Below are 56287 nucleotides of genomic sequence, written 5' to 3'. Positions count from 1 at the left end.
TTTCTTTATTCCGGCGATGCTGGTGGTCTACTTCCTGCGGCAGAATGCCCAGACCTGGCTCTTCTTTTTGGTCAGCACCGTGGCGTTTGGCCTGCTGACCTACATGATTGTTGGCGGTACGCGCGCCAATATCATCATTGCCTTCGCTATCTTCCTGTTTATCGGCATTATTCGCGGCTGGATCTCGTTGTGGATGCTGGCGGCGGCGGGCGTGCTCGGCATTGTCGGCATGTTCTGGCTGGCGCTGAAACGCTACGGGCTGGATGTGCGCGGTGATGAAGCGTTTTACACCTTCCTCTATCTGACGCGCGATACCTTCTCGCCGTGGGAAAACCTCGCTTTGCTGCTGCAAAACTACGACAAGATTGAGTTTCAGGGGCTGGCGCCAATTGTGCGCGACTTCTACGTCTTTATCCCCACCTGGCTGTGGCCATCGCGCCCGGGTGTTGTGCTTAACACCGCGAACTACTTTACCTGGGAAGTGCTGAATAACCACTCAGGGCTGGCGATTTCGCCGACGCTGATTGGCTCCTTAGTGGTGATGGGCGGCGCGTGGTTTATTCCGCTGGGCGCGGCAGCGGTGGGGCTTATCATCAAATGGTTCGACTGGGTTTATGCCCTGGGCAACCGGGAAACGAACCGCTACAAGGCGGCGATCCTGCACAGCTTCTGCTTCGGGGCGATTTTCAACATGATTGTGCTGGCGCGTGAAGGGCTGGATGCGTTCGCCTCTCGTGTAGTCTTCTTCCTCGCCGTTTTCGCTTTCTGCCTGCTGGCGGCGAAACTGCTGTACTGGCTATTCGATAGCGCCGGGTTGATACAGCGTCGCGGTACGCGCGCGGTCAAACCGCTCTCCCAGTTGTAAAAGGATCAAACATGACGGATAAGACGGCGGCACCGCTGTATGACCTGCGCGGCCTGAAGTTGATTGGCTGGCGTGATATGCCCCACGCGCTGGATCATCTTTTCGGTGACGGGCGCGTAGAGCAGGGCACGCTGGTGGCAATCAATGCCGAAAAGATGCTGACGCTGGAAGATGATGCCGAGGTTCGCGCCCTGATTGAGGCGGCGGAGTTTAAATATGCCGATGGCATCAGCGTCGTGCGCTCAATACGCAAAAAGTTTCCGCAGGCGCAGGTCTCCCGCGTGGCGGGTGCCGATTTGTGGGAAGCATTAATGGCGCGGGCAGGGGAGACGGGGACGCCGGTGTTCCTCGTGGGCGGTAAGCCGGACGTGCTGGCGCAAACCGTGCAGAAACTGCGTGACCAGTGGCAGGTGAATGTTGTGGGTTGCCAGGATGGCTACTTCAAGCCCGAGCAGCGCGAGGCGCTGTTTGCAGCCATTCGCGACAGCGGGGCGAAGATCGTCACCGTCGCAATGGGCTCGCCGCGGCAGGAGATTTTTATGCGTGACTGCCGCCTTGTCTGTCCGGATGCGCTCTATATGGGCGTCGGCGGCACCTACGATGTCTTTACCGGACATGTTAAGCGCGCACCGAAATTCTGGCAGAACCTTGGCCTTGAGTGGCTATACCGCCTGCTGTCGCAACCTTCGCGCCTGAAGCGCCAGCTCCGTCTGCTGCGTTATTTACGCTGGCACTACAGCGGAAAACTCTGAACCCCTCCGGCGGCGCAATGCGCTGCCTTTCCCTCTCCTGCTGCTCTTTTATTGTGCGCTACCAGGATTTTTTATACACATCGTTTGCCATTTCCGTCGATTTAAGAAACCATTCGCTCTCTCATTGCAGCGCCGCGCTGATTTTGCGCCCTCCCTTTCGCGGGGCGGAGCAGTATCGCCTGCGATGAGATGAGGGAAACTCATAACAATAACCCGCGATGCGGGCGAAGCAAGAAGCAAATACAACAGAGGATTTATGGCCGAAAAACAACCCGAACTTCAGCGTGGGCTGGAGTCTCGTCACATTGAATTAATTGCCCTTGGCGGCACCATCGGCGTTGGCCTGTTTATGGGCGCTGCCAGCACCCTGAAGTGGGCTGGCCCGTCAGTTCTGCTGGCCTATATCATTGCCGGACTTTTCGTCTTCTTTATTATGCGTTCGATGGGCGAAATGCTCTTCCTTGAACCGGTCGCCGGGTCGTTCGCCGTCTACGCTCATCGTTACATGAGCCCCTTCTTTGGCTATCTCACCGCCTGGTCCTACTGGTTTATGTGGATGGCGGTGGGGATTTCGGAAATCACCGCCATTGGCGTCTATGTCCAGTTCTGGTTCCCGGATCTCGCCCAGTGGATACCGGCACTGATTGCCGTTGGGCTGGTGGCGCTGGCGAACCTTGCGGCGGTGCGCCTGTATGGCGAGATTGAGTTCTGGTTTGCGATGATCAAAGTTACCACCATCATCGTGATGATCATCGTGGGCCTGGGTGTGATTTTCTTCGGCTTTGGCAATGGCGGTCACTCCATCGGCTTTAGCAATCTTACCGAGCACGGCGGCTTCTTCGCCGGCGGCTGGAAAGGGTTCCTCACCGCGCTCTGTATTGTTGTCGCCTCGTATCAGGGCGTTGAGCTGATTGGTATTACCGCGGGTGAAGCGAAAAACCCGCAGGTGACGCTGCGCAGTGCGGTAAGCAAGGTGCTGTGGCGCATCCTGATTTTCTATGTCGGTGCAATCTTCGTTATCGTCACCATCTTCCCGTGGAATGAAATTGGTACCAACGGCAGCCCGTTCGTCCTGACCTTCGCGAAAATCGGTATTACCGCGGCGGCAGGCATCATCAACTTTGTTGTGCTGACTGCGGCGCTCTCCGGCTGTAACAGCGGCATGTACAGCTGTGGTCGTATGCTCTATGCGCTGGCGAAGAACCGCCAGTTACCGACAGCGGTTGCCAAAGTCTCGAAAAACGGCGTGCCGGCGGTGGGCGTGACTATCTCGATTATCATCCTGCTCATCGGTTCATGCCTGAACTACATCATTCCTAACCCGCAGCGCGTGTTTGTCTATGTCTATAGCGCCAGCGTGCTGCCGGGCATGGTGCCGTGGTTCGTGATCCTGATTAGCCAGCTGCGTTTTCGCAAGGTTCACAAAGAGGCGATTGCCAGCCATCCGTTCCGCTCGATGCTGTTCCCGTGGGCGAACTGGCTTACCATGGCCTTCCTCGTCTGCGTGCTGATTGGCATGGGATTCAATGAAGACACCCGTATGTCGCTGTTTGTCGGCGTGATCTTTCTGGCTGCCGTGACGCTGGTATATAAGCTATTTGGCTTCGATCGCCGTGCGGCAACGCCTCGGCTGGGTGAATAAGAGACAAAGTGCGCAAAGCATAACCAAACGCGCATTTTTCTTCAAAAAAGCACTAGACAGCTGCCCCCGAAGTCCGTACTATCCACCCCCGCAACGGCGCTACGCGCCCGTAGCTCAGCTGGATAGAGCGCTGCCCTCCGGAGGCAGAGGTCTCAGGTTCGAATCCTGTCGGGCGCGCCATTTTAACCCGGCGCTTGAGCTGCGGTGGTTCGTGAATTATCACGATACCGCGTGAACAGATTTACAGTGGTGGCTATAGCTCAGTTGGTAGAGCCCTGGATTGTGATTCCAGTTGTCGTGGGTTCGAGTCCCATTAGCCACCCCATTATTTAGCAGTAAAAAGTTTCGTGGCGATGCGAAGGTGGCGGAATTGGTAGACGCGCTAGCTTCAGGTGTTAGTGTCCTTACGGACGTGGGGGTTCAAGTCCCCCCCCTCGCACCACAACTTTGATTGAACAAAAAAGTCAAAAAGCAGTAAATACGGCGAGTAGCGCAGCTTGGTAGCGCAACTGGTTTGGGACCAGTGGGTCGGAGGTTCGAATCCTCTCTCGCCGACCAATTTTGAACCCCGCGTAAGCGGGGTTTTTTGTTTTCTGCGGTTCAGGTTTTCCTCATTTTCCTCTGTTGTTCTTCAGCGACATTCTTATCTTGTGTTGTCGTCTATCAGCTACACGTAACCTTTTGATTAAAATAGCTTTACCTAAAATGGCGTAGATATGTCGTCCCACAGCGACAGATTGCGTCTGCGGCGAGGCGTGACAAGGGACGCTTTTCCCGCCAGCAGCCTGAATATAGAGGTTTCTTAAAAGGTTGCGTGATGTAACATTTCTTAATGCGGGGTTGGCACGCTATGTGCAATAATACGGGGGTAGATGCTCATTCCATCTCTTATGTTCGCCTTCTGGCCTCATAAACCCAGGAATGACGCAGAGCCGTTTTATGGTGCTTATCGTCCACCGAGAGATGTCGCTTCGGCCTCATCAAACACCATGGGCATAACGTTGAGTGAAGCACCCATTAGTTGTCAAAGACCTGTTTTAACGCCTGTCAGTGTATGCTGACAGGCGTTTTTTTATGGCGGGACAAATGAAGCTTCGCGCGACAGAGCAGCTCTGTAACGCGAAGAGAAGGGCTAAGCAGGCGGGTTGTTTTGCAGCGTTAACAGCAGGCCGTCGCGACGCATCGTTGCGGCCTCTTCAGGCTGGCGCAGGCGGTCGAGACAGTCTGCGAGCCAGGCGTAATCAAACGCATCCGGGCGCTGTTTCAGCGCAGCGCGGAATGCAATCGTCGCTTCTTGCCACTCACCATGTTTCATCAGCGACTGACCGAGCGTGCTCCACAGCAGCGGGCGATCGCCCTGCGTTTTGATCTGCTGGCGCAGCACTTTTTCAACCTGTTCCGGGTTATTGGTCTTCAGGCGCGGGATCACCAGCACCAGACGATCGTCATACTGCCGCTTCAGGCCGTCGAGGATGATCTCCTGCGCGGTGTCATGATCGTCACACTCAATTAAGTGCTCCGCCATTGCCACCTGCAACGCCACCTGGTGACGCGTTTTACGGCTCTGATTCTTCCACCAGCCCTTCAGACCATCGCTGCCCTGATCGGCGCGCGCCTGATCCATGATGCCGATCCACGCCTGCTGTTGCAGCATGTCGCGGTGCTCTTCATCGCCAACGTTAGCTTTCGCCATCGAAGGAATGATGTCGAGCAGCGACGTCCACGCACCGGTGCGAATATAGGCCTGTTCCGCCAGACGCAGCACTTCCGGATGGCGTGGCGCGATCTCCAGCAGTTTATCGACGCCGTGACGCGCAGCATGGTTCTCATTGCGCGCCAGTTGCAGACGAACGCGGGTGATCTCGACCGGGATCGGGTCATTCTCTGCCAGCTCGGCGGCACGCTGAAGGTGCTGGTTAGCACGCATTTCATCGCCGCGCTGCTGGGCGGCTTCCGCTGCCAGCAGATAGTTAACCAGCGGTTGTTCCGCGTGATCGGCATTTTTCGACATCAGCTTCTCAACCTGCTGATAATCGCCTTCCGCCAGCTTCAGCAACGCCTGTTCTGTCTGCTTGCGCGCGCGACGACGCTTACGGCCCATAAACCAGCCGCGGGTATGCGCGCCGGTACGGAAGATCCGACGCAGCAGCCACTCCAGGGCAAAGAAGACCACCAGCGTCAGCACCAGCATGATCGCAAGACCCGTGACGCTGGTTTCAATGTTGTAGTTATCGGTCTGGATCAGCACATAACCCTGATGCCCGGCGAGCATCGGGCCAAGCACGATCCCGGCGAGAAGCAATGCAAAGAGCAATAATACTTTCAGCATGATTATTCTCCCTGCGCTGCATCGGCGGGCGCGGCGGGCGCCTGTTCAGACGGCACAGCGGGCTGCGCGAGCAGGTTGCGCACGCGGGTCTGCATCAATTTTTCCAGAATCGGCTGACTCTGGAGCGATTCAGGCAGCTCCATGGCGATAGATTGCTGGCCGAGCTTATCCACCTCTTCGAGAAACGCTTTGGTGGCCGCATCGTCCGTATCGTAGTAGGCGCGAACCCACGTCGACACGTTATCCAGCGCCTGTTTATAGGTCTCTTCCTGATGACGCGGAACGGCCTGCGCCGCAACCAGCAGGCGCGAGCGGATGTTCTCACGCAGATAGACATCCTGATTCGGCGCTAACAGCGGCACGGCGGTCTCATCGCGGCGGCGAATGGTAATAAAGCTGTCCATAAAGTTGCGCCAGCTTTTTTGCAGGTTAACGCGCCACTCGCTGATGGAGCTTGAGAGCTCGCCGCTGTCAGAATCCATCGGCGAATCGTCGTCGTTATTGTCGGCGAGTCGCAGGTTATCGATCTGGTTGGAGAGCTGGTTCAGCTTGAGAATGGCCCCGTCATAATCGACCTGCGTCACGGAGGAGAGGCTGGCGATATCGTCGGTAATGGCGCGGCGCGCAGTAATCAGGCTCGGATCGTTCATGTCTGCCAGGCTGGCGTCAGCGCTTTTCAGCAGCGCGGCCGCGGTGGTGACATCCTGATCGCTCCACAGCTTACGGCCCGCCAGTTTGACGAGGAAATCAGCCTGCGCCAGCTGCCAGGTTTTGGCATCGGAGCCGGAGATGGTCGCGACTTTCTGCTGAACTTCATCAAGCTGCTTCGCCAGCGCTTCGCTTTGGCGTTTTTCTGCCGCCAGCGCATCAGCCTGCTGTTTAATCACCCCTTCCAGCTCAGTACGCTGCTTATCCTGCGTCTGTTGTAGCGCGATCAGCTGGTCGGCGATTTCGCCATTGCTGGTCTGCAGGGTTTTATTTTGATGCTTCACCCAGCCATAAAGCCCGGCGCCCGATGCCAGCGCAATAGCGATGGCGATCGCGCTTAGCGCGAGGCTGGTCCTGTTAGCGCGTCTCTTCTTCTCTGCTTTCTCCGGCGGCGGCGTTACGCCGTCAGCCGCTTTGGTCTCTTCAACCACGGCGGAGGAGTTTTCGTGTTCCGTCATTATGGCTTCCCATTATGAGAGTTATTGTAATGCGCGAAGCAGCGCATCGTTGTCGGCATTGTCAGCGACCTGAATCTCTTGCCAGCCCAGTTCCCGGGCAAGGTTCGCCAGACGTTCGCTTACCACCACCAGGCGGCAGCGAAGTAACCAGTTCTCCCGATACCAGGGAGGAATAAGTGAAAAAAGTTGCTCCAGCATTTCGCCGCTGGTGACCACCAGCGTTGAGACACCCCGCGTATGCCAGCGCATCGCTTCTTCTGCACCGTCATAAAATTTTGCACTGCGTTGATAACACTCGCAAAATTCAACATTCGCGCCGCGCTCAGTTAACGTTTCCGCCAACAGTTCGCGTCCGCCGTTGCCCCGTAAGATTAGCGCATGCTTGCCCTGAACATCTTGCAATTCAGGTAATTGTAGCAACACTTCGCTGATTTCCCGGTCGTGAGGGTAGCGCACATCAATGCCGCTTACCGTATGTAGCGCGAGCGCAGTGGTACGCCCGATAGCAAACCAGGCCGGTTCCGTTGGGAAGGAGAGGCCAGCCTGCTGCAAATGGGCATGCGCGAAGGAGACAGCGTGCTGTGACAGCACAAACGCGAGGTCATTCGCGCCGAGCCTGGCAAGCTGCCCGGGTAATAAAGGCAGCTCACGACCCGGCGTGAATTCAATCAACGGAAAGCTCCAGGCCACCAAACCCAGTGTGCGCAGTCGGCTCACTAACTCTTCCCCGGAGGGAGAGGGACGGGTGACCAGGATACTCATGCGGGGGCTTCTCCGTTGTAAATATCAGCAAGAATGGCGCGCGCGCCGTTATCCAACAGCTCTTCTGCCAGCGAGATGCCCATCTTTAGCGCATCTTCCGGTTGGCCGCGACGCTCGCCGCGTATCATCGTCGAACCATCCGGCGCGCCAACCAGCCCGCGCAACCAGAGTTCGCCGTTAATCAATTCAGCATAGCTGCCGATTGGCACCTGGCAGCCGCCTTCAAGACGGGTGTTCATCGCCCGCTCAGCTTTAACGCGGATTGCGGTCTCATCATGGTTCAGCGGCTGCAGCAGCGCACGGGTACGCGCATCGTCAAGACGGCACTCAACGCCTACCGCGCCCTGGCCTACGGCCGGGAGTGAGATTTCCGGCGGCAGCGCCCAGCGTACGCGATCGCTAAGACCCAGGCGGTTAAGACCGGCGACGGCGAGGATAATCGCATCGTATTCGCCGTTATCGAGCTTGCTCAGGCGGGTGCCAACGTTGCCGCGCAGCGAGCGGATCACCAGATCGGGGCGCAGCGCAGCCAACTGACACTGGCGGCGTAAACTGGAGGTGCCGACAATACTGCCAGCGGGCAGTTCGTCCAGAGACTTATAACGGTTAGAGACAAAGGCGTCGCGCGGATCGTCGCGTTCGCAAATCGTCACCAGACCGAGTCCATCGGGAAAGTCGACCGGGACATCTTTCATTGAGTGCACGGCGATATCGGCGTGATTGTCGAGCAGCGCCCGTTCAAGCTCTTTCACGAACAGGCCTTTACCACCCACTTTCGCCAGCGGCGTATCGAGGATCACATCGCCGCGCGTGACCATCGGCACCAGCTCAACGGCTAACCCCGGATGGCTCGCTTCAAGGCGCGCTTTTACATAATGTGCCTGCCAGAGCGCAAGCGGGCTTTGCCGTGTGGCAATTCTTAAAACATTGTCTACCATGCTTGATACCGTCAATTTCGTCCGTTGACCATCCTAACACTGTTGCATTAGGGTGTCAGTGTTCACGGTCGATTGCGGGTCTCGCGCCGCGCAACAGGCGCAGCGCGGGATGTAATTCGGAATTTACAGAGTGCGTTTAATGCTAAACTGGTTTGTAGCGCATCTTTCTTTACGGTCAATGAGCAAGGTGTTAGATTGATCACGTTTTAGACCATTTTTTCGTCTGTCCTCCCATAACGATAACGACGAAAAAAGGGCAACGGCTACTTTTGGATTTTCTGTCTACGCACCCCTTTTCAAGCTGCGGCCTACAAAACATCAGCATGAAGGTGTGTGTAAAACATCAGGCGATATGTCTTGTACCTCTATATTGAGACGCTGAAACAGCGACTGGATGCCATTAATCAACTGCGTGTGGATCGCGCGCTTGCTGCCATGGGCCCTGCTTTTCAGCAGGTTTACAGTCTGCTGCCGACATTACTGCACTATCACCATCCGCTGATGCCTGGCTACCTTGACGGTAACGTTCCCAATGGCATTTGCCTCTACACGCCTGATGAAAACCAACTCCACTACCTGAACGAACTTGAGCTGAACCGTGGCCTGCCTGCGCAGGATGCGCCGACCGGCGAACTGCCGATCACCGGCGTCTACTCCATGGGCAGCACCTCTTCGGTTGGGCAGAGCTGCTCTTCCGATCTCGATATCTGGGTCTGCCACCAATCCTGGCTCGATAACGACGAGCGCCAGCTGTTACAGCGTAAATGCAGCCTGCTGGAGAGCTGGGCCGCCTCCCTTGGCGTGGAAGTAAGCTTCTTCCTGATTGATGAGAACCGCTTCCGCCATAATGAAAGCGGCAGCCTCGGCGGCGAAGATTGCGGCTCAACGCAGCACATTTTACTGCTTGATGAGTTCTACCGCACCGCTGTGCGCCTGGCAGGTAAACGTATTCTGTGGAATATGGTGCCGGGCGACGAAGAGGAGAATTACGACGATTACGTCATGACGCTCTACGCGCAGGGCGTGCTGACCCCGAACGAGTGGCTCGATCTGGGCGGCTTAAGCTCGCTTTCAGCGGAAGAGTATTTCGGTGCCAGCCTGTGGCAGCTCTATAAGAGCATCGACTCGCCTTATAAAGCGGTGCTGAAAACCCTGCTGCTCGAAGCCTACTCCTGGGAATATCCGAATACCCGCCTGCTGGCGAAAGATATCAAACAGCGCCTGCACGACGGCGAGATCGTCTCCTTCGGTCTCGATCACTACTGCATGATGCTTGAGCGCGTCACGCACTATCTGGAAGCGATTGAGGATCCGACGCGTCTTGACCTGGTGCGTCGATGTTTCTACTTAAAAGTGTGTGAAAAACTGAGCCGCGAACGCGCCTGCGTCGGCTGGCGTCGCGAAGTGATCACGCAGTTAGTGAAAGAGTGGGGCTGGGACGAAGCGCGTCTCGCAATGCTCGATAACCGTGCCAACTGGAAAATCGATCAGGTGCGCGAAGCGCACAATGAGCTACTTGATGCGATGATGCAGAGCTACCGTAACCTGATCCGCTTTGCCCGCCGTAATAACCTGAGCGTCTCCGCCAGTCCGCAGGATATCGGGGTCTTAACCCGTAAACTCTACGCGGCGTTTGAAGCGCTGCCGGGCAAAGTGACGCTGGTGAACCCGCAGATTTCACCGGATCTCTCCGAACCGAATTTAACCTTTATTCATGTGCCGCCGGGCCGCGCCAACCGTACCGGTTGGTATCTCTACAACCGCGCGCCGAACATGGACTCCATCGTCAGCCATCAACCGCTGGAGTATAACCGCTACCTGAATAAGCTGGTCGCCTGGGCGTGGTTCAATGGCCTGCTGACATCGCGTACGCGCCTGTTTATTAAGGGCAACGGCATTGTCGATCTGCCGAAGCTGCAGGAGATGGTTGCTGATGTCTCGCACCACTTCCCGCTGCGCCTGCCTGCGCCAACGCCGAAAGCGCTCTATAGCCCGTGCGAAATCCGCCATCTGGCGATTATCGTCAACCTGGAGTACGACCCGACAGCGGCGTTCCGTAACCAGGTGGTGCACTTTGATTTCCGTAAGCTTGATGTCTTCAGCTTCGGCGAGCAGCAAAACTGCCTCGTTGGCAGTGTCGATCTGCTCTATCGCAACTCGTGGAACGAAGTGCGTACCCTGCACTTCAACGGCGAGCAGGCGATGATTGAAGCGCTGAAAACCATACTCGGCAAAATGCACCAGGATGCCGCGCCGCCGGACAGCGTCGAAGTCTTCTGTTACAGCCAGCATCTGCGCGGCCTGATCCGCACCCGCGTGCAGCAGCTGGTCTCTGAATGTATTGAACTGCGCCTCTCGACGACGCGTCACGAAACCGGGCGCTTTAAAGCGCTGCGCGTGGCGGGGCAAACCTGGGGCCTGTTCTTCGAGCGCGTGAACGTTTCGGTGCAGAAGCTGGAAAATGCCATTGAGTTTTACGGTGCCATCTCCCACAACAAGCTGCACGGTTTGTCGGTGCAGGTGGAGACCAACCACGTCGAATTACCGGCGGTGGTAGATGGTTTTGCCAGCGAAGGGATTATTCAGTTCTTCTTTGAAGAGGCGGGGGAAGAGGGCTTTAACATCTATATTCTGGATGAGAGCAACCGCGCCGAAGTGTATCACCACTGTGAAGGCAGCAAAGAGGAGCTGGTGCGCGACGTAAGCCGCTTCTTCTCCTCATCCCACGATCGTTTTACCTACGGCTCAAGCTTTATCAACTTCAACCTGCCGCAGTTCTACCAGATTGTGAATGTTGAAGGGCGCGCGCAGGTGATCCCGTTCCGCAACCAGGCGATCAGCACCGCATCGCCGGCCAATCAGGATAACGCCGCACCGCTGTTGCAGCAGTACTTCTCCTGATATTGCTGCCCGGTCTCCCGGGCAGTGCGTCTTAGCGGAAAGTGACGCTTTCGCCTGCTTGCTGGCTTGCCGCCTGCTCCAGCAGATCCCAGAAGGTTTCGCCGCTGCGATCGCAGACCCACTCATCCCCTTTGAGATTGAAATGGTAACCGCCCTGTTTTGTCGCCAGCCACACCTGGTGCAGCGGCTCCTGACGGTTAATGATGATCTTACTGCCGTTTTCAAAGCTGAGGGTTAATACGCCGCCATTGATTTCACAGTCGATATCGTTATCGCCGTCCCACTCATCCAGGCGTTCTTCGATGGTGAGCCACAGGCCGTCGGCGAGGCGATGAAATTCTGAATCGTTCATTCTGCTTTCCTGTTTTTTATGATGGCCGCAGTATAACGCGAAACATTTCCCGTTGCCCTAAACGTGCAAACTCTTGCTTTTGTGTCTTCTCCTGCGATGATAGAGCGCAGTAAGAATGAACTCACAGGCAACGATAATGAAAGATCTGTTTCGCACGCTGGCCGTAGTGCTGACTCTGTTCAGCCTGACGGGCTGTGGTCTGAAAGGGCCGCTCTACTTCCCTCCGGCCGATAAAACCGCGCCGCCGCCAACCAAAACGCAGGAGAGCACGATCCAGCCTACTATTCCAAATAGTAACGATCGGGGCGATACCGGCTCGCCGACCCAGGTGAATTATTGACGTTACCGCTCTGTACCCGCGTAAATGGAGTAGATAATGCAGTTCTCAAAGATGCATGGCCTTGGCAACGATTTTATGGTCGTCGACGCGGTGACGCAGAATCTCTTTTTCTCCCCGGAGTTGATCCGTCGTCTGGCGGATCGCCATCTTGGCGTAGGCTTCGATCAGCTGCTGGTGGTTGAGCCTCCTTACGATCCAGAACTCGATTTTCACTACCGTATTTTTAACGCTGACGGCAGCGAAGTGTCGCAGTGCGGCAACGGCGCGCGCTGTTTCGCCCGTTTTGTGCGCCTGAAAGGTTTGACCAATAAACGTGACATTCGCGTCAGTACGGCGAACGGGCGTATGGTATTGAGCGTAACGGAAGATGAGCTGGTGCGCGTCAATATGGGCGAACCGAACTTTGAACCGTCGCAGGTGCCGTTTCGCGCGAACAAAGCTGAGAAGACCTATATTATGCGCGCGGCGGAACAAACCGTGCTCTGCGGCGTCGTATCGATGGGCAACCCGCACTGTGTTATCCAGGTCGATAGCGTGGAAAACGCGCCGGTAGAGACGCTGGGACCGGTGCTGGAGAGCCATGAGCGCTTTCCTGAACGCGCCAATATCGGCTTTATGCAGGTCGTCAAAACCGATCATATCCGCCTGCGCGTTTTCGAGCGCGGCGCAGGTGAAACGCAGGCGTGCGGAAGCGGTGCCTGCGCAGCCGTTGCCGTCGGCATTCAGCAAGGCTTGCTGGCGGAAAGCGTTCGTGTGGAGTTACCGGGCGGTCGACTTGATATCGCCTGGAAAGGCCCGGGCCAACCGCTGTACATGACTGGCCCGGCGGCACATGTCTATGACGGGTTTATTCATCTATGAAGCAACCAGGGGAAGAATTGCAGGAGACGCTGACGGAGCTGGAAGATCAGACCGTTGCCGACTATTTGGTGCGCCATCCTGACTTCTTTATCCGTAACGCGCGGCTGGTAGAACAGATGCGCGTGCCGCATGCGGTGCGCGACACGGTTTCTCTGGTGGAGTGGCATATGGCGCGCTCGCGCAACCACATCAACGCGCTGGAAGAGAACATGACGCTGTTGATGGAGCAGGCGAGCGCCAATGAAGGGCTCTTTTATCGCCTGCTGCGCCTGCAAAGCCGGCTGGCTTCCGCGCCAAGCCTGGATGAGATGCTGAGCCGCCTGCACCGCTGGGCGCGCGATTTAGGGCTGGCGGGCGCCACGGTGCGCCTCTTTCCGGATCGCTGGCGTCTCGGCGCGCCGTCGCGTTACACCCATCTCTCCCTCTCGCGTCAGGCGTTTGAGCCACTGCGCATTCAGCGCCTTGGTCACCAGCATCACTACCTGGGATCGCTCAACGGGCCGGAGCTGTTGCTACTGTTGCCGGAGGCGAAAGCCATCGGATCAGTGGCGATGTCGCTGATGGGGCAAGATGGCTCGCTCGGCGTGGTGCTGTTCAGCAGCCGCGATCCGCACCATTATCAACATGGTCAGGGTACCCAGCTGCTGGAGGAGATCGCGCAGATGCTGCCGGATCTGCTTGAGCGCTGGATCGCGCGCGCATGACCGCTTCGCCGCTCTTCCCGCTCGTTACCCGCTTTTTGCGTTACCTCGGCGTTGAGCGCCAGCTCAGCCCGATCACCCTGCGCAACTATCAGCGCCAGCTGGACGCCATTATGGCGATGGCGGACGATCTCGGCCTCAAAAGCTGGCAACAGTGCGATGCTGCCACGGTGCGCTCAATTGCCACCCGTAGCCGCCGCAAAGGGCTGGGCGCGGCGAGTCTCGCGCTACGGCTCTCGGCACTGCGCAGCTTCTTCGACTGGCTGGTGAGCCAGGGCGAGCTGCCCGCCAACCCGGCGAAAGGGATCTCGGCGCCGAAAGCCGCGCGCCATCTGCCGAAAAATATCGATGTCGATGATGTAAACCGTCTGCTGGAGATCGACATTAACGATCCGCTGGCGGTGCGCGACCGCGCGATGCTAGAAGTGATGTACGGCGCGGGCCTGCGTCTGTCGGAACTGGTCAATCTCGATATCAAACACCTCGATCTGGAGAGCGGCGAAGTGTGGGTGCTCGGCAAGGGCAGCAAAGAGCGTCGCGTGCCGATAGGCCGCAATGCGGTGAGCTGGGTTGAGCACTGGCTCGATCTGCGCGAACTGTTTGGCGCGCAGGACGATGCGCTGTTCCTCTCAAAGCTTGGCAAGCGCATCTCGGCGCGCAACGTGCAGAAACGGTTTGCCGAATGGGGCATTAAGCAGGGGCTGAACAGCCATGTGCATCCGCATAAACTGCGCCACTCCTTTGCCACCCATATGCTGGAGTCGAGCGGCGATCTGCGCGGCGTGCAGGAGCTGCTCGGGCACGCCAATTTATCCACCACCCAGATCTATACCCATCTTGATTTTCAACACCTTGCTTCGGTCTACGATGCGGCGCATCCGCGCGCAAAACGGGGGAAATAATGCGTTTTTACCGCCCACCAGGCGAGATCTCGGCGATCACTTTCGACCTGGACGACACCCTTTATGACAACCGGCTGGTGATCCAGCGTACAGAGCAGGAGTCGCTAGCCTTTTTGCAGGGCTACCACCCGGCGCTCAGCACGCTGGAGAACAGCGAGTTCAAGCGCCTGCGCCAGGCCCTGCGCGAAACCGAGCCGGATATCTATCACGATGTCACCGAGTGGCGGCGACGCGCCGTTGAGCGCGCTATGCTCGATGCCGGGCTGACGGCAGCAGAGGCCGCGGCCGGTGCCGAAGCCGCCATGACCAACTTTGCGCACTGGCGCAGCCGCATTGATGTCCCGGACGAGACCCACGACACGCTGGCGAAGCTGGCAGAAAAGTGGCCGCTGGTGGCGATCACTAACGGTAATGCGCAGCCGGAGCTGTTCGGGCTCGGCGACTATTTCAAATTTGTTCTGCGCGCCGGGCCGGACGGGCGCTCAAAACCCTTCAGCGATATGTATCACCGCGCCGCTGAGCGTCTTGGCGTGCCCATTGGCAACATTTTGCACGTTGGCGACGATCTCACCACCGACGTTGCGGGCGCGATCCGCTGCGGCATGCAGGCCTGCTGGATCAAACCCGAGGGCGCAGATCTGCTGCAAGCCAGCGACAGCCGCCTGTTGCCGCATATGGAAATTTCGCGGTTGGCATCCCTCACTACGCTGATATAATCACCCATTGTTCTGTATAAAATACCAGGGTTTTGGTGGCGGGCGCGGCGCGAATACGCCCACGCAAACCGGACCCTGGTACGCGAAGCGCCACCGGCGTTTTGTTCAATTCCTGATGACTACGCGACGGTACCTATGGACGTTTCTTATCTGCTCGACAGCCTCAATGACAAACAGCGCGACGCCGTAGCGGCGACACGCAGCAATATGCTGGTGCTGGCGGGAGCGGGAAGCGGCAAGACGCGCGTGCTGGTGCACCGTATCGCATGGCTGATCACCGTAGAGAACTGCTCGCCCTTCTCGATTATGGCGGTCACCTTTACCAACAAAGCGGCGGCGGAGATGCGCCACCGTATCGGCCAGTTGATGGGCACCACTCAGGGCGGCATGTGGGTCGGCACCTTCCACGGGCTGGCGCACCGCCTGCTGCGCGCGCACCATATGGACGCGAAGCTGCCGCAGGATTTCCAGATCCTCGATAGCGAAGATCAGCTGCGCCTGCTCAAGCGCCTGATCAAAGCGATGAACCTTGATGAGAAGCAGTGGCCGGCGCGCCAGGCGATGTACTACATCAACGGTCAAAAAGATGAGGGCATTCGCCCGCACCATATCCAAAGCTTCGGCAATCCGGTGGAGCAGACCTGGCAGAAGGTCTACCAGGCCTATCAGGAGGCGTGCGATCGCGCCGGGCTGGTCGATTTTGCTGAGCTGCTGCTGCGCGCCCACGAGCTGTGGCTGAACAAACCGCATATTCTGCAGCACTATCGCGAACGCTTTACCAATATCCTGGTGGATGAGTTCCAGGATACTAACAACATTCAGTACGCGTGGATCCGCCTGCTGGCGGGCGATACCGGCAAGGTGATGATTGTCGGCGACGATGACCAGTCGATCTACGGCTGGCGCGGCGCGCAGGTGGAGAACATCCAGCGCTTCCTCACCGATTTTCCCGGCGCGCAAACCATTCGCCTTGAGCAGAACTACCGCTCCACCAGCAATATTCTGAGCGCCGCCAACGCCCTGATTGAGAACAACAACGGGCGTCTGGGGAAAAAGCTGTGGACCGAAGGGACCGCCGGCGAGCCGATCTCCCTTTACTGCGCGTTTAACGAGCTGGATGAAGCGCGCTTCGTGGTTAATCGCATCAAAGCCTGGCAGGACAATGGTGGCCAGCTGACGCAGTGCGCCATCCTCTATCGCAGTAACGCCCAGTCGCGCGTGCTGGAAGAGGCGTTATTACAGACGAGCATGCCCTATCGCATCTATGGCGGCATGCGCTTCTTCGAACGTCAGGAGATTAAAGATGCGCTCGCTTATCTGCGCCTGATCGCTAACCGTAACGATGATGCCGCTTACGAGCGCGTGGTCAATACGCCAACGCGTGGCATTGGCGATCGCACTTTAGACGTCGTTCGCCAGACCTCCCGCGAGCGCCAGCTGACGCTGTGGCAGGCGACCCGCGAGCTGCTGCAAGAGAAAGCGCTGGCGGGCCGTGCGGCGGGCGCGTTGCAGCGTTTTCTTGAGCTAATCGACGCGCTGGCGCAGGAGACGGCGGATATGCCGCTGCATGTGCAGACCGACCGGGTGATCAGCGATTCCGGCCTGCGCGCGATGTATGAGCAGGAGAAGGGGGAAAAAGGCCAGACGCGAATTGAGAACTTAGAGGAGCTGGTCACCGCAACGCGACAGTTCAGCTACAACGAAGAGGATGAAGATTTAATGCCGCTGCAGGCGTTCCTCTCTCACGCGGCGCTGGAAGCGGGCGAAGGGCAGGCGGACACCTGGCAGGACGCGGTGCAGTTGATGACTTTGCACTCGGCGAAGGGGCTTGAGTTCCCGCAGGTGTTTATTGTCGGCATGGAAGAGGGGATGTTCCCGAGCCAGATGTCCCTTGACGAGGGCGGCCGTCTGGAAGAGGAGCGCCGTCTGGCCTATGTCGGCGTCACGCGCGCGATGCAAAAACTGACCTTAACCTACGCGGAGACGCGTCGGCTGTATGGTAAAGAGGTTTATCACCGTCCTTCGCGCTTTATCGGCGAGCTGCCGGAAGAGTGCGTTGAAGAGGTGCGTTTGCGCGCCAGCATCAGCCGCCCGGTCAGCCATCAGCGGATGGGCACGCCGGTGGCGCAGAGCGATACGGGTTATAAGCTTGGTCAGCGCGTGCGCCACGCCAAATTTGGCGAAGGCACGGTGGTGAATATGGAAGGTAGCGGCGAGCACAGCCGCTTGCAGGTGGCGTTCCAGGGGCAGGGTATTAAGTGGTTAGTCGCCGCCTATGCGAAGCTTGAAACTGTGTAACCTTCAGAAAAATATCATCATTTTGTAATATTCTGCTAGCCTTATACGCTGAAGGGCAAATATTGCTCTTTAGCGTTTCGTTGCGTGTTGACGCCTCCTGAGTGCTGGCGTAACATGCGCGCACGATCACGCTAAGAGGACATTCGCCTTGGACACACCCAGTAGATGCTGGCTCAATTTCCTGGATTTCAGGAACAACTCCTAAGGCTTTCTCCTCACGCTGATGGCCTTAGTGGTTGTCGGCGACCCGCTTTATCCCCGTCGCGCTGAGTCAGACTGTTTAATGGTCTGAAACCCCAATTGTTTCTTGTGTGCCCTGCGAACTGTCCGATATTTTTTGCATTGGGAGTCCCGGCCATGCTGAGCGCATTTCAACTGGAAAACAATCGTTTAAGCCGTCTTGAGGCTGACGAAATCAAACACCTCGCCAGCTCGGTTTGGGTTGATTTGGTCGAGCCGGACGATGATGAACGTACCCGCGTGCAAACGGAATTGGGCCAGAATCTGGCTACGCGACCTGAACTGGAAGACATCGAAGCCTCGGCGCGTTTTTTCGAAGACGAAGACGGTCTGCACATCCACTCCTTCTTCTTTTATGAAGATGCAGAGGATCACGCAGGCAACTCAACGGTAGCATTCACCATTCGCGAAGGGCGTCTCTTTACCCTGCGCGAACGCGAACTGCCCGCGTTTCGTCTCTACCGTATGCGCGCCCGCAGCCAGGAGATGGTTGACGGCAACGCCTACGAACTGCTGCTCGATCTCTTCGAAACCAAAATTGAACAGCTGGCGGATGAGATTGAAAACATCTACAGCGATCTCGAAAAGCTCAGCCGCGTCATTATGGAAGGGCAGCAGGGCGATGAGTATGACGACGCGCTCTCAACGCTTGCTGAGCAGGAAGATATTGGCTGGAAAGTGCGGTTGTGTCTGATGGATACCCAGCGCGCGCTGAACTTCCTGGTGCGCAAAGCGCGTTTACCGGCGGGTCAGCTTGAGCAGGCGCGCGAGATCCTGCGCGATATCGAATCGCTGCTGCCGCATAACGAATCCCTGTTCCAGAAAGTGAACTTCCTGATGCAGGCGGCGATGGGTTTTATCAATATCGAGCAGAACCGAATCATCAAGATCTTCTCGGTCGTTTCGGTAGTGTTTTTGCCGCCAACGCTGGTGGCATCAAGCTATGGGATGAACTTTGAGTTTATGCCTGAGCTGCACTGGAGCTTCGGCTACCCCGGCGCGATTATCTTTATGATCCTCGCCGGCCTTGCTCCCTACCTCTACTTCAAACGCCGCAACTGGCTTTGAGGCGATAAAAAAAGGTTCAGCCTGTGCTGAACCTTTTTTCTTTACAGGCCCCAGGTCTGGATGCCTTTAACCTTATATTCGTGATACCAGACATTCGTTCGCATCATGATAAGCATGGGTACGATAAAGGAGAGGAAAGGGAAACCTATAAGAGCGGCGACTAATAATCCCAGTACGTTCAGCCCAATAGAGGTCAGCGCTTTTTTCCACAGGCCCAGGATAAAGAGATAAATACAGCCGAAGAAGAATGCGTAGAAGTTTTGGTTAACAGTTACTTTCTCCCCAAATTTCATCTGCTTAAACGCTTGTTTCCACGCCGGAGTAGGACGCCAGAATCCGGGGTAACCATTTTTTTCAAAAAATGCGAAGCGATATTTCCACGTATCGCTCAGCGATTCATCTTTCTGGTAGTCATAGTCGTTGATAGTACTCATTTTCCTCTCCTGAAAAATCCTGTCTTTTAAACTAATTAGCTGTTTTTACTTCCGTTGGCGCGAACATAAACATAAAAAATACCAGGCCGTCGAACCAAATATAGATCTGAGCGCCGAGCAGCAGATATTCATCATCCAGCACGAAACCTGCCGCGGAGACCACTGGCGAAATGAGATAAACCAGGATCGACAAAATGACGACATAACGCCCCTTTAATCCACTATCCCGGCAGCGCTGCGCATTGATATTGATCTTCACCCACGTGTAAACCAGCAGGCAGAGCAGTGGCAGTATGGGAAGCTGCGCCACGCTAACCATGGCAATTAAAAAAACAATATGCAGAAGCATAAAAGTAAGGAAATAGGGCTTACGCGCGAGGCATGCCTTGCCTGTTGGCCAAAAAATCCTGCGGATCATTTTTCCGGGTCGTCCTGAATAGCGTAATAATAAAGCGGCGAACATACCATTCAGTAGATTAATATGCGACGCGACGATCGAATAACCCACGAATATTTGTAGGTAGCGGGCGGCAATTCCGCCCGCCTGATTTGTTCCCTAAGCGGAATTAGCGTGTTTTACGCAACGCGCGCTGGGTATAAAGGGCATCCATTACGAAAATCGCCAGCGCCACCCAGATAAAGCCAAAGGTCACCATCTTATCCGCACCGGGATGCTCACCGTAAAAGGTCACCGCCAGCAGGAACATCAGCGTCGGGCCGATGTACTGAAAGAAACCGAGCGTTGAGAGGCGCAGACGCGTTGCCGCCCCGGTAAAGCAGAGCAGCGGCACGGTGGTCACCACGCCCGCTGCGATCAGCAGCAGATTGAGCGACAGGCTGTTTTGCGACATATGGCTGGTCGGGCTATCGGTAATGCCGAACAGCCAGATGGCGGCCACTGGCAGTAACCATAAGGTCTCTATCAGCATGCCGGTTTGCGCCTCAACGGCGATTTTCTTTCGCAGCAGGCCGTAGAAGGCGAAGCTAAAGGCGAGGCCGAGGGCAATCACTGGCAGCGAGCCAAAGGTCCAGAGCTGCACCAGCACGCCCAGCGCAGCAAGGATCACCGCCAGCCACTGCATGCGGCGGAAACGCTCGCCCAGGAAAAGCATCCCCAGCAGGATATTCACCAGCGGGTTAATAAAGTAGCCGAGGCTCGCTTCCAGCATATGGTTATGGTTGACCGCCCAGATAAACAGCAGCCAGTTACCGCCCACCAGCACCGCCGAGACTGCCAGCAGCAAAATCTTTTTCGGCGTTTGCAGCAGCGCTTTCACGCTCTTCCACTGGCGGCTTACGCTTATCAGCGCCAGCATAAAAAAGAAGGACCAGATGACGCGGTGAGTCAGGATCTCATCGGCGGGAACATACCAAATCACTTTGAAGTAGGCGGGCGCGATGCCCCAGATAAAATAAGCGGCGAGCGCAAGTAATACGCCAAGCCGCGTCTGCTTTGCATCCATCAGAAAGACTCGTTGCGAAAATGTAACCGCATGGTACCCGATTTCGCAGGCCTGCTCACCCCACCATATAGGTAGCGGTTGCGCTGGCGATATGCACCTGCTCCTCGTTATGCAGTTCCACGCGTGCAACGGCGACCTTATTACCCGCGCGCAGCAAACTGCTGCTGGCGGTAAAGCGCGTACCGCGGCCTGGACGCAGATAATCGACACGCAAATCAATCGTTCCCATCCGCGCCAGGCGCTGGCGAAGCTCCTCTTCGCTGATGGTTTCATGGCGGGTGAGGGTGCTGCCGACGCACACCAGCCCGGCGGCGACATCCAGCGCGGAGGCAATCACTCCGCCGTGGAGAATGCTCTGCGCCCAGTTACCGACCATCATCGGCTGGTTATTGAAATGCAGTTCTGCGAACGCTTTTTCATAGCGCCCCAGCTCCAGGCCTAACGCACGGTTGTAGGGCATGTGATAGACAAAAATCTCGCCCACCATTTGCAGGGCTTGATCGGCGGTAAGAACGGCTGACATATCAATCTGATCCGATGAGTTAATGGAGTGTTAATTTTATGCTCAATGTTTGTTGATTACTACTTTAAGAGCGATAGACGAGCAGTGACGCAAGAAATATGTAGAATACGTGCGGATAAGACTATTAACTAACTCAACAATAATTCGGAGCTTAAACCGATGCGCACCTGGCCGGGGTATATTTTCGCAGTGCTGGCACTGCCGTTTATGGCACTCGCACAAGAAGCAACCATCAAAGAAGTCCATGATGCGCCCGTCGTGCGCGGTAGCATCATCGCCAATATGTTGCAGGACCACGATAATCCGTTCACGCTCTATCCGTATGAATCCAACTATGTGCTTTATACCGATACCAGCGATCTGAATAAGGAAGCGATCCGCTCCTACAACTGGGCTGACAACGCGCGTAAAGATGAAGTGAAGTTCCAGATAAGCCTGGCCTTCCCCTTCTGGCGCGGCATTCTCGGGCCAAACTCAGTATTAGGCGGCTCCTATACGCAAAAATCCTGGTGGCAGCTCTCCAACAGCGGCGAGTCTTCTCCCTTCCGTGAAACCAACTATGAACCGCAGCTGTTCCTCGGTTTCGCCACGGATTACCGGTTTGCCGGCTGGACGCTGCGTGACGTGGAGGTTGGTTTCAACCATGACTCCAACGGCCGCTCCGATCCCACTTCGCGCAGCTGGAACCGTGCTTACACCCGCTTGATGGCGCAAAACGGTAACTGGATGGTGGAAGTGAAGCCCTGGTATGTCGTAGGCTCCACGGACGACAACCCGGATATCACCAAATATATGGGTTACTACCAGCTGAAAATCGGTTACGAAATTGGTGATGCGATCCTCAGCGCGAAAGGGCAGTACAACTGGAATACCGGCTACGGCGGCGCAGAAATCGGCCTCAGCTACCCGGTGACCAAACACGTTCGCCTCTATACTCAGGTTTACAGCGGCTATGGCGAATCGCTGATTGATTATAATTTCAATCAGACCCGCTTCGGCGTGGGCGTGATGCTCAACGATCTGTTTTAAGGCATTGCAGTTTCAGTCACAGGCGCTGAAAATAGCGCCTGTTTTTATTTCAGGCAAATGGGGTCAATGTGGCGCAGGCGGAAGTATTGAATCAGGAATCGCTGGCTAAACAGGTTTTACAAGAGACCTTTGGCTACCAGCAGTTCCGCCCTGGCCAGCAGGATATTATCGACACCGTGCTTGGCGGTCGCGACTGCCTGGTGGTGATGCCGACCGGCGGCGGCAAATCGCTCTGCTACCAAATTCCGGCGCTGGTGCTGGAAGGGCTGACAGTCGTGGTCTCGCCGCTTATCTCGCTGATGAAAGATCAGGTCGACCAACTGCTCGCCAACGGCGTGGCAGCGGCCTGTCTCAACTCGTCCCAGAGCCGCGAGCAGCAGCTTGAGGTGGTAAACGGCTGTCGCAACGGGCAGATCCGTCTGCTCTATATCGCGCCTGAACGCCTGATGCTCGACAACTTCCTTGACCAGCTGCGCCAATGGAACACGGTGCTTATCGCCGTCGACGAAGCGCACTGTATCTCCCAGTGGGGACACGATTTCCGCCCGGAATACGCCGCGCTCGGCCAGCTGCGCCATATGCTTCCTAACGTGCCTTTTATGGCACTTACCGCGACCGCTGATGACACCACGCGCCGCGATATTGAGCGTCTGCTCAGCCTTAACGATCCGCTGATTCAGGTCAGCAGTTTCGACCGCCCAAACATCCGCTACATGCTGATGGAGAAGTTTAAGCCTCTCGACCAGTTACTGCGCTATGTGCAGGAGCAGCGGGGCAAATGCGGCATCATTTACTGCAACAGCCGGGCGAAAGTGGAAGATACCGCTGCGCGCTTACAGGGTCGTGGCTTCAGCGCCGCGCCTTATCACGCCGGGCTGGAGAACGAGGTTCGCGCGCGGGTGCAGGAGCAGTTCCAGCGCGATGACCTGCAAATTGTGGTCGCTACCGTCGCCTTCGGCATGGGTATTAACAAACCCAACGTCCGCTTTGTGGTGCACTTCGACATTCCGCGCAATATCGAATCCTACTACCAGGAGACCGGTCGCGCCGGGCGCGATGGCCTGCCCGCAGAAGCGATGCTGTTTTACGATCCGGCAGATATGGCCTGGCTGCGCCGCTGCCTGGAGGAGAAGCCCGCCGGGCCGTTGCAGGATATCGAACGTCACAAGCTCAATGCGATGGGCGCCTTTGCTGAAGCGCAAACCTGCCGTCGCCTGGTGCTGCTCAACTACTTTGGCGAAGGGCGCCACGCGCCGTGCGGCAACTGCGATATCTGCCTCGACCCACCACGCCAGTACGACGGTTTGCAGGACGCGCAGAAAGCGCTCTCCGCCATCTATCGCGTGAACCAGCGCTTCGGCATGGGTTATGTGGTTGAGGTGCTGCGCGGCGCGAATAACCAGCGTATCCGCGAGATGGGCCATGACAAGCTGCCAGTCTACGGCATCGGGCGCGAGCAGAGCCACGAACACTGGGTAAGCGTGATTCGCCAGCTGATCCACTTAGGCTTCGCTATGCAAAATATCGCCCAGCACTCGGCGCTGCAACTCACGGAAGCGGCGCGTCCGGTTCTGCGCGGTGAAGTGCCGCTGATGCTGGCGGTGCCGCGTATGGTGACGCTGAAGCCGAAAGTGATGCAGAAGGCGGCGGTCGGCAATTACGATCGCAAGCTGTTCGCCAAGCTGCGTAAGCTGCGTAAAGCGATCGCCGACGAAGAGAACATCCCCCCGTATGTGGTGTTTAACGATGCCACGCTGATTGAGATGGCGGAGCAGATGCCGCTTTCGCCGGGCGACATGCTGAGCGTCAACGGCGTCGGCACGCGCAAACTGGAGCGTTTTGGCCAGGAGTTTATGGCGCTGATCCGCGCCCATGTCGACGGTGATGAAGAGTAGTCAGCCTGCGGGAAAAGTGTCAGGATAGCCCTTCACTGAATCTTTTCTCGCGAGTTCGCTATGTTAACGCTCTTTCTCTCCGTCATGACAGTGCACTTCATTGCGCTGATGAGCCCCGGTCCCGATTTCTTCTTTGTTTCTCAAACTGCCGTTAGCCGCTCGCGCAAAGAGGCGATGCTGGGCGTGCTCGGCATCACCGCAGGTGTGATGGTGTGGGCAGCGGTCGCGCTACTTGGCCTCAATCTGATCCTCGCGAAAATGGCCTGGCTGCATAGCATCATTATGGTCGGCGGCGGGCTCTATCTCTGCTGGATGGGCTTCCAGATGCTGCGCGGCGCGCTGAAGAAAGAGACGGCGAACAGCGATGCGCCGCAGGTCGAGCTGGCGGCGGGCGGCCGCAGCTTTGTGAAAGGCTTGCTGACCAACCTCGCAAACCCGAAAGCGATTATCTACTTCGGATCGGTCTTCTCACTGTTTGTTGGCGACAGCGTCGGCGCTAACGCGCGCTGGGGCATCTTTGTGCTGATTGTGGTAGAGACCTTCGCCTGGTTTACGCTGGTCGCCAGCGTCTTTGCGTTACCGCGCGTGCGTCGTGGCTATCAGCGAATGGCGAAGTGGATCGATGGCGTCGCCGGTGCGCTCTTCGCCGGGTTCGGCATCCATCTGATTATCTCCCGCTGATGCGAATTGCCGGATGGCGCTTGCGCTTATCCGGCCTACAAAGGTCACTACCTGATTTTGCATATGCCGGATGGCGCTTACGCTTATCCGGTCTACAAAGGTCACCGCCTGGTTTTGCGTAGGCCGGATAAGGCGCAGCCGCCATCCGGCAAACAGACCGCACTCACGCGTGCCTTGCTGACGCCAACAACGCCCCCACCAGCACAAACAGCGATCCGAACACTTTATTCAATGCCTTCATCTGATGCGGGCCTTTGATCCATCCCGCAATGCGCCGCGCCAGCGTGGCATAACCAATCATCACAATGATATCGACCACGATTGTTGTCGCACCAAGCACAACATACTGCATCACCTGCGGCTGATTGGGCGCGATAAACTGCGGGAAGAGGGCGGCAAGAAACACGATGCTCTTCGGGTTGGTGAGGTTCACAAACACCGCGCGTTTAAACAGCCGCCCGCGTGATTGCGTCTGCGCCAGGGTATGGAGATCGAGCGCGCCTGCGGCGCGCCACTGCTGAATACCGAGCCACACCAGATAGGCTGCGCCCGCCCACTTCAACACCTCAAACGCCAGCACCGAGCGGGAGAAGAGCGTGCCCAGCCCGATACCGACCAGCACGATATGGATCCCCAGCCCGGTCTGCAAACCGGCAATTGAGGCCGCCGCGCCGCGATAGCCGTGGCTAATTGAAGTGGTCATGGTGTTGATCGCCCCGGAGCCGGGGGAGAGGCTTAAAATTAACGATGTCAGCAGGTAGGCGAACCACCACTCGAAGGTCATGAGAAATTCCCTGGTTGTCGGTTTTTATGCCACAATACGCCATTGTCTGTGGAATTTGCTATTGGTCACAAAAAAACGATTTTACATGGCTAAAAGGGGCAAAATCCCGATGTTTCGGCAAAAAAAGGCGTGGGAAAGCAGAGAAAAAGCGTTCGCCGCATTCACCATGGGTCCGTTAATGGACTTCTGGCGATCGCGTGAAGAGGACGTGTTTACCGGCGTGGACGACGTGCCGGTCAGTTTTGTTCGTTTTCGCGCGCAGAGTAACGATCGGGTGATCGTGATCTGCCCTGGCCGTATCGAAAGCTACGTAAAGTATGCCGAACTGGCCTATGACCTGTTCCACCTCGGTTACGACGTGCTGATTATCGATCATCGCGGCCAGGGGCGTTCCGGGCGTATGCTGCCCGATGCGCATCGCGGCCATGTGGTGAAATTTAGCGACTATGTCGAGGATTTAGCCGCCTTTTGGGAGCAGGAAGTTGCCAGCGGCCCGTGGCGCAAACGTTATATTCTGGCGCACTCAATGGGCGGCGCGATCTCAACGCTCTTTTTACAGCGCTACCCGCACGCCTGCGACGCCATCGCGCTCTGCGCGCCGATGTTCGGCATTGTTATTCACCTGCCGGATTGGGTGGTGCGTCCGCTGCTGGAGTGGGCAGAGAGCTACCCGAGCATCCGCGACGGTTACGCCATCGGTACTGGCAGCTGGCGTCCGCTGCCCTTCGCCATCAACGTGCTGACCCACAGCCGCGAGCGCTACCGCCGTAACGTTCGTTTCTACGCCGATGAACCGACCCTGCGCGTCGGCGGCCCAACCTGGCACTGGGTACGCGAAGGCATTCTCGCTGGCGAACAGGCGCTGGCAGGGGTGGAAAAAGATGCCACGCCGACATTACTGATTCAGGCAGAAGAGGAGCATGTGGTTGATAACCGCATGCATCAGCGCTTCTGCGAACGCCGCGCCGCCGCCGGTCACCCCTGCGAAGGGGGTAAACCGCTGGTCATCGAAGGCGCGTACCATGAGATCCTTTTTGAAAAGGACGCCATGCGCTCAGTCGCGCTCAACGCCATCGTCGATTTTTTCGATCGACATAACTGATGATTTATTGAGGTTAAATTTTCTTATGTACCAGGTTGTTGCCTCTGATTTAGACGGTACGCTGCTCTCTCCCGACCACACACTGTCGCCTTTCGCCAAAGAGACCTTAAAACTGCTGACCGCGCGCGGTGTGAACTTTGTCTTCGCCACCGGCCGCCATCACGTTGATGTCGGGCAGATCCGCGATAATTTAGATATCAAAGCCTACATGATCACCTCCAACGGCGCGCGCGTGCACGATACCGACGGAAACTTGGTCTTCACCCATAACCTCGACCGCGGTATCGCCGCCGATCTCTTCGGCATGATGCATAACGAGCCGGAGATCATCACCAACGTCTACCGCGACGATGAGTGGTTTATGAACCGCCACCGTCCGGATGAGATGCGCTTCTTCAAAGAGGCGGTGTTCAAATACGCGCTCTACGAGCCGGGTTTACTGGAGCCGGAGGGCGTCAGCAAAGTCTTCTTCTCCTGTGACAACCACGAAAAACTGCTGCCGCTGGAGCAGGCGATCAACGCCCGCTGGGGTGACCGCGTCAACGTCAGCTTCTCCACTTTGACCTGCCTGGAAGTGATGGCGGGCGGCGTATCGAAAGGCCATGCGCTGGAAGCGGTCTCGCACGCGCTGGGCTACAGCCTGAAAAACTGCATCGCCTTCGGCGACGGTATGAACGATGCCGAAATGCTGTCGATGGCGGGTAAAGGCTGCATTATGGCGAACGCCCACCAGCGCCTGAAACAGCTCCATCCGGAGCTGGAAGTGATTGGCACCAACGCCGATAACGCCGTGCCGAAATACCTGCGCAAGCTCTACCTTGGCGAAGATTGACAACTGTTCGCAAAACAAACAGACGTCAACTAAATAGTCAAACTTTGTACACCTGAGTTCGCTACAATGCGTGTCCTTTCACTTGAGAGACATTCATTGTGGCGTTACTGATCATCACCACCATTCTGTGGGCCTTCTCGTTTAGCCTGATTGGCGAATACCTTGCCGGGCATGTCGACAGCTACTTTTCGGTGCTGATGCGTGTCGGGCTGGCGGCACTGGTCTTTTTACCCTTCCTGCGCACACGCGGCCATAACCTGCAAACCATCAGCTTGTATATGCTGGTGGGCGCGCTGCAGCTGGGCATCATGTATCTGTTCGGCTTCCAGGCCTATCTCTACTTAACGGTCTCCGAATTCCTGCTCTTCACCGTGTTCACCCCGCTCTATATCACGCTGATTTACGACCTGCTGAGCAAACGCAGGTTGCGCTGGAGCTATCTTCTGAGCGCCGGGCTGGCGGTGATTGGCGCGGCGATCATCCGCTATGACAAAGTGAGCGATCACTTCTGGACGGGGCTGATCCTCGTGCAACTGGCGAACATCAGTTTTGCGATTGGCATGGTGGGGTATAAGCGCCTGATGGAGACGCGACCGATGCCGCAGCACAACGCCTTTGCCTGGTTCTATCTTGGCGCGTTTGTGGTGGCAGCAGTAGCGTGGCTGATAATGGGCAACCCGCAGAAATTACCCACCACCACGTTGCAGTGGGGCGTGCTGGTGTGGCTGGGCGTCGTGGCGTCCGGGCTCGGTTACTTTATGTGGAACTACGGTGCGACGCAGGTGGATGCGGGCACGCTCGGCATCATGAACAATGTGCATGTTCCTGCGGGGCTGCTGGTCAATCTTGCCATCTGGCAGCAGCAGCCGCACTGGCCCAGCTTTATTATTGGTGGTGCGGTGATAATGGCTTCGCTATGGGTACATCGCCGTTGGGTCGCTCCGCGCTCCGCACAAACGGCAGATGATCGCAGGCGTGATTCCGCGCTGAGCGAATAAACGCTTCTGTTACCGGCTGACGCTGCTCGCCGTCGCGCACCGCGGCGTACAGCCGGCTCCACAATCCCTCGCCGAGGGTTTTGGTCACAATCAGACCCTGGCGCTCAAAACTCTCCACCACCCAGTGCGGCAGCGCCGCAATCCCCATGCGTGCGGAGACCATCTGAATCAGCAGCAGCGTGTTATCGACGCTTTTCAGCGACGGGCTGACGCCTGCCGGTTGCAGAAAGTGCCGCCAGATATCAAGCCGGCTGCGCTGCACCGGATAGATGAGCAGCGTTTCACTGGCGATATCTTCCGGCGTGATATGCGCCACTGCTGCCAGCGGATGATCCGGCGCCAGCACCAGTCGCACTTCAAAATCAAACATCGGCGAATAGTGCAGGCCGCTGCGCGGCAGAATGTCGGAGGTGAGCACCACATCCAGCTCGCCCTGTTGCAAAGCGGGCTGCGGATCGAAGGTAACGCCAGATTTGAAATCCATCTCCACCTGCGGCCAGCTCTGGCGGAAATTCTCAAGCGCGGGGGTCAACCACTGAATACAGCTATGGCACTCAATGGCGATGCGTAAGGTGGTTTGCTGCGGCTCATTGCAGGCTTGCAGCGCGCGGCTAATCTGCGGCAGCACCTGATTGGCCAATTGCAGCAAAATTTCCCCCTGCGGCGTAAAACGCAGCGGCTGGCTTTTACGCACAAACAGACGAAAACCGAGGCGCTGTTCCAGATCGCTGAACTGATGGGAAAGGGCGGATTGCGTCTGGTGCAGCGTTGCCGCAGCGGCAGCCAGCGATCCGCTATTTCGTAACGCTTGCAGCGTTTTCAGGTGCTTAATCTCGATCATGAAACTCTTTCACTCCGGCATGAATATTTTGCGCTTGAGGAATACACACTACCTTCACATTATGGATGTGTAAACATCTGGACGTCCAAATCCTGCGTCTTTCGAATTAACGGTGCGTTGGCTGCGCTCATTCACCCCGGTCACTTACTTCAGTAAGCTCCCGGGGATTCATGAACTTGCCGCCTTCCCTTAATCCGAAATCCTTTGGATTAACTAATTGAAGAGGCTAATAAAATGACAGTAATCAACCACACCCTCGGTTTTCCTCGTGTTGGTCTGCGTCGCGAGCTGAAGAAAGCGCAAGAGAGCTACTGGGCCGGCAACGCCAGCCGTGAAGAGTTACTGGCGGTGGGCCGCGAGCTGCGCGCTCGTCACTGGGATCAGCAGAAAGAAGCGGGTGTCGATCTGCTGCCGGTCGGCGACTTCGCCTGGTACGACCATGTTCTGACCACCAGCCTGCTGCTTGGCAATGTGCCGGCTCGTCATCAGAACAAAGACGGCTCTGTCGATATTGATACCCTGTTCCGCATTGGTCGTGGTCGTGCGCCGACCGGCGAACCGGCGGCGGCAGCGGAAATGACCAAATGGTTTAACACCAACTATCACTACATGGTGCCGGAATTCACCCAGGGCCAGCAGTTCAAACTCACCTGGACCCAGCTGCTGGACGAAGTAGACGAAGCGCTGGCGCTCGGCCACAACGTCAAGCCGGTACTGCTTGGCCCGGTCACCTACCTGTGGCTGGGTAAAGTCAAAGGCGAGCAGTTCGACCGCCTGAGCCTGCTGAACGATATTCTGCCTGTCTACCAGCAGGTGCTGGCTGAGCTGGCGAAACGCGGCGTCGAGTGGGTGCAAATTGACGAGCCTGCGCTGGTGCTGGAGCTGCCGCAAGCCTGGCTTGATGCCTTTAAACCGGCTTACGACGCGCTGAGCGGCCAGGTCAAACTGCTGCTGACCACCTATTTTGAAGGCGTTACGCCGAACCTCGATACCATTACCGCGCTGCCGGTGCAGGGCCTGCATGTTGATCTGGTTCACGGCAAAGACAACGTTGCGGAACTGCATCAGCGCCTGCCTGCCGACTGGCTGCTCTCCGCCGGGCTGATTAATGGCCGTAACGTCTGGCGCGCCGATCTCACTGAGAAATACGCACAAATCAAAGAGGTGGTCGGTAAACGTCCGCTGTGGGTTGCCTCCTCCTGCTCGCTGCTGCACAGCCCGATCGACCTGAGCGTAGAAACCCGCCTCGATGAAGAGGTGAAAAGCTGGTTCGCCTTCGCCCTGCAAAAATGCCAGGAGCTGGCGCTGCTGCGCGATGCGCTCAACAGCGGCAATACCGACAAGCTGGCGGAGTGGAGCGCCCCGATTCAGGCGCGTCGCCACTCAACCCGCGTGCATAACACCGCCGTTGCGAAACGCCTGGCGGCTATCACCGCGCAGGACAGCCAGCGTCAAAGCCCCTACGCCGAACGCGCTCAGGCGCAGCGCGCACGCTTTAATCTGCCAGCCTGGCCGACCACCACTATCGGCTCCTTCCCGCAAACCACTGAAATTCGTGGTCTGCGTCTGGACTTTAAAAAGGGCAACCTCGACGCCAGCAACTACCGCACCGGTATCGCGGAACATATCAAACAAGCGATTGCCGAGCAGGAGCGCCTGGGGCTGGACGTGCTGGTGCATGGCGAAGCCGAGCGTAACGACATGGTCGAGTACTTCGGTGAAAACCTCGACGGCTTCGTCTTTACACAAAATGGCTGGGTGCAGAGCTACGGTTCCCGCTGCGTGAAACCGCCGGTGGTCATCGGTGATGTCAGCCGTCCGCAGCCGATCACCGTTGAGTGGGCGAAATATGCCCAGTCACTGACCGATAAACCGGTCAAAGGGATGCTTACCGGCCCGGTGACGATCCTCTGCTGGTCCTTCCCGCGTGAAGATGTCAGCCGCGAAACCATCGCCAAACAGATTGCGCTGGCGCTGCGTGATGAAGTGGCGGATCTGGAAGCTGCCGGTATCGGCATCATTCAGATTGATGAGCCTGCCCTGCGCGAAGGGTTACCGCTGCGTCGCAGCGACTGGGATGCCTATCTGCAATGGGGTGTTGAAGCCTTCCGCCTTAACGCCGCGGTAGCGAAAGATGAGACGCAGATCCACACCCACATGTGTTACTGCGAGTTCAACGACATCATGGACTCTATCGCCGCGCTGGACGCCGATGTTATTACCATCGAAACCTCCCGTTCCGACATGGAGCTGCTGGAGTCCTTCGAAGAGTTCGAATACCCGAACGAAATCGGGCCGGGCGTGTATGACATTCACTCACCAAACGTCCCGAGCGTTGAGTGGATCGAGGAGCTGTTGCAGAAAGCCGCGCAGCGTATCCCGGCAGAGCGTCTGTGGGTCAACCCGGATTGCGGCCTGAAAACCCGCGGCTGGCCGGAAACGCGCAGCGCGCTGGCGAACATGGTGAAAGCCGCGCAGAACCTGCGTCAGCAGTAATCAGCCTTACCGCGCCGCTGTTAAAAACGGCGGCGCGTCATTGTCTTAGCGCATCTCATCCCGCCTTCGTAACATGATTGTCAAACTCCCTTGTTTTAATCGTCGCAATGAAAACAGCGGGAGAGATCCATGAATAACAAACGTGTGCTGGCCGCGGTGGTGCTGGCTCTCATCAGTGCCTCGTCATGGGCAAAATCAACCTTAACGCTCTATACCAGCCAGCCGAATGACGATGCGCAGATGACCGTCAGCGCCTTCGAAAAAGCGCACCCGGATATTGAAGTGAAGTGGATCCGCGACGGCACCAGCAAGCTGATTGCCCGCCTACAGGCAGAGTTAGCCGCCGGAAGCGCCGCGCCGGATGTGCTATTGATTGCCGACAGCGTGACCATGGAATCCCTCAAAAAACAGAACCTGCTGGCGGCTTATAAATCGCCCGAAGCGGCGCGCTTCGACCCGCAGCTGTTTGATAAAGAGGGCTATTACTACGGTACCAAAGTGATCACTACCGGCATTGCCTACCACACCAAAGCACCGCTCAAACCGACCTCTTGGCTGGATCTGCTCAAACCTGAAGTGAAAAACATGACCACGCTGCCAAGCCCGCTCTACTCCGGCGCGGCGCAGATCCACCAGGCGACGCTGATGAACGATCCGGCGCTCGGCTGGCAATACTACGAAAAACTGAAACAGAACGGCGCGATGCCGCAAAGCGGCAACGGTGCGGTGATGAGCGCCATCGCCTCCGGCAGCAAAGCCTATGGCGTGCTGGTGGATTACCTGGCGATCCGCGAAAAAGCCAAAGGTGCGCCGGTTGAGTTTCTCTTCCCGAAAGAGGGCGTCAGCGTCGTTACCGAACCGGTAGCGATGATGAAGGGGACAAAGAACCCGCAAGGGGCGAAAGAGTTTATCGATTTTGTCCTCTCGGACGCCGGGCAAAAACTGGTGCTGCAACAGGGCTATCTCCCTGCGGATGCGACGCTGCCGGTGCCGAAAGGCTTCCCGCCGCGCGACAGCATCAAATTGATGCCGTTTGATGCGGCGAAAGCGCTGGCCGAGACCGAGGCGAACAAAAAACGCTTCGCCGATCTCTTCGGTAACCGCTAAACGATGAGTAGCGCAATCGTGCCGAACAGCAGCGGCGGCGCAACCAAAGGGCTGCTCTGGCTGTTGCTGTGTCTGGTGGCGCTGCTGAGCCTGTTGCCCAGCCTGCGGCTGCTGCTCTCCGCGCTGGTTGACTGGCGGCAGGGGAGCGACAGCAGTTTGTGGCGCGTGCTCAGCAACCCGGCGACCTGGCTGGCGCTCTGGCACAGCCTTTATACCAGCGGGCTTGGCACACTGCTGTCGCTGCTGCTCGGCAGCCTGTTCGCCTTCTGCCTGGCGCTGACCAATATCCGCCTCAAACAGATGTGGGTGTTTCTGTTTATGTTGCCAATGATGATCCCGCCGCAGGTGACGGCCCTAAGCTGGCTGCAACTCTTCGGCCCCGGCAGCATTCTGCTTAACAGCCTCGGTATCGCGCCAGGCTTTGGCAGCAGCAACCCGCTCTACTCGCCGGAAGGGATTGCGCTGCTGCTTGGCATTCAGCATGCACCGCTGGTGTTTCTCGCGCTGCGTACGCAACTGCGCGCACTGCCGCAGGAGCATATTGAAGCGGCGAGGCTTAACGGCGCATCATTATGGCGCGTGTTTATCGATATTGTGCTGCCGCTATGCCGCACCGCGCTGTGGGCCGGGGCGGCCATCGCCTTTGTCTCGGCGCTGGGCAACTTTGGTATTCCGGCGATGCTCGGCATTCCCATCTCCTATTTCGTGTTGCCAATCCATATCTACCAGACGCTGGCAAGCTTTGGCCCCTCAATGCTCAATGACGTGGCGGCGCTCTCGCTGCTGATGGGCGTGCTAGCGATTGGCATTGTCATGCTCCAGAGCCGGATGCAGCGGCGCTATGCCTTACCGCTGATTGGCACAACCGGGCGCGCGATCGCTTTCAGGCTGGGAAGCGGGCGGCTGGCCGTTGAAGTGCTGCTCGGCGCAGTGCTGTGCGCGATCCTGCTCGCGCCCCTGCTGGCGCTGATCGCCACATCGCTGGTGCCGACGCTCGGCGTGCCGCTTAACAGCGAGACCTTCACCCTCACCGCCTGGCACAACCTCTTCACCGAGCAGAGCGCCACGGCGCGCGCGCTCGGCAACAGTTTTCTGCTATCGATCGCAGCTGCGCTGGTGTTGATGCTGGTTAGCCTGCCGCTGGCGTGGCTGCTGGTGCGCTACCCGAACCGCCTGCTGCGCGGCTTGCACAGCATAATTGATATTCCCTACACGCTGCCGGGCGTGGTGCTGGCCATCGCCTGCATTCTGCTCTTCGCCCGCCCGCTGCCGCTGCTTGATATCGCGCTGGGCGGCACGCTGACGATTATCTTTTTGGCCTATCTGGCGCGCTTTCTGACAGTCTGCCTGAAGCCGGTACACAGCAGCATGCTGCAACTCGACCCGGCGATGGAGGAGGCGGCAAGCCTGGCGGGCGCGGCCTTCGGTCAGCGTCTGCGCCATATCGTCTTACCGCTGCTGGCTCCGGCAGCATTCGCCGGTGCGCTGCTGGTGTTTCTTACGGCGGTTAATGAGTTAACCGTTTCGGCGCTGTTATGGAGCGCGGGAAAGGAGACCATCGGCGTGGTGATTTTCAACCTTGATGAGAGCGGCGATAAGGTGCTGGCCTCGGCGCTCTCCGTGCTGGTGGTGGCGCTGGTCGCACTGGTGATGCTGCTGCTCGGCGCGCTCGGGCGCTATCTACCGAAAGGAGTGATCCCATGGCAGAACTGAAGCTTGAAGGGCTCAGCAAAGTGTTTGGCGAGCAGGCGGTGGTGCGGGATCTCTCCTTAACGCTGCCGCAGGGCGCGTTTACCGCGCTGTTAGGCCCCAGCGGCTGTGGCAAAACCACCACGCTGCGCATTCTCGCCGGGCTGGAGACATTAAGCGACGGGCGTTTGCTGCTGGGTGAGCGGCTGCTGGCGGATAAACGCCACCATACGCCGCCGGAGCAGCGCGATATGGGGATGGTGTTCCAGTCCTATGCTCTGTGGCCGCATATGACGGTTGCCGAAAACGTCGGTTATCCGCTGAAGCTGCGCAAAGTAAACGGTGCCGCGCGGCAAAAACAGATAATGGCGGCGCTGGAGGTGGTTGAACTTGGGGCGTATGCCGGGCGTGCGCCCCATGAGCTTAGCGGCGGTCAGCGCCAGCGTGTTGCGCTGGCCCGCTGCCTGGTCTCTGAACCGCAAGTGGTGCTGCTGGATGAGCCACTAGCCAATCTCGACAGACACCTGCGCGCCACCATGGAGCAGACGTTTCGGGAGTTTCATCGCCGCACCGGTGCCACCTTTGTCTATGTCACCCACGATCAGGCGGAAGCGATGGCGCTGGCGAGCCATATTGCGGTGCTCCATCAGGGCGAACTGATGCAGTGGGGCGCGCCGCAGGATCTATACCAGCAGCCGAAAAGCGGCTGGGTCGCGCGCTTTATTGGTAAGGGCAGCGTGCTGACGCTGGCGACGCCCGCCGGCCATCAACAGCTGGACAGCGCCTCGCTGCATCACGGCTTGTCGCAGAGCGGGTATGGCGCGCCGCAGCCGGTGCTGGTGCGCCCGGAGCATGTGCAGATTGCCGGGGAAGGGTTAAGCGCACAGGTGGAGAGCTGTATTTATCAGGGCGAGCGCTATTTGCTGGCGCTACGTTTAGCGGACGGTCAGGGGCTGACGGCGTTTCATCACGCCGCGCTGCAACCGCAGCAGTCGGTCTGCGTGCGTTTACTACAAGGCTGGAAGCTGGAGGCGGCATAGGGCGCCGCCTCCATGTGGGAACTCTACTTTTTCGCGTACTGCGCAAACCACGCCAGCATGCGCTGCCAGCCGTCGGCGGCAGATTCCGCATGGTAGCTCGGGCGATAATCGGCATTGAACGCGTGGCCCGCCTCCGGGTAGACGATGATCTCCGCGTTGGCATTCGCCGCGCGCAGCGCCTGGCGCATCGTCTCCACGCTCTCCTGCGAAATCCCGGTATCCTGCGCGCCATAGAGGCCAAGCACCGGCGCGGTCAGATCGGTGGCGATATCGACCGGGTGTTTCGGCGAATTCAGGGTTTTTTCACCCGTCAGCTTGCCATACCAGGCCACCGCCGCTTTCAGTTGCGGGTTATGCGCCGCGTAGAGCCACGCAATGCGACCGCCCCAGCAGAAACCGGTCACCAGCAGTTGATGGGCGTCACCGCCATTACGCGCCGCCCAGTTGGCGACGTGGTCGAGATCGGCCAGCACCTGCGCATCCGGTACTTTGCTGACCAGCCCGCTGAAGAGGGTGGGGACGTCGGCAAAATCATTCGGATCGCCCTGGCGGAAATAGAGCTCCGGCGCGACGGCAAGATAGCCCTCCAGCGCCAGCCGGCGGCAGATATCGCGAATATGTTCATGGACGCCAAAAATCTCCTGCACGACGATAACAATCGGCAGCGGGCCCTCGGCATCTTTTGGTCGGGCGTGATACGCGGGCATGGTGTCGCCCTGCGTTGGAATGGAAGTTTCGCCTGCGATCAGCCTCTCTTCCGGCGTGTGAACCGTGGTTGACGCAAGCGGTGAAGCCGCAGGCGCAAAGCCCGGCTGTTTGGTGGTGGTCATGAGATTCTCCCTACCCTTTATTAGCGCTCCCCTAACTATAGTCATGAAGACCAGGGCATGCGCAATCGCCGTGCGCAGGCTATCTTTGCTGCTGAGTTAGCGGGGATAACGTGTTAGTGTGACGCGCATCACTATTTTATGGAAATTGAGTGCAATCAATTTCATTCATGGTGACAGCAGTCACGAAAACACGCGCGTGGCTTCTGTAAAGTACCGTTTTACCTCCCCCCGATAATACCGACCACAGAGGAGTCTGTTATGTCCAAGTCTGATGTTTTTCACCTCGGCCTCACTAAAAACGATTTACAAGGGGCTACCCTGGCCATCGTCCCTGGCGATCCAGAGCGAGTGGAAAAGATCGCCGCGCTGATGGATAAGCCGGTCAAGCTGGCCTCCCACCGCGAATTCACCAGCTGGCGCGCCGAGCTGGATGGCAAAGCAGTGATCATCTGTTCTACCGGTATTGGCGGTCCTTCTACGTCCATCGCCGTTGAAGAGCTGGCGCAGCTGGGCATCCGCACCTTCCTGCGCGTCGGTACCACCGGCGCGATCCAGCCGCATATCAACGTCGGCGATGTGCTGATCACCACCGCCTCCGTGCGTCTTGACGGTGCCAGCCTGCACTTTGCCCCGATGGAGTTCCCTGCGGTGGCGGATTTTGAGTGCACCACGGCGCTGGTGGCTGCGGCCGATGCGATTGGCGCGACTAAACATATCGGCGTGACCGCCTCGTCTGACACCTTCTACCCGGGCCAGGAGCGTTATGACACCTTCTCCGGCCGCGTGGTGAAAAGCTTTAAAGGCTCGATGGAAGAGTGGCAGTCAATGGGCGTAATGAACTACGAAATGGAGTCCGCTACGCTGCTGACCATGTGTGCAAGCCAGGGGCTGCGCGCCGGGATGGTTGCCGGGGTGATCGTCAACCGCACCCAGCAGGAGATCCCGAACGCGGAAACCATGAAGAAGACCGAAAGCCACGCGGTGAAAATCGTGGTCGATGCCGCGCGTCGACTTCTGTAATCCCGCTTCCAGATTTACAAGGCCGACGCGTTCGGCCTTTTTTATTTGCGTAACGCCTCGCAGAAAAGCCCTTCCAAACTGGACGTTTATACAGCACAATCCCGACGGAATGGGTGATGAAGAGGGAGCGGAATGGAGAGTTCAATCATCGTACTGGCAGCCGTGGCGCTGGCAGGGTTACTGGTCGGCTGGCTGGCCGCAAGCTGGCGCGGTGCGCAGCAGCAGGCGGAGCTGCTCGCCGAGCAGCGCGATGTCTTCAGTGAACTGAGCGCCGCCCGCCAGCAGATCGCCCAGAACAGCCACTGGCGCGAAGAGTGTGAGCTGCTGAATAACGAACTGCGCAGCCTGCAACATATCAACAGCTCGCTGGAAGCGGATCTGCGTGAAGTCACCACCCGGCTTGAATCCACCCAGTTGCATGCGGAAGAGAAACTGCGCCAGATGCACAGCAGCGAGCAGCGTCTGAGCGAGCAGTTTGAAAACCTCGCTAATCGTATTTTCGAGCAGAGCAACCGTCGCGTTGACGAACAGAACCGCCAGAGCCTCAATGGCTTACTCACCCCGCTGCGCGAGCAGCTCGACGGTTTTCGCCGCCAGGTGCAGGAGAGCTTCGGCCAGGAGGCGCGCGAACGGCACACTCTGGCGCATGAGATCCGCAATCTCCAGCAGCTAAATGCCCAGATGGCGCAGGAAGCCATCAACCTCACCCGCGCGCTGAAAGGCGATAACAAAACCCAGGGTAACTGGGGCGAAGTGGTGCTGACCCGCGTGCTTGAAGCCTCCGGTCTGCGCGAAGGGCATGAGTATGAGACTCAGGTCAGCATGGAGAACGAGAGCCGCGCGCGCATGCAGCCGGACGTTATTGTGCGCCTGCCGCAGGGCAAGGACGTGGTGATCGACGCCAAAATGACGCTGGTGGCCTACGAGCGCTACTTCAACGCCGAGGATGAGTTCTCCCGCGAAGCGGCGCTGCAGGAGCACATCACCTCCGTGCGTGGCCACATTCGCCTGCTGGGAAGAAAAGATTATCAGCAGCTCTCCGGTCTGCGCAGCCTGGATTACGTCCTGATGTTTATCCCGGTGGAACCCGCCTTTTTAATCGCCCTCGACAGGCAGCCGGAGCTGATTACCGAGGCGCTGAAAAACAACATTATGCTGGTCAGCCCGACCACGCTGCTGGTTGCCCTGCGCACTATCGCCAACCTGTGGCGTTACGAGCACCAGAGCCGCAACGCCCAGCAGATCGCAGAGCGGGCGAGCCGCCTGTATGACAAAATGCGCCTCTTCGTCGACGATATGACCGCGATTGGCCAGAGCCTTGAGAAGGCGCAGGAGAACTACCGCCAGGCGATGAAAAAACTCAGCTCAGGGCGCGGCAACCTGCTTGCGCAAACTGAGGCATTTCGTGGCCTTGGCGTCGAGATCAAGCGCGAGATTAATCCGGAATTGGCCGCGCAGGCGCAGGAGCAGGACGAAGAATTTCGTCTGCGGGCAGGACAAGACGCGTTTAACGATCATAATCAAGACAAGGGATTAGATATGGCCACGCCGGGTGAAGAGGCTGCGGCGAAGGCCTCTTCGGGCGGTTGAAACGTAGGGCAATCGCGTCCAATCTGATACACTTCATCAACAAATCCTTAAATAGCAGGCACTAAGATGGCGGAAGATTCAAAAGAGACAACACACTTTGGTTTTCAGACCGTCGCCAAGGAAAATAAAGCCGATATGGTGGCGCATGTTTTCCATTCGGTTGCGTCAAAATACGATGTGATGAACGACTTAATGTCGATGGGCATCCACCGCTTATGGAAGCGATTTACCATCGATTGCAGCGGCGTGCGCCGTGGGCAGAAAGTCCTCGATCTGGCGGGTGGCACCGGCGATCTCACCGCAAAATTTTCTCGTCTGGTTGGCGAAACCGGCCAGGTTGTGCTGGCGGATATCAACGAGTCGATGCTGAAGATGGGCCGCGAAAAGCTGCGCAATCTCGGTGTTATCGGCAACGTTGAATATGTGCAGGCGAACGCCGAAGCGCTGCCGTTCCCGGACAACACCTTCGACTGCATCACCATCTCCTTCGGTTTGCGTAACGTTACCGACAAAGAGAAAGCGCTGCGCTCCATGTTTCGCGTGCTGAAGCCGGGCGGCCGTCTGCTGGTGCTGGAGTTCTCCAAACCGGTTATCGAACCGCTGAGCAAAGCTTACGATGCTTACTCCTTCCACGTTCTGCCGCGCATTGGGCAGATGGTGGCAAACGACGCGGAGAGCTACCGTTACCTGGCTGAATCCATCCGTATGCATCCCGATCAGGACACCCTGAAAGCGATGATGCAGGATGCCGGTTTCGAAAACGTCGATTACTACAACCTGACCGCCGGTATTGTTGCCCTGCACCGTGGCTACAAATTCTGACAGGAGTGCGTATGCCCTTTAAGCCGATGGTGGCCGCGGGAATTGAACGCGTGCTGAATACCTTTTTTTACCGCGACAGCGCGCTGAAAGCGGCGCGCCAGCGTCTCTACGGCAAAGTGCTGCGCGTGGTGGTGCAGGAGTTTTCCGCGCCAATTGCGCTGGTCTTCAGCGAGCGCCAGGTCGACGTGCTGAGCGAGTGGGAAGGGGAAGCCGACTGTTCGGTCATTACCCGCCTCAACGTGCTGCCGAAGCTGCGCGACCGTCAGCAGCTCACCGCGCTTATCCGCAGCGGTGAACTGGAAGTGCAGGGCGATATTCAGGTCGTACAAAACCTCTCTTCACTGATGGATCAAGCCGAGTTTGACCCGGCGGAAGTGCTTGCGCCGTGGACTGGCGACATTGCCGCTGAGGGTATCAGCAAATTTCTGCGCGGCGGCGCACGCCTTTTTCGCCACGGCTTTACGCGCCAGCAGCGCTATCTCTCTGAAGCCTTAACGGAAGAGTGGCGCGTAGCACCGGGCGCGCTGGAAATCGCCTGGTTTGCCGAAGAGACAGCGGCCGCTGAACGTGCCGCGGACGCCTTAGCCAAACGACTGGATAAACTGGAGGGCAAATGACGCCCGGAGAATTACGGCGACTCTATTTCATCATCCAGACTTTTTTGAGTTACGGGCTTGATGAGCTCATCCCCAACATGCGTCTTACCCTGCCGCTGCGTCTGTGGCGCAGAACCCTCTTCTGGATGCCCAACCGGCATAAAGAGAAGGAGTTGGGTGTACGTCTTCGCCTTGCCCTGCAAGAGCTTGGGCCGGTATGGATTAAATTCGGGCAGATGCTCTCCACCCGCCGCGATCTCTTCCCGCCGATGATCGCCGATCAGCTGGCGATGTTGCAGGATCGCGTTGCGCCCTTCGACGGAAGGCTGGCAAAAAAGCAGATTGAAAAAGCGATGGGCGATCGCCCGGTCGAAGAGTGGTTTGACGATTTCAATATTGAACCGCTGGCATCCGCCTCCATCGCGCAGGTGCATACCGCACGGCTGAAAGAGAATGGCAAAGAGGTGGTGATCAAAGTGATCCGCCCGGACATTCTGCCGATCATCAAAGCGGATCTGCGCCTGATCTACCGCCTGGCAGGCTGGGTTCCGCGCCTGCTGCCGGATGGCCGTCGTCTGCGCCCGCAAGAAGTGGTGCACGAATATGAGAAGACGCTGATCGACGAACTCGATCTGCTGCGCGAATCGGCGAATGCCATTCAGCTGCGCCGCAACTTTGAAAACAGCCCGATGCTCTATGTGCCGGAAGTCTATTCCGACTACTGCAGCCAGAACATGATGGTGATGGAGCGCATCTACGGCATCCCGGTTTCCGATGTCGCGGCGCTGGAGAAGAACGGCACCAACATGAAGCTGCTCGCTGAACGCGGTGTTCAGGTCTTCTTCACCCAGGTGTTCCGGGACAGCTTCTTCCATGCCGATATGCACCCTGGCAACATTTTCGTTAGCTACGATCACCCGGAAGATCCGCAATACATCGGCATTGACTGCGGTATCGTCGGCTCGCTGAACAAAGAAGATAAGCGTTATCTGGCGGAGAACTTTATCGCCTTCTTCAACCGTGACTACCGCAAAGTGGCGGAGCTGCATGTTGATTCAGGGTGGGTACCGGCAGATACCAACGTCGAAGAGTTTGAGTTTGCCATCCGTACCGTCTGCGAGCCGATCTTTGAGAAGCCGCTGGCGGAGATCTCTTTTGGTCACGTGCTGCTGAACCTCTTTAACACCGCGCGGCGCTTCAATATGGAAGTGCAGCCGCAGCTGGTACTACTGCAAAAAACTCTGCTCTACATTGAGGGAGTAGGGCGCCAGCTCTATCCGCAGCTCGATTTGTGGAAAACGGCGAAGCCTTTCCTTGAAACGTGGATCAAAGACCAGGTTGGTTTCCCGGCGCTGGTGCGGGCAATCAAGGAGAAGGGCCCCTTCTGGATCGAAAGAATGCCGGAAGTTCCTGAACTGATCTTCAACGGATTGCAGCAAGGAAAACATTTGCAACAAAGCGTTGATAAAATTGCCCGAGAGTTAGAGGTCAACCGCGTACGGCAGGGGCAGTCGCGCTATCTGTTTGGTATCGGTGCGACGCTGCTGTTAAGCGGCACGCTATTGCTGATAACCCGTCCTGAGCTGGCAAATAATCCGTTGTGGTTAATGGGCGGCGGGCTGCTTGTCTGGCTGCTGGGCTGGCGTAAGACGCGCTGACCTGAGGCGCCCTGGCCATGCCGGTCAGGGACATGCAGCCCAGGGGATAACGTGTATACTGTGGCCTCTTTCTAACATCGTCTCTTAGAGGGGAAGTGAGTATGGGTAGTATCGGCATTTGGCAGTTGGTGGTTATTGCGGTCATCGTTGTGCTGCTGTTTGGCACCAAAAAGCTCGGCTCGATTGGCTCCGATCTTGGCGCGTCGATCAAGGGCTTCAAAAAAGCGATGAGCGACGATGATAAAAAAGAGAGTGAGGCAAAATCGGCACAGGATGCAGATTTTACCGCGAAGAATCTCTCTGATACCCGTAACCCCGACGTCGTGAAGAGCGACGAAAAACGTCACGATAAAGAGCAGGTGTAAGTCGTGTTCGATATAGGTTTTGGCGAATTGTTACTCGTTTTTATCATTGGTCTGGTGGTGCTGGGGCCTAAGCGTTTGCCCGTCGCCGTGCGCACTGTGGTTGGCTGGATCCGCGCCCTGCGCTCGCTGGCGACCACCGTACAGAACGAACTGACGCAGGAGCTTAAGCTGCAGGAGTTCCAGGACAGCCTGAAGAAGGTGGAGAAAGCGAGCCTGGACAACCTGACGCCGGAGTTGAAAGAGTCGATGGACGAGCTGCGTCAGGCGGCGGAATCGATGAAGCGCACCTACAGCGCCAACGACGCGGAAAAAGCGAGTGACGAAGCGCATACCATCCATAACCCGGTGGTGAAAGATTATGAAGCGCAGCATGAAGGCGTTACGCCTGGCGTTGCTGAACATCAGGTGAGCGCGCCGCAACAGGCTCCCCAGGAAGTGCCGGAAGAAACTGCCCCGGCAAAAATCTCTCTGGCGAAAACCGCTGCGCCGGTTTCCGACTCCACCCCCTCTGCAAGTGATAAGTCCTGAACATGGCCGTAGACGATACCCAACCGCTGATCGCGCATCTGATTGAGCTGCGTAAACGTCTGTTGAACTGCATCATCGCGGTGATGGTGATTTTCCTCGCGCTGGTCTACTTCGCGAATGATATCTACCAGCTGGTCTCCGCGCCGCTGATCAAACAGATGCCGCTGGGCGCGACGATGATCGCCACCGATGTCGCCTCGCCCTTCTTCACGCCGATCAAGCTCACCTTTATGGTGTCACTGATCCTCTCTGCACCGGTTGTGCTCTACCAGGTGTGGGCCTTTGTTGCACCCGCACTCTACAAGCATGAGCGCCGCCTGGTGGTGCCGCTGCTGGTCTCCAGCTCGCTGCTGTTCTATATCGGTATGGCATTCGCCTACTTCGTGGTCTTCCCGCTGGCGTTTGGCTTTTTGACCCACACCGCGCCGGAAGGGGTGCAGGTCTCGACCGATATCGCCAGCTATCTCAGCTTTGTGATGGCGCTGTTTATGGCCTTCGGCGTCTCGTTTGAAGTGCCGGTTGCCATCGTCCTGCTCTGCTGGATGGGCGTCACTACGCCGGACGACCTGCGGCAGAAGCGCCCCTATGTGCTGGTTGGCGCGTTTGTTGTCGGCATGCTGCTGACGCCGCCGGATGTCTTTTCGCAAACGCTGCTGGCAATCCCGATGTACTGCCTGTTTGAAGTCGGCGTCTTTTTCGCCCGCTTTTACGTGGGTAAACGTCGCGTGCCGGACGATGAGAGCGAAACGGAAACCACCGAAGAGTAATAATCAGCCGCCCGCCAGGGCGGTTGTTGTATGGGAAACAGCATGTTTGATATTGGCGTGAATTTAACCAGCTCGCAGTTTGACCGTGATCGGGATGATATTGTCTCCCGCGCGCAGGCGGCGGGTGTGACCGGGATGTTAATTACCGGCACTAACCTGCATGAGAGCCAGCAGGCGCAGCAACTGACGCAGCGCTATGCGCGCTGCTGGTCGACCGCTGGCGTACATCCGCATGACAGCAGTAGCTGGACGGAAGAGACCGAACAGGCGATTCGTGCTCTGGCGGCGATGCCGGGTGTGGTGGCGATCGGCGAGTGCGGGCTCGATTTCAATCGTAACTTCTCAACGCCGCAGGAGCAGGAGCAGGCGTTCAGCGCACAGCTGGAATTGGCCGCCGAGCTTAATTTGCCGGTGTTTCTGCACTGTCGCGATGCCCATCAGCGTTTCCTCACCCTACTGGATCCCTGGCTTGATAAGCTCTCCGGTGCGGTACTGCACTGTTTTACCGGTTCGGCGCAAGAGGCGCAGGAGTGCATTGCGCGGGGTCTCTGTCTCGGGATTACCGGTTGGGTGTGCGATGAGCGACGCGGGCTGGAGCTGCGCGAAGTGGTGCCGATGATTCCTGCCGATCGGCTGATGATCGAAACCGATGCGCCCTGGCTGCTGCCGCGCGATCTTAAAACGAAGCCCGCTTCCCGCCGTAACGAGCCTGCTTTGCTGGAGCATATTCTGAGCACGGTCGCCGAACTGCGCGGTGAAACGCCGCAGGCGCTAAGTACTGCGACGGATGAGAACGTGAAGCGGCTATTCGGTATTGCGTTTTAAGCGGTCAGGCTTTGCGGAAATCGGTGTTTTTGACACTCTGCAAAACTTGCTTATTAAGAAGATGCAGCAGCAGCATGGAGCGCGCTTCGCCATCCGGCTCTTTGAAGATAGCCTGCAACCCTTCCAGCGCGCCTTCCGTAATCACAACGCTGTCGCCAGGGTAAGGGGTTTCCGGGTCGGTGATCCCTTCCGGCTGATACGCTTCAAGCTGCTGGATCACCGCGTGCGGAACGCTTGCCGGATGCATACCAAAACGTACGAAGTGGCTGACACCGCGCGTCGCATTAATGGTCGTGGTGTGTATGACCTCTGGATCGAATTCCACAAACAGGTAGTTTGGAAAGAGAGGCTCTTTCACCGTTGTCCGCTTGCCGCGGACAATCTTTTCCAGCGCAATCATCGGCGTCAGACAGGAGACTGACTGGCGTTCCAGGTGTTCCTGGGCGCGCTGAAGTTGGCCTCGTTTGCAGTAGAGTAGATACCAGGATTGCATAATGACTCTTTTCCGTAAGTTCGGCCGCAAGAATATCAAAACCACCGCATGATGGCTAAGGTGATTATAACGCTGACTGAGCAATGCCGTTGTATTTCACGCCTATTTAACAAAAATACAGCAACCTTAAGACGAACACCGTATAATAAAGCGCTTATCTGGAGGCAATCATAACCCCATGAAATACACCGATCTTCGCGACTTTCTGACACTACTTGAGCAACAGGGCGAGCTGAAACGCATCGCGCTTCCGGTTGATCCCTATCTCGAAATGACGGAAATCGCCGATCGCACGCTGCGTGCGGGCGGTCCGGCGTTGTTGTTTGAAAATCCGAAAGGCTACGCGATGCCGGTGTTGTGCAACCTCTTCGGCACGCCGCGTCGTGTCGCATTGGGTATGGGGCAGGATGATGTCAGCGCGCTGCGCGATGTCGGCAAACTGCTGGCGTTTCTCAAAGAGCCGGAGCCGCCAAAAGGGTTTCGCGATCTCTTCGATAAGCTGCCGCAGTTCAAGCAAGTGCTGAACATGCCGACCAAACGCCTGCGCGGTGCGCCGTGCCAGCAAAAGGTGGTGCAGGGCGATGCGGTCGATCTGCACACCATCCCGATTATGCAGTGCTGGCCGGAAGATGCCGCACCGCTGATCACCTGGGGTCTGACCGTCACCCGCGGGCCGCACAAAGAGCGCCAGAACCTGGGGATCTACCGCCAGCAGCTGATCGGCAAAAATAAGCTGATTATGCGCTGGCTCTCTCACCGCGGCGGTGCGCTCGATTTTCAGGAGTGGCAAAATGCCCGCCCGGGCGAGCGTTTCCCGGTCGCCGTGGCGCTGGGTGCCGATCCGGCCACCATTCTTGGCGCCGTGACGCCGGTGCCGGATACCCTCTCTGAATATGCCTTTGCCGGGCTGCTGCGCGGCAATAAAACCGAAGTCGTGAAGTGCATATCAAACGATCTGGAAGTGCCCGCCAGCGCGGAGATTGTGCTGGAAGGCTATATTGAAGCGGGTGAGATGGCGCCGGAAGGGCCGTATGGCGATCACACCGGCTACTATAATGAAATCGATAATTTCCCGGTGTTTACGGTTACGCATATCACCCAGCGTGAAGATGCGATCTATCACTCTACCTACACCGGTCGTCCGCCGGATGAGCCAGCGGTGCTGGGCGTGGCGCTGAATGAAGTGTTTGTGCCGATCCTGCAAAAGCAGTTCCCGGAAATTGTCGACTTCTATCTTCCGCCGGAAGGGTGTTCCTATCGCCTGGCGGTAGTGACCATCAAGAAGCAGTATGCCGGGCACGCCAAGCGCGTGATGATGGGCGTCTGGTCTTTCCTGCGCCAGTTTATGTACACCAAATTTGTGATCGTGTGCGATGACGATGTTAACGCCCGCGACTGGAACGATGTGATCTGGGCGATCACCACCCGCATGGACCCTGCGCGGGATACTGTGCTGGTGGAAAATACGCCGATCGATTATCTGGATTTTGCCTCGCCGGTTTCCGGGCTTGGTTCAAAAATGGGACTGGATGCCACCAATAAATGGCCCGGCGAAACCGACCGTGAGTGGGGTCGCCCGATCAAGAAGGATCCCGAGGTGACGGCGCGAATCGACGCCATCTGGGATGAACTGGCCATAATGAACGCCGAAAAATAGACCCGACAGAGAGAGCGCATGACAACCTTAAGCTGTAAAGTGACCTCGGTAGATGCCATCACTGATACCGTGTATCGCGTCCGTTTAGTGCCGGAAGCGGCATTTTCATTTCGTGCAGGCCAGTACTTGATGGTGGTGATGGATGAGCGCGACAAGCGCCCCTTCTCCATGGCGTCGACCCCCGACCAGCACGACTATATCGAACTGCATATCGGTGCTTCCGAGTTGAACCTTTACGCAATGGCGGTGATGGATCGCATTTTGAAAGAGCGCGAAATCGTTATCGACATTCCCCACGGCGATGCCTGGCTGCGCGACGATGAAGAGCGCCCGATGGTGCTGATTGCCGGCGGGACAGGTTTCTCCTATGTGCGCTCTATTCTACTCACCTCACTGGCGAAAACGCCGGACCGTGATATCACCATTTATTGGGGCGGGCGTGAAGCGAAGCACCTCTACGATCTCTCCGAGCTGGAAGCGCTGTCGGTTACACACCCGAATCTGAATGTAGTGCCAGTAGTCGAGCAGCCGGATGAAGAGTGGCGCGGCCGTTCAGGCACCGTACTCGCCGCCGTACTGCAGGATTTCGGCTCCCTCTCCGGGCACGATATCTACATTGCCGGCCGCTTCGAGATGGCAAAAATCGCCCGCGATCTCTTCTGCAACGAGCGCGGCGCGCGTGAGGATCGGTTGTTTGGCGACGCGTTCGCGTTCATCTGATTTTATCTTCGCCCTTGCCGCCATAGCGGCGTTGCCTGCCTTCGTTCACCCCGGTCACATAGTTATCTATGCTCCCGGGGACTCTCTCAGTTGCCGCCTTGCTCTGACGACAATGGCTTCGATAAAACCGCATTGTTTGCCCTTGCCGCCATAGCGGCGTTGCCTGCCTTCGTTCATCCCGGTCACATAGTTATCTATGCTCCCGGGGACTCTCTCGGTTGCCGCCTTTCGTATTACGCCATAAAAAAAACCGCCCCTGACAGGCGGTAAAAACGGCAACTAAATTTTCTCTCTTTCAGCCTATATGCCGGATGGCGGCGCAAGCGCCTTATCCGGCCTACGGGAGTGTGCTTTGTAGGCCGGGCAAGCGAAGCGCCCCCGTCGTTCCGTGCCGGATGGCGGCGCAAGCGCCTTATCCGGCCTACGGGAGTGTGCTTTGTAGGCCGGGCAAGCGAAGCGCCCCCGGCGTTCCGTGCCGGATGGCGGCACAAGTGCCTTATCCGGCCTACGGGTGCGTGTTTTGTAGGCCGGGCAAGCGCAGCGCCCCCGGCGATCCGTGCCGGATGGCGGCACAAGCGCCTTATCCGGCCTACGGGCGTGCTTTATAGGCCGGGCAAGCGAAGCGCCCCCGGCGTTCCGTGCCGGATGGCGGCGCAAGCGCCTTATCCGGCCTACGGGTGCGTGTTTTGTAGGCCGGGCAAGCGCAGCGCCCCCGGCGATCCGTGCCGGATGGCGGCACAAGTGCCTTATCCGGCCTACGGGCGTGTGTTTTGTAGGCCGGGTAAGCGCAGCGCCCCCGGCGATCCGTGCCGGATGGCGGCACAAGTGCCTTATCCGGCCTACGGGTGTGTGCTTGTAGGCCGGGCAAGCGCAGCGCCCCCGGCATAGGTGATGGTTATACACGCTCAAACACCGTGGCGATCCCCTGACCCAAACCGATACACATTGTTGCCAGACCAAGATGGGCATCTTTGCGCTCCATCAGGTTGAGCAGCGTGGTGCTGATACGGGTACCGGAGCAGCCCAGCGGATGACCGAGGGCGATCGCGCCGCCGTTAAGGTTGATCTTCTCGTCGATCTGCTCCATCAGCCCCAGATCCTTAATGCACGGCAGGATCTGCGCGGCAAACGCTTCGTTCATCTCAAACAGATCGATATCGCTGGCGGTCAGCCCCGCTTTTTTCAGCGCCAGCTGCGACGCCGGCACCGGGCCGTAACCCATAATCGACGGATCGCAGCCGACCACCGCCATCGAGCGGATCCGCGCGCGCGGGGTTAAGCCAAGCTCGCGAGCGCGGCTTTCGCTCATCACCAGCATCGCCGATGCGCCATCCGACAGCGCCGATGATGTACCGGCGGTAACGGTGCCGCTGACCGGATCAAATGCCGGGCGCAGCGTAGAGAGCGCTTCAACGGTGGTTTCCGGGCGGATCACTTCATCGTAATTAAACTGCTTGAGCACCCCGTCGGCGTCATGCCCGCCGGTGGGAATGATCTCGTTTTTGAACGCGCCGGACTGCGTAGCGGCCCAGGCACGAGCATGAGAGCGGGCAGCGAAAGCATCCTGCATTTCGCGGCTGATGCCGTGCATGCGCGACAGCATTTCTGCGGTCAGCCCCATCATTCCCGCTGCTTTGGCAACGTTACGGCTCATACCCGGGTGGAAATCGACACCGTGGTTCATCGGCACGTGGCCCATATGTTCCACGCCGCCCACCAGGCAGACCTGTGCATCGCCGGTCATGATCATGCGCGCGGCATCATGCAGCGCCTGCATCGAGGAGCCGCACAATCGGTTGACCGTGACCGCCGGAACCGAGTGGGGGATCTCCGCCAGCAGCGCGGCGTTACGGGCAATGTTGAAGCCCTGTTCGAGGGTCTGCTGAACACAGCCCCAGTAAATATCGTCAATCGCACTCGCCTCAAGCGCCGGGTTGCGCGCCAAAAGGCTACGCATCAGGTGCGCAGAGAGATCTTCCGCGCGAACGTGGCGAAAGGCGCCGCCTTTTGAACGGCCCATCGGGGTACGTACTGCATCGACAATGACAACCTGTTCCATTGTGACTCCTTAAGCCGTTTTCAAAGCGCCAACCGGGCGCGCAGGTTCAACCGCGGGATAGTAAGGCTCGTTGTGGCGGGCCTTTTCACGTAACCCGGCCGGGACGTCATACAGCGGCCCAAGGTGCTGATACGCTTGCGCCATATCGAGATACTTCGCGCTGCCAAGCGTATCGAGCCAGCGGAAAGCGCCGCCGTGGAACGGAGGGAAGCCGAGTCCATACACCAGCGCCATATCCGCTTCGGCTGGGCTGGCGATAATGCCCTCCTCAAGGCAACGCACCACTTCATTGACCATCGGGATCATCATGCGGGCGATGATCTCCTGATCGGAGAACTCATGGCTGCCCTGGCGCACATCGCTCAGCAGGCTTTCAACCGCGCTATCTTCCTCTTTCTTCGGTTTGCCTTTGCTGTCCTCTTTATAGCGCCAGAAACCGAGGCCATTCTTCTGCCCGAAGCGGTTCGCCTCAAACAGCGCGTCGATGGCGTCGCGATAATCTTTCTGCATACGCTGCGGGAAACCGGCAGCCATTACCGCCTGTGCATGATGCGCGGTATCAATACCGACCACGTCGAGCAGGTAGGCCGGGCCCATCGGCCAGCCGAACTGTTTCTCCATCACTTTGTCGATTTTGCGGAAGTCCGCGCCATCGCGCAGCAGCTGGCTGAAACCAGCAAAGTAGGGGAACAGCACGCGGTTGACGAAGAAGCCGGGGCAGTCGTTGACCACAATCGGCGTTTTACCCATCTTGCTCGCCCAGGCCACCACTTTGGCGATGGTCTGATCGGAGGTTTTCTCGCCGCGGATCACTTCAACCAGCGGCATGCGGTGCACCGGGTTAAAGAAGTGCATGCCACAGAAGTTCTCCGGGCGTTTCAGCACGCTTGCCAGCTCGCTGATAGGAATGGTGGAAGTATTAGAGGCCAGCACGGTATCCGGGCGAACTTTCTCTTCAGTTTCCGCCAGCACCGCTTTTTTCACTTTCGGGTTTTCTACGACCGCTTCGACAACCACATCCACGCGTTCGAACCCGGCGTACTCCAGCGTTGGCTGGATGGTGGCGATCACCTTCGCCAGCTTGAGTCCGTCGATTTTGCCGCGCTCAAGCTGTTTATTCAGCAGCTTGCCTGCTTCATTAATGCCGAGGCTGAGCGACTTCTCATTAATATCCTTCATTAACACCGGCACGCCTTTCCAGGCAGACTGGTAGGCAATGCCGCCGCCCATAATGCCCGCGCCCAGCACGGCCGCCTGTTTTGGCGTCTCGACATCGGCGGTGAGCTTCTTCGCTTTACCTTTGACGAATTGATCGTTAAGGAAGATGCCAACCAGCGCGCGCGCTTCTTTACTGTGCGCCAGCGGGACAAAACTCTGGTTCTCCAGCTTTAACGCCTCGTCACGCCCCAGCTTCGCCGCCGCTTCAATGGTTTTCACCGCGGTGATAGGCGCAGGGTAGTGTTTTCCGGCGGTCTGCATCACCATGCCTTTGGCAATGGTGAAACTCATCGAGGCTTCGATTTTGCTGAGCTTCAACGGCTCAAGCTTCGGCTGACGCTTCGCTTTCCAGTCGAGATCGCCATTAATCGCCTGGCGCAGAATGGCGACAGCGCCTTCACGGATCTTCTCTGGTTTGACGATGCCATCGACAAGGCCAATTTTCAGCGCCTGTTCAGCATCGACATCTTTCCCGGCGGCGATAATTTCCAGCGCGCTATCGGCACCCAGCAGGCGCGGCAGACGCACCGAGCCGCCAAAGCCCGGCATAATACCGAGTTTGGTTTCCGGCAGGCCGATGCGCAGATCCGGCGTCGCCAGGCGGTAGTCGGTTGCCAGCACACATTCGCAGCCGCCGCCGAGGGCGTACCCGTTGACCGCAGAGAGGGTCGGCACCGGCAGATCTTCCAGGCGGTTAAAGACGCTGTTGGCGAAATGCAGCCACTGGCTCAGTTGCTCCTGAGGAACCTGGAAGAGGGAGAGGAATTCGGTAATGTCGGCACCGACGATAAAGGCCGCTTTCTCCGAGCGCAGCAGCAGCCCTTTTAAATCTGTTTGCTTCTCCAGCACGTCCAGCGCTTCGCCGAGGCTGGCGACGGTGGCGGTATCGAGCTTATTCACTGAGCCGGGCGCATCGAACACCAGTTCGGCAATGCCATCTTCCAGCCAGTTGAGGTACAGGTTATTGCCTTTGTAGAGCATGTCAGTCTCCAGAATTCAGCAGTGATCTGGTCGTACCAGATGAAGCGGAGTGTGGTTTTTATGTTAATAAATTGCAAATGAGTCATTAAAAAAATGCAGCGTCGATCACGCTCGGCGGAAATCACTCACATAAAAGGAGGTGTGCTAAGATGCGACAACTTGTGGTCTTGATTAACAAAAGGAAAGACGATGGATTCGCTGGCAGCGCTGTATAAAAATCATATTGTTACCCTACAAGAACGCGCGCGTGACGTGCTGGCGCGCAGTAATCTTGATGCGTTACTGATTCACTCTGGTGAACTGTTTAACGTCTTTCTTGATGACCATCCCTATCCCTTTAAAGTGAACCCGCAATTCAAAGCCTGGGTGCCGGTAACTCAGGTGCCGAACTGCTGGCTGCTGGTGGATGGCGTGAACAAGCCGAAGCTGTGGTTCTATCTGCCGGTCGATTACTGGCATAACGTTGAGCCGCTGCCGACCTCATTCTGGACCGAAGAGATTGAGGTGATTGCCCTGCCGAAAGCCGATGATATCGCCGGCCAGCTGCCTGCCGCGCGCAGCAATATCGCCTATATAGGCCCGGTGCCTGAGCGCGCGCTGAAGCTCGATATCGCCGCCAGCAATATCAACCCGAAAGCGGTGATTGATTACCTGCACTACTATCGCGCCTATAAAACGGATTACGAGCTGGCCTGTATGCGCGAAGCGCAGAAGACCGCGGTGATCGGTCATCGCGCGGCGCATGAAGCGTTCCAGTCCGGGATGAGTGAGTTCGACATCAACCTGGCCTACCTGACCGCTACCGGGCATCGCGATACCGATGTGCCGTATGGCAATATCGTGGCGCTTAATGAACATGCCGCAGTGCTGCACTACACCAAACTCGATCACCGTGCGCCCGCCGAGATGCGCAGTTTCCTGCTTGATGCTGGTGCGGAATATAACGGTTATGCCGCCGATTTAACGCGTACCTGGGCGGCGAACAGCGACACCGACTTTGCGCAGCTGATAAAAGATGTGAATGAAGAGCAGCTCGCGCTGATCGCCACACTGAAAGCGGGCGTTAACTACGTTGACTACCATGTTCAGTTCCACCAGCGCATCGCGAAACTGCTGCGTCGCCACCAGATTGTCACCGATATCAGCGAAGAGGCGATGGTTGAGCAGAACATCACCGGGCCGTTTATGCCGCATGGCCTCGGTCACCCGCTCGGTTTGCAGGTGCATGATGTCGGTGGCTTTATGCAGGATGACACCGGTACCCATCTGGCCGCGCCGTCGAAATATCCTTACCTGCGCTGCACCCGTGTGATGCAGCCACGTATGGTCGTCACCATTGAGCCGGGGATCTACTTTATTGAGTCGCTGCTGGCGCCGTGGCGCGATGGCCCGCTCGGCAAGCACTTCAACTGGCAGAAAATTGAGGCGCTGAAGCCGTTTGGTGGCATCCGTATCGAAGATAACGTCGTCATCCATGAAAATGGTACCGAGAACATGACGCGGGATCTGAAGCTGGCGTAATGGAGAGCTGGCCTATTCCGGCGGCGCCGGTCACCTTTAGCGAGGAGATCAAAAAGAGCCGCTTTATTACCCTGCTGGCGCACACGGATGGCGTCGAGGCGGCAAAGGCGTTTGTCGAGTCCGTGCGCGCTGAACACCCGACTGCCCGCCACCACTGCGTGGCGTGGGTTGCTGGTGCGCCGGATGATTCACAACAGTTAGGCTTTTCTGACGATGGCGAGCCGGCAGGGACGGCGGGCAAGCCGATCCTCGCGCAGCTGATGGGCAGCGGTGTCGGGGAAATTACCGCGGTAGTGGTGCGTTACTATGGCGGCGTGCTGTTGGGCACTGGCGGGCTGGTGAAGGCGTATGGCGGCGGCGTGCAGCAGGCGCTCACGCAGCTCACCACCACCCGCAAAATGCCGTTAACCGAATATACTTTGTGTTGCGATTATGCACAGCTTGCGGGAATCGAAGGGCTGCTCGGGCAGTTCGACGGGAAAATTGTCTCCAGCGACTATCAGGCGGCGGTGCAGCTACGTGTGGCGCTTCCGCAGAGTCATCTGGACGCTTTTTCGGCAAAGCTGGCTGATTTTAGCCGTGGCGCATTGCAATTGTTAAAAACTGAAGAATAATCGCCACCTGATTTTCTGAACACCATAGGAAGCGGCAGAGATGCATTTTCGCGCCATAACCCGAATCGTTGGACTGCTGGTCATCCTCTTTTCCGGAACGATGATCTTACCTGGACTGGTAGCCCTTATTTACCGTGACGGCGCGGGGCGCGCGTTTACCCAGACCTTTCTCGCCGCGCTGGTGATTGGCTCCATCTTGTGGTGGCCGAACCGCCGTGAGAAAGGGGAGCTGAAATCCCGCGAAGGGTTTCTGATAGTGGTGCTCTTCTGGACCGTGCTGGGCAGCGTCGGTGCGCTGCCCTTTATCTTCTCGGAAAGCCCGAACCTGACAGTAACCGACGCCTTTTTTGAATCCTTCTCTGGTTTGACAACCACGGGTGCCACCACGCTGGTGGGGCTTGATTCGCTGCCGCACGCGATTCTCTTTTATCGCCAGATGCTGCAGTGGTTCGGCGGGATGGGGATCATTGTGCTGGCCGTCGCCATTCTGCCTATTCTTGGCGTCGGGGGTATGCAGCTCTATCGTGCCGAGATGCCGGGGCCGCTGAAAGACAATAAGATGCGCCCGCGTATTGCGGAAACGGCGAAGACGCTGTGGCTTATCTATGTGTTACTGACGGTAGCCTGCGCGCTGGCGCTGTGGTTTGCCGGCATGCCAGCGTTTGACGCTATCGGGCACAGCTTCGCCACTATCGCTATCGGCGGCTTCTCGACGCACGATGCCAGTATCGGCTATTTCGACAGCCCGACGATTAACACCATTATTGCTATCTTCTTACTTATCTCCGGCTGTAACTACGGTTTGCACTTCTCGCTATTGAGCGGGCGCAGCCTGAAAGTGTACTGGCGCGATCCGGAGTTTCGCATGTTTATCGGTGTGCAGCTGACGCTGGTGGTCATCTGTACCGTGGTGCTCTGGTTCCATGATGTCTACACCTCAGCGCTGACCACGGTGAACCAGGCTTTTTTCCAGGTGGTTTCCATGGCGACCACGGCTGGCTTTACCACCGACAGCATTGCCCGCTGGCCGCTGTTCCTGCCGGTGCTGTTGTTATGCTCGGCGTTTATCGGGGGTTGTGCCGGTTCAACGGGCGGTGGCCTGAAAGTGATCCGCATCTTGCTGCTCTTTAAGCAGGGGAACCGCGAGCTGAAGCGTCTGGTGCACCCGAATGCGGTTTACAGCATTAAGCTCGGCCAGCGCGCGCTGCCGGAACGTATTCTTGAAGCGGTATGGGGATTCTTCTCCGCCTATGCGCTGGTCTTTATTGTCAGCATGCTGGCGATTATCGCCACCGGCGTGGATGATTTCTCCGCCTTCGCTTCGGTTGTGGCTACGCTCAATAACCTGGGGCCGGGGCTGGGCGTAGTGGCCGACAACTTCGCCAGTATGAACCCGGTGGCAAAATGGGTGCTTATCGCCAACATGCTGTTTGGTCGTCTGGAGGTCTTCACCCTGCTGGTGCTGTTTACCCCCACTTTCTGGCGCGAATAAGGGAGCGTTACGTGAAAACATTGATTCTTTTCTCTACCCGGGATGGGCAAACGCGGGAGATTGCCTCTTACCTCGCCTCTGAACTGAAAGAGCTGGGCGTTTACGCCGATGTGGTGAACCTGAACCGCACGCCGGAGATTGAGTGGGCGAAGTATGACCGCGTGGTGATTGGGGCGTCCATTCGCTACGGTCATTTCCACCCGGCGCTGGAGAGCTTTGTTAAAAAGCACCTGCAAACGCTGAATACTCTGCCGAGCGCGTTCTACTCCGTTAACCTGGTCGCGCGTAAACCAGAGAAGAGTTCGCCGCAGACGAATAGCTATACGCGCAAGTTCCTTCTCTCGTCTCCCTGGAAGCCAGATCACTGCGCTGTATTTGCCGGTGCGCTCCGTTATCCGCGTTATCGCTGGTATGACCGCTTTATGATTCGGTTGATCATGAAGATGACGGGGGGCGAAACGAACACCAGTCAGGAAGTGGTCTATACCGACTGGCAGCAAGTGGCGCATTTCGCTCGCGAAATCGCTCAGTTAAAAAGCAAAACGCCCGTTTAATGGGCATTGCGACCGAAAAATAAGCGAACGAAAACTTTTTTGAAATTAGGGGTTGTCAGGGGAAATTAACTCCCTATAATGCGCCTCCACTGACACGGCACAACGGCAAACACACCGGCCTGTCAGGTGAGGAATTCTGAAAATAATCAGTTGACTTCACAGCGGGAAAGCGTAATATGCACACCCCGCGCCGCTGCGAAAAGCGAAGCGGCACTGCTCTTTAACAATTT

General features: G+C 57.5%; 52 protein-coding genes and 4 tRNA genes (1 of these 56 cut by a window edge). 41 read left to right on the top strand and 15 right to left on the bottom strand.

The annotated features are described in order from the left end of the window. The 7 genes from wzyE to SOM48_RS21575 form a co-directional block, all read left to right on the top strand. Positions 1-865, top strand: the 3' portion of a protein-coding gene (gene wzyE / locus SOM48_RS21605; RefSeq protein WP_054803678.1) for an ECA oligosaccharide polymerase. The gene continues 488 nt to the left of window position 1, outside the view; only the last 865 of its 1353 coding nucleotides appear in the window; its start codon lies beyond the left edge, outside the window; its stop codon occupies positions 863-865. Between the two features lie 11 nt (positions 866-876). Further along, positions 877-1617: a lipopolysaccharide N-acetylmannosaminouronosyltransferase gene (gene wecG, locus SOM48_RS21600; RefSeq protein ID WP_076770425.1), complete on the top strand. Its 741-nt coding sequence runs from the start codon at positions 877-879 to the stop codon at positions 1615-1617. A gap of 256 nt (positions 1618-1873) precedes the next feature. Then, positions 1874-3259, top strand: a complete 1386-nt coding sequence (thrP, locus tag SOM48_RS21595; RefSeq protein ID WP_128483896.1) for a bifunctional threonine/serine APC transporter ThrP — start codon at positions 1874-1876, stop codon at positions 3257-3259. Between the two features lie 103 nt (positions 3260-3362). Further along, positions 3363-3439, top strand: a tRNA-Arg gene (locus SOM48_RS21590). Positions 3440-3508: 69 nt separating this feature from the next. Continuing rightward, positions 3509-3584 (top strand) — tRNA-His (locus SOM48_RS21585). A gap of 30 nt (positions 3585-3614) precedes the next feature. Then, positions 3615-3701 (top strand) — tRNA-Leu (locus SOM48_RS21580). A 39-nt stretch (positions 3702-3740) separates the two neighbouring features. Next, a tRNA-Pro gene (locus tag SOM48_RS21575) sits at positions 3741-3817 on the top strand. 574 nt (positions 3818-4391) lie between these two features. Here the strand turns inward: SOM48_RS21575 and hemY are convergent. The 4 genes from hemY to hemC are packed head-to-tail and all read right to left on the bottom strand — an operon-like array spanning position 4392 to position 8454. Next, the gene (hemY, locus tag SOM48_RS21570; protein WP_042713026.1) at positions 4392-5588 is read right to left on the bottom strand and encodes a protoheme IX biogenesis protein HemY; all 1197 of its coding nucleotides are present in this window, start codon (positions 5586-5588) and stop codon (positions 4392-4394) included. Positions 5589-5590: 2 nt separating this feature from the next. Next, positions 5591-6754 (bottom strand): uroporphyrinogen-III C-methyltransferase, encoded by a 1164-nt coding sequence (gene hemX, locus SOM48_RS21565; protein ID WP_128483894.1) that lies wholly within the window; start codon positions 6752-6754, stop codon positions 5591-5593. Positions 6755-6775: 21 nt separating this feature from the next. Then, on the bottom strand, positions 6776-7516 hold the full coding sequence (gene hemD, locus SOM48_RS21560; RefSeq protein ID WP_320512971.1) for a uroporphyrinogen-III synthase: 741 nt from the start codon (positions 7514-7516) through the stop codon (positions 6776-6778). Next, positions 7513-8454 (bottom strand): hydroxymethylbilane synthase, encoded by a 942-nt coding sequence (gene hemC, locus SOM48_RS21555; RefSeq protein WP_054803676.1) that lies wholly within the window; start codon positions 8452-8454, stop codon positions 7513-7515. Before hemC ends, hemD begins: the two co-directional genes overlap by 4 nt. A gap of 357 nt (positions 8455-8811) precedes the next feature. Between hemC and cyaA the strand changes: the two genes are divergently transcribed. Next, a complete protein-coding gene (cyaA, locus tag SOM48_RS21550) occupies positions 8812-11355 on the top strand; it encodes a class I adenylate cyclase (protein ID WP_023479540.1) in 2544 nt (847 codons plus the stop codon). A 31-nt stretch (positions 11356-11386) separates the two neighbouring features. Here the strand turns inward: cyaA and cyaY are convergent, their stop codons facing one another. After that, the gene (cyaY, locus tag SOM48_RS21545) at positions 11387-11707 is read right to left on the bottom strand and encodes an iron donor protein CyaY (protein ID WP_320512970.1); all 321 of its coding nucleotides are present in this window, start codon (positions 11705-11707) and stop codon (positions 11387-11389) included. A 136-nt stretch (positions 11708-11843) separates the two neighbouring features. Here cyaY and lptM point away from each other — a divergent pair, with 136 nt between their 5' ends. The 8 genes from lptM to corA all read left to right on the top strand — a co-directional run bounded on the left by lptM (position 11844) and on the right by corA (position 18833). Beyond that, complete coding sequence (gene lptM, locus SOM48_RS21540) at positions 11844-12047, top strand: LPS translocon maturation chaperone LptM (protein WP_042714296.1); 204 nt, start codon at positions 11844-11846, stop codon at positions 12045-12047. A gap of 36 nt (positions 12048-12083) precedes the next feature. Then, on the top strand, positions 12084-12908 hold the full coding sequence (gene dapF, locus SOM48_RS21535; RefSeq protein WP_023479551.1) for a diaminopimelate epimerase: 825 nt from the start codon (positions 12084-12086) through the stop codon (positions 12906-12908). Continuing rightward, positions 12905-13612: a DUF484 domain-containing protein gene (locus SOM48_RS21530; RefSeq protein WP_076770423.1), complete on the top strand. Its 708-nt coding sequence runs from the start codon at positions 12905-12907 to the stop codon at positions 13610-13612. Before dapF ends, SOM48_RS21530 begins: the two co-directional genes overlap by 4 nt. After that, a complete protein-coding gene (xerC, locus tag SOM48_RS21525) occupies positions 13609-14511 on the top strand; it encodes a tyrosine recombinase XerC (RefSeq protein ID WP_124970845.1) in 903 nt (300 codons plus the stop codon). The genes SOM48_RS21530 and xerC overlap by 4 nt, the downstream gene beginning before the upstream one ends. Then, entirely contained in the window at positions 14511-15227 is a 717-nt protein-coding gene (gene yigB / locus SOM48_RS21520; protein WP_320512968.1) for a 5-amino-6-(5-phospho-D-ribitylamino)uracil phosphatase YigB, read from the top strand. The genes xerC and yigB overlap by 1 nt, the downstream gene beginning before the upstream one ends. Positions 15228-15362: 135 nt before the next feature. Further along, positions 15363-17525, top strand: a complete 2163-nt coding sequence (gene uvrD / locus SOM48_RS21515) for a DNA helicase II (RefSeq protein ID WP_042714303.1) — start codon at positions 15363-15365, stop codon at positions 17523-17525. Between the two features lie 148 nt (positions 17526-17673). Next, the gene (gene ysgD, locus SOM48_RS22730; RefSeq protein ID WP_353656052.1) at positions 17674-17730 is read left to right on the top strand and encodes a YsgD/CorL family protein; all 57 of its coding nucleotides are present in this window, start codon (positions 17674-17676) and stop codon (positions 17728-17730) included. A gap of 152 nt (positions 17731-17882) precedes the next feature. Continuing rightward, complete coding sequence (gene corA / locus SOM48_RS21510; protein WP_076770422.1) at positions 17883-18833, top strand: magnesium/cobalt transporter CorA; 951 nt, start codon at positions 17883-17885, stop codon at positions 18831-18833. A 41-nt stretch (positions 18834-18874) separates the two neighbouring features. On the opposite strand, the gene SOM48_RS21505 is transcribed toward corA, so the two are convergent. The 4 genes from SOM48_RS21505 to yigI all read right to left on the bottom strand — a co-directional run bounded on the left by SOM48_RS21505 (position 18875) and on the right by yigI (position 21253). After that, the gene (locus SOM48_RS21505; protein ID WP_139567411.1) at positions 18875-19267 is read right to left on the bottom strand and encodes a DUF2628 domain-containing protein; all 393 of its coding nucleotides are present in this window, start codon (positions 19265-19267) and stop codon (positions 18875-18877) included. 31 nt (positions 19268-19298) lie between these two features. Further along, complete coding sequence (locus tag SOM48_RS21500) at positions 19299-19685, bottom strand: hypothetical protein (RefSeq protein ID WP_320512967.1); 387 nt, start codon at positions 19683-19685, stop codon at positions 19299-19301. 148 nt (positions 19686-19833) lie between these two features. Then, complete coding sequence (rarD, locus tag SOM48_RS21495; RefSeq protein ID WP_023479586.1) at positions 19834-20730, bottom strand: EamA family transporter RarD; 897 nt, start codon at positions 20728-20730, stop codon at positions 19834-19836. Between the two features lie 55 nt (positions 20731-20785). Then, on the bottom strand, positions 20786-21253 hold the full coding sequence (gene yigI, locus SOM48_RS21490) for an acyl-CoA thioesterase YigI (RefSeq protein WP_023479602.1): 468 nt from the start codon (positions 21251-21253) through the stop codon (positions 20786-20788). 159 nt (positions 21254-21412) lie between these two features. Here yigI and pldA point away from each other — a divergent pair, with 159 nt between their 5' ends. The 3 genes from pldA (at position 21413) to rhtC (ending at position 24858) form a co-directional block, all read left to right on the top strand. After that, complete coding sequence (gene pldA, locus SOM48_RS21485) at positions 21413-22282, top strand: phospholipase A (protein WP_139567409.1); 870 nt, start codon at positions 21413-21415, stop codon at positions 22280-22282. 68 nt (positions 22283-22350) lie between these two features. After that, positions 22351-24177 carry an ATP-dependent DNA helicase RecQ gene (recQ, locus tag SOM48_RS21480; protein ID WP_042714310.1) on the top strand — a complete coding sequence of 609 codons (1827 nt, stop codon included), beginning with the start codon at positions 22351-22353 and terminating at the stop codon, positions 24175-24177. 60 nt (positions 24178-24237) lie between these two features. Then, on the top strand, positions 24238-24858 hold the full coding sequence (gene rhtC, locus SOM48_RS21475; protein WP_023479561.1) for a threonine export protein RhtC: 621 nt from the start codon (positions 24238-24240) through the stop codon (positions 24856-24858). Between the two features lie 163 nt (positions 24859-25021). On the opposite strand, the gene rhtB is transcribed toward rhtC, so the two are convergent. Further along, complete coding sequence (rhtB, locus tag SOM48_RS21470; RefSeq protein ID WP_042714313.1) at positions 25022-25642, bottom strand: homoserine/homoserine lactone efflux protein; 621 nt, start codon at positions 25640-25642, stop codon at positions 25022-25024. Between the two features lie 109 nt (positions 25643-25751). Here rhtB and pldB point away from each other — a divergent pair, with 109 nt between their 5' ends. The 3 genes from pldB to SOM48_RS21455 all read left to right on the top strand — a co-directional run bounded on the left by pldB (position 25752) and on the right by SOM48_RS21455 (position 28574). Continuing rightward, positions 25752-26744, top strand: a complete 993-nt coding sequence (gene pldB / locus SOM48_RS21465; protein ID WP_023479539.1) for a lysophospholipase L2 — start codon at positions 25752-25754, stop codon at positions 26742-26744. 25 nt (positions 26745-26769) lie between these two features. After that, positions 26770-27576: a sugar/pyridoxal phosphate phosphatase YigL gene (gene yigL / locus SOM48_RS21460; RefSeq protein ID WP_320512966.1), complete on the top strand. Its 807-nt coding sequence runs from the start codon at positions 26770-26772 to the stop codon at positions 27574-27576. Between the two features lie 98 nt (positions 27577-27674). Next, on the top strand, positions 27675-28574 hold the full coding sequence (locus SOM48_RS21455; RefSeq protein WP_076770419.1) for a carboxylate/amino acid/amine transporter: 900 nt from the start codon (positions 27675-27677) through the stop codon (positions 28572-28574). Here the strand turns inward: SOM48_RS21455 and metR are convergent. After that, the gene (metR, locus tag SOM48_RS21450; protein WP_054803671.1) at positions 28462-29415 is read right to left on the bottom strand and encodes an HTH-type transcriptional regulator MetR; all 954 of its coding nucleotides are present in this window, start codon (positions 29413-29415) and stop codon (positions 28462-28464) included. The two genes, SOM48_RS21455 and metR, sit on opposite strands and share 113 nt — an antisense overlap. A gap of 234 nt (positions 29416-29649) precedes the next feature. Here metR and metE point away from each other — a divergent pair, with 234 nt between their 5' ends. From metE to SOM48_RS21430, 4 genes are all read left to right on the top strand, one after another. Next, the gene (gene metE, locus SOM48_RS21445; RefSeq protein WP_288883077.1) at positions 29650-31911 is read left to right on the top strand and encodes a 5-methyltetrahydropteroyltriglutamate--homocysteine S-methyltransferase; all 2262 of its coding nucleotides are present in this window, start codon (positions 29650-29652) and stop codon (positions 31909-31911) included. A gap of 129 nt (positions 31912-32040) precedes the next feature. Beyond that, complete coding sequence (locus tag SOM48_RS21440) at positions 32041-33018, top strand: ABC transporter substrate-binding protein (protein WP_076770417.1); 978 nt, start codon at positions 32041-32043, stop codon at positions 33016-33018. A 3-nt stretch (positions 33019-33021) separates the two neighbouring features. Further along, the gene (locus tag SOM48_RS21435; protein WP_320512965.1) at positions 33022-34731 is read left to right on the top strand and encodes an ABC transporter permease; all 1710 of its coding nucleotides are present in this window, start codon (positions 33022-33024) and stop codon (positions 34729-34731) included. Further along, complete coding sequence (locus tag SOM48_RS21430) at positions 34719-35747, top strand: ABC transporter ATP-binding protein (protein WP_320512964.1); 1029 nt, start codon at positions 34719-34721, stop codon at positions 35745-35747. The genes SOM48_RS21435 and SOM48_RS21430 overlap by 13 nt, the downstream gene beginning before the upstream one ends. Before the next feature lie 23 nt (positions 35748-35770). On the opposite strand, the gene SOM48_RS21425 is transcribed toward SOM48_RS21430, so the two are convergent. Then, on the bottom strand, positions 35771-36577 hold the full coding sequence (locus SOM48_RS21425; RefSeq protein ID WP_139966942.1) for a dienelactone hydrolase family protein: 807 nt from the start codon (positions 36575-36577) through the stop codon (positions 35771-35773). 258 nt (positions 36578-36835) lie between these two features. Between SOM48_RS21425 and udp the strand changes: the two genes are divergently transcribed. The 9 genes from udp to tatD all read left to right on the top strand — a co-directional run bounded on the left by udp (position 36836) and on the right by tatD (position 44748). Beyond that, entirely contained in the window at positions 36836-37597 is a 762-nt protein-coding gene (gene udp, locus SOM48_RS21420; protein WP_042716347.1) for a uridine phosphorylase, read from the top strand. A 132-nt stretch (positions 37598-37729) separates the two neighbouring features. Further along, positions 37730-39187 carry a DNA recombination protein RmuC gene (rmuC, locus tag SOM48_RS21415; RefSeq protein ID WP_076770413.1) on the top strand — a complete coding sequence of 486 codons (1458 nt, stop codon included), beginning with the start codon at positions 37730-37732 and terminating at the stop codon, positions 39185-39187. 66 nt (positions 39188-39253) lie between these two features. Next, positions 39254-40009 (top strand): bifunctional demethylmenaquinone methyltransferase/2-methoxy-6-polyprenyl-1,4-benzoquinol methylase UbiE, encoded by a 756-nt coding sequence (gene ubiE / locus SOM48_RS21410; RefSeq protein WP_023479593.1) that lies wholly within the window; start codon positions 39254-39256, stop codon positions 40007-40009. Between the two features lie 11 nt (positions 40010-40020). Next, positions 40021-40626 carry a ubiquinone biosynthesis protein UbiJ gene (ubiJ, locus tag SOM48_RS21405; RefSeq protein ID WP_320512963.1) on the top strand — a complete coding sequence of 202 codons (606 nt, stop codon included), beginning with the start codon at positions 40021-40023 and terminating at the stop codon, positions 40624-40626. Next, entirely contained in the window at positions 40623-42263 is a 1641-nt protein-coding gene (gene ubiB / locus SOM48_RS21400; RefSeq protein WP_076770412.1) for a ubiquinone biosynthesis regulatory protein kinase UbiB, read from the top strand. The genes ubiJ and ubiB overlap by 4 nt, the downstream gene beginning before the upstream one ends. 101 nt (positions 42264-42364) lie before the next feature. After that, positions 42365-42628, top strand: a complete 264-nt coding sequence (gene tatA, locus SOM48_RS21395) for a Sec-independent protein translocase subunit TatA (RefSeq protein ID WP_042716354.1) — start codon at positions 42365-42367, stop codon at positions 42626-42628. 3 nt (positions 42629-42631) lie between these two features. Next, on the top strand, positions 42632-43156 hold the full coding sequence (gene tatB, locus SOM48_RS21390) for a Sec-independent protein translocase protein TatB (RefSeq protein ID WP_054803670.1): 525 nt from the start codon (positions 42632-42634) through the stop codon (positions 43154-43156). A 2-nt stretch (positions 43157-43158) separates the two neighbouring features. Beyond that, positions 43159-43923 carry a Sec-independent protein translocase subunit TatC gene (tatC, locus tag SOM48_RS21385; RefSeq protein ID WP_094419083.1) on the top strand — a complete coding sequence of 255 codons (765 nt, stop codon included), beginning with the start codon at positions 43159-43161 and terminating at the stop codon, positions 43921-43923. 30 nt (positions 43924-43953) lie between these two features. After that, a complete protein-coding gene (tatD, locus tag SOM48_RS21380) occupies positions 43954-44748 on the top strand; it encodes a 3'-5' ssDNA/RNA exonuclease TatD (protein WP_320512962.1) in 795 nt (264 codons plus the stop codon). Positions 44749-44752: 4 nt separating this feature from the next. Here the strand turns inward: tatD and rfaH are convergent, their stop codons facing one another. Beyond that, positions 44753-45241: a transcription/translation regulatory transformer protein RfaH gene (rfaH, locus tag SOM48_RS21375; protein ID WP_042716360.1), complete on the bottom strand. Its 489-nt coding sequence runs from the start codon at positions 45239-45241 to the stop codon at positions 44753-44755. A gap of 178 nt (positions 45242-45419) precedes the next feature. Here rfaH and ubiD point away from each other — a divergent pair, with 178 nt between their 5' ends. After that, the gene (ubiD, locus tag SOM48_RS21370; protein ID WP_023479541.1) at positions 45420-46898 is read left to right on the top strand and encodes a 4-hydroxy-3-polyprenylbenzoate decarboxylase; all 1479 of its coding nucleotides are present in this window, start codon (positions 45420-45422) and stop codon (positions 46896-46898) included. Positions 46899-46916: 18 nt separating this feature from the next. Next, positions 46917-47618: an NAD(P)H-flavin reductase gene (fre, locus tag SOM48_RS21365; RefSeq protein ID WP_023479600.1), complete on the top strand. Its 702-nt coding sequence runs from the start codon at positions 46917-46919 to the stop codon at positions 47616-47618. 895 nt (positions 47619-48513) lie between these two features. Here fre and fadA read toward each other — a convergent pair. Then, entirely contained in the window at positions 48514-49677 is a 1164-nt protein-coding gene (gene fadA / locus SOM48_RS21360; RefSeq protein ID WP_023479584.1) for an acetyl-CoA C-acyltransferase FadA, read from the bottom strand. A gap of 9 nt (positions 49678-49686) precedes the next feature. Continuing rightward, the gene (fadB, locus tag SOM48_RS21355; protein ID WP_320512961.1) at positions 49687-51876 is read right to left on the bottom strand and encodes a fatty acid oxidation complex subunit alpha FadB; all 2190 of its coding nucleotides are present in this window, start codon (positions 51874-51876) and stop codon (positions 49687-49689) included. A gap of 189 nt (positions 51877-52065) precedes the next feature. On the opposite strand from fadB, the gene pepQ reads away from it, so the two are divergent. Genes pepQ through hemG form a run of 4 tightly spaced genes read left to right on the top strand, consistent with a single transcriptional unit; the run spans position 52066 to position 56057 of the window. Then, on the top strand, positions 52066-53397 hold the full coding sequence (pepQ, locus tag SOM48_RS21350) for a Xaa-Pro dipeptidase (RefSeq protein ID WP_320512960.1): 1332 nt from the start codon (positions 52066-52068) through the stop codon (positions 53395-53397). Beyond that, positions 53397-54011, top strand: coding sequence for an IMPACT family protein (locus SOM48_RS21345; protein ID WP_313163959.1), 615 nt, complete (start codon positions 53397-53399; stop codon positions 54009-54011). Before pepQ ends, SOM48_RS21345 begins: the two co-directional genes overlap by 1 nt. Before the next feature lie 40 nt (positions 54012-54051). Further along, positions 54052-55503 (top strand): Trk system potassium transporter TrkH, encoded by a 1452-nt coding sequence (trkH, locus tag SOM48_RS21340; protein WP_023479564.1) that lies wholly within the window; start codon positions 54052-54054, stop codon positions 55501-55503. Between the two features lie 11 nt (positions 55504-55514). After that, positions 55515-56057, top strand: coding sequence for a menaquinone-dependent protoporphyrinogen IX dehydrogenase (hemG, locus tag SOM48_RS21335; RefSeq protein ID WP_023479607.1), 543 nt, complete (start codon positions 55515-55517; stop codon positions 56055-56057). Positions 56058-56287: the final 230 nt, after the last annotated feature.

This window comes from Kosakonia sp. CFBP8986 (assembly GCF_034044935.1).
In the GTDB taxonomy this organism is placed as follows: domain Bacteria; phylum Pseudomonadota; class Gammaproteobacteria; order Enterobacterales; family Enterobacteriaceae; genus Kosakonia; species Kosakonia cowanii.
The sequence above is the reverse complement of the archived record's forward strand: the minus strand, read 5'-3'. Positions and strand labels throughout refer to the sequence as shown.

What these genes read in the sequence shown, in the direction of transcription:
- wecG (WP_076770425.1), top strand. Translation starts at nt 877, where the DNA reads ATGACGGATAAGACGGCGGCACCGCTGTATGACCTGCGCGGCCTGAAG.
- thrP (WP_128483896.1), top strand. Translation starts at nt 1,874, where the DNA reads ATGGCCGAAAAACAACCCGAACTTCAGCGTGGGCTGGAGTCTCGTCAC.
- hemY (WP_042713026.1), bottom strand. Translation starts at nt 5,588, where the DNA reads ATGCTGAAAGTATTATTGCTCTTTGCATTGCTTCTCGCCGGGATCGTG.
- hemX (WP_128483894.1), bottom strand. Translation starts at nt 6,754, where the DNA reads ATGACGGAACACGAAAACTCCTCCGCCGTGGTTGAAGAGACCAAAGCG.
- hemD (WP_320512971.1), bottom strand. Translation starts at nt 7,516, where the DNA reads ATGAGTATCCTGGTCACCCGTCCCTCTCCCTCCGGGGAAGAGTTAGTG.
- hemC (WP_054803676.1), bottom strand. Translation starts at nt 8,454, where the DNA reads ATGGTAGACAATGTTTTAAGAATTGCCACACGGCAAAGCCCGCTTGCG.
- cyaY (WP_320512970.1), bottom strand. Translation starts at nt 11,707, where the DNA reads ATGAACGATTCAGAATTTCATCGCCTCGCCGACGGCCTGTGGCTCACC.
- lptM (WP_042714296.1), top strand. Translation starts at nt 11,844, where the DNA reads ATGAAAGATCTGTTTCGCACGCTGGCCGTAGTGCTGACTCTGTTCAGC.
- dapF (WP_023479551.1), top strand. Translation starts at nt 12,084, where the DNA reads ATGCAGTTCTCAAAGATGCATGGCCTTGGCAACGATTTTATGGTCGTC.
- SOM48_RS21530 (WP_076770423.1), top strand. Translation starts at nt 12,905, where the DNA reads ATGAAGCAACCAGGGGAAGAATTGCAGGAGACGCTGACGGAGCTGGAA.
- xerC (WP_124970845.1), top strand. Translation starts at nt 13,609, where the DNA reads ATGACCGCTTCGCCGCTCTTCCCGCTCGTTACCCGCTTTTTGCGTTAC.
- yigB (WP_320512968.1), top strand. Translation starts at nt 14,511, where the DNA reads ATGCGTTTTTACCGCCCACCAGGCGAGATCTCGGCGATCACTTTCGAC.
- uvrD (WP_042714303.1), top strand. Translation starts at nt 15,363, where the DNA reads ATGGACGTTTCTTATCTGCTCGACAGCCTCAATGACAAACAGCGCGAC.
- corA (WP_076770422.1), top strand. Translation starts at nt 17,883, where the DNA reads ATGCTGAGCGCATTTCAACTGGAAAACAATCGTTTAAGCCGTCTTGAG.
- SOM48_RS21505 (WP_139567411.1), bottom strand. Translation starts at nt 19,267, where the DNA reads ATGAGTACTATCAACGACTATGACTACCAGAAAGATGAATCGCTGAGC.
- SOM48_RS21500 (WP_320512967.1), bottom strand. Translation starts at nt 19,685, where the DNA reads ATGATCCGCAGGATTTTTTGGCCAACAGGCAAGGCATGCCTCGCGCGT.
- rarD (WP_023479586.1), bottom strand. Translation starts at nt 20,730, where the DNA reads ATGGATGCAAAGCAGACGCGGCTTGGCGTATTACTTGCGCTCGCCGCT.
- yigI (WP_023479602.1), bottom strand. Translation starts at nt 21,253, where the DNA reads ATGTCAGCCGTTCTTACCGCCGATCAAGCCCTGCAAATGGTGGGCGAG.
- pldA (WP_139567409.1), top strand. Translation starts at nt 21,413, where the DNA reads ATGCGCACCTGGCCGGGGTATATTTTCGCAGTGCTGGCACTGCCGTTT.
- rhtC (WP_023479561.1), top strand. Translation starts at nt 24,238, where the DNA reads ATGTTAACGCTCTTTCTCTCCGTCATGACAGTGCACTTCATTGCGCTG.
- rhtB (WP_042714313.1), bottom strand. Translation starts at nt 25,642, where the DNA reads ATGACCTTCGAGTGGTGGTTCGCCTACCTGCTGACATCGTTAATTTTA.
- pldB (WP_023479539.1), top strand. Translation starts at nt 25,752, where the DNA reads ATGTTTCGGCAAAAAAAGGCGTGGGAAAGCAGAGAAAAAGCGTTCGCC.
- yigL (WP_320512966.1), top strand. Translation starts at nt 26,770, where the DNA reads ATGTACCAGGTTGTTGCCTCTGATTTAGACGGTACGCTGCTCTCTCCC.
- metR (WP_054803671.1), bottom strand. Translation starts at nt 29,415, where the DNA reads ATGATCGAGATTAAGCACCTGAAAACGCTGCAAGCGTTACGAAATAGC.
- metE (WP_288883077.1), top strand. Translation starts at nt 29,650, where the DNA reads ATGACAGTAATCAACCACACCCTCGGTTTTCCTCGTGTTGGTCTGCGT.
- SOM48_RS21440 (WP_076770417.1), top strand. Translation starts at nt 32,041, where the DNA reads ATGAATAACAAACGTGTGCTGGCCGCGGTGGTGCTGGCTCTCATCAGT.
- SOM48_RS21435 (WP_320512965.1), top strand. Translation starts at nt 33,022, where the DNA reads ATGAGTAGCGCAATCGTGCCGAACAGCAGCGGCGGCGCAACCAAAGGG.
- SOM48_RS21430 (WP_320512964.1), top strand. Translation starts at nt 34,719, where the DNA reads ATGGCAGAACTGAAGCTTGAAGGGCTCAGCAAAGTGTTTGGCGAGCAG.
- SOM48_RS21425 (WP_139966942.1), bottom strand. Translation starts at nt 36,577, where the DNA reads ATGACCACCACCAAACAGCCGGGCTTTGCGCCTGCGGCTTCACCGCTT.
- udp (WP_042716347.1), top strand. Translation starts at nt 36,836, where the DNA reads ATGTCCAAGTCTGATGTTTTTCACCTCGGCCTCACTAAAAACGATTTA.
- rmuC (WP_076770413.1), top strand. Translation starts at nt 37,730, where the DNA reads ATGGAGAGTTCAATCATCGTACTGGCAGCCGTGGCGCTGGCAGGGTTA.
- ubiE (WP_023479593.1), top strand. Translation starts at nt 39,254, where the DNA reads ATGGCGGAAGATTCAAAAGAGACAACACACTTTGGTTTTCAGACCGTC.
- ubiJ (WP_320512963.1), top strand. Translation starts at nt 40,021, where the DNA reads ATGCCCTTTAAGCCGATGGTGGCCGCGGGAATTGAACGCGTGCTGAAT.
- ubiB (WP_076770412.1), top strand. Translation starts at nt 40,623, where the DNA reads ATGACGCCCGGAGAATTACGGCGACTCTATTTCATCATCCAGACTTTT.
- tatA (WP_042716354.1), top strand. Translation starts at nt 42,365, where the DNA reads ATGGGTAGTATCGGCATTTGGCAGTTGGTGGTTATTGCGGTCATCGTT.
- tatC (WP_094419083.1), top strand. Translation starts at nt 43,159, where the DNA reads ATGGCCGTAGACGATACCCAACCGCTGATCGCGCATCTGATTGAGCTG.
- tatD (WP_320512962.1), top strand. Translation starts at nt 43,954, where the DNA reads ATGGGAAACAGCATGTTTGATATTGGCGTGAATTTAACCAGCTCGCAG.
- rfaH (WP_042716360.1), bottom strand. Translation starts at nt 45,241, where the DNA reads ATGCAATCCTGGTATCTACTCTACTGCAAACGAGGCCAACTTCAGCGC.
- ubiD (WP_023479541.1), top strand. Translation starts at nt 45,420, where the DNA reads ATGAAATACACCGATCTTCGCGACTTTCTGACACTACTTGAGCAACAG.
- fre (WP_023479600.1), top strand. Translation starts at nt 46,917, where the DNA reads ATGACAACCTTAAGCTGTAAAGTGACCTCGGTAGATGCCATCACTGAT.
- fadA (WP_023479584.1), bottom strand. Translation starts at nt 49,677, where the DNA reads ATGGAACAGGTTGTCATTGTCGATGCAGTACGTACCCCGATGGGCCGT.
- fadB (WP_320512961.1), bottom strand. Translation starts at nt 51,876, where the DNA reads ATGCTCTACAAAGGCAATAACCTGTACCTCAACTGGCTGGAAGATGGC.
- pepQ (WP_320512960.1), top strand. Translation starts at nt 52,066, where the DNA reads ATGGATTCGCTGGCAGCGCTGTATAAAAATCATATTGTTACCCTACAA.
- SOM48_RS21345 (WP_313163959.1), top strand. Translation starts at nt 53,397, where the DNA reads ATGGAGAGCTGGCCTATTCCGGCGGCGCCGGTCACCTTTAGCGAGGAG.
- trkH (WP_023479564.1), top strand. Translation starts at nt 54,052, where the DNA reads ATGCATTTTCGCGCCATAACCCGAATCGTTGGACTGCTGGTCATCCTC.